The organism is Vibrio nigripulchritudo ATCC 27043 (assembly GCF_000222685.1).
In the GTDB taxonomy this organism is placed as follows: Bacteria; Pseudomonadota; Gammaproteobacteria; order Enterobacterales; family Vibrionaceae; genus Vibrio; species Vibrio nigripulchritudo.
On sequence record NZ_AFWJ01000113.1, the window covers coordinates 1 to 57,671 of the forward strand.

Annotated in this window: 46 protein-coding genes (1 of these 46 running past the window's edge); 34 read left to right on the plus strand and 12 right to left on the minus strand. The window is 47.8% G+C overall.

What is annotated here, in order from left to right:
* The first annotated feature begins 218 nt into the window (after positions 1–218).
* Positions 219–1,199: an integron integrase gene (locus tag RH89_RS11465; RefSeq protein ID WP_038145622.1), complete on the plus strand. Its 981-nt coding sequence runs from the start codon at positions 219–221 to the stop codon at positions 1,197–1,199.
* Positions 1,200–1,219: 20 nt separating this feature from the next.
* Here the strand turns inward: RH89_RS11465 and RH89_RS11470 are convergent, their stop codons facing one another.
* Complete coding sequence (locus tag RH89_RS11470) at positions 1,220–1,741, minus strand: FxsA family protein (RefSeq protein ID WP_022551777.1); 522 nt, start codon at positions 1,739–1,741, stop codon at positions 1,220–1,222.
* Between the two features lie 332 nt (positions 1,742–2,073).
* On the opposite strand from RH89_RS11470, the gene aspA reads away from it, so the two are divergent.
* From aspA to RH89_RS11540, 14 genes are all read left to right on the plus strand, one after another.
* Complete coding sequence (gene aspA, locus RH89_RS11475) at positions 2,074–3,528, plus strand: aspartate ammonia-lyase (protein ID WP_004401990.1); 1,455 nt, start codon at positions 2,074–2,076, stop codon at positions 3,526–3,528.
* A 208-nt stretch (positions 3,529–3,736) separates the two neighbouring features.
* Complete coding sequence (locus RH89_RS11480; RefSeq protein WP_004401991.1) at positions 3,737–5,038, plus strand: anaerobic C4-dicarboxylate transporter; 1,302 nt, start codon at positions 3,737–3,739, stop codon at positions 5,036–5,038.
* 204 nt (positions 5,039–5,242) lie between these two features.
* Positions 5,243–7,021, plus strand: a complete 1,779-nt coding sequence (locus tag RH89_RS11485; RefSeq protein ID WP_038145637.1) for a protein-disulfide reductase DsbD — start codon at positions 5,243–5,245, stop codon at positions 7,019–7,021.
* Positions 7,022–7,139: 118 nt separating this feature from the next.
* On the plus strand, positions 7,140–8,357 hold the full coding sequence (locus RH89_RS11490; RefSeq protein ID WP_038145624.1) for an ABC transporter substrate-binding protein: 1,218 nt from the start codon (positions 7,140–7,142) through the stop codon (positions 8,355–8,357).
* Positions 8,354–10,414, plus strand: coding sequence for an ATP-binding protein (locus tag RH89_RS11495; protein WP_004401994.1), 2,061 nt, complete (start codon positions 8,354–8,356; stop codon positions 10,412–10,414). The genes RH89_RS11490 and RH89_RS11495 overlap by 4 nt, the downstream gene beginning before the upstream one ends.
* Complete coding sequence (locus tag RH89_RS11500) at positions 10,396–11,748, plus strand: sigma-54-dependent transcriptional regulator (protein WP_004401995.1); 1,353 nt, start codon at positions 10,396–10,398, stop codon at positions 11,746–11,748. Before RH89_RS11495 ends, RH89_RS11500 begins: the two co-directional genes overlap by 19 nt.
* A 219-nt stretch (positions 11,749–11,967) precedes the next feature.
* Positions 11,968–13,308 (plus strand): ABC transporter substrate-binding protein, encoded by a 1,341-nt coding sequence (locus RH89_RS11505; protein WP_004401996.1) that lies wholly within the window; start codon positions 11,968–11,970, stop codon positions 13,306–13,308.
* A 133-nt stretch (positions 13,309–13,441) separates the two neighbouring features.
* Positions 13,442–15,190: an ABC transporter permease gene (locus RH89_RS11510; protein ID WP_004401997.1), complete on the plus strand. Its 1,749-nt coding sequence runs from the start codon at positions 13,442–13,444 to the stop codon at positions 15,188–15,190.
* A gap of 15 nt (positions 15,191–15,205) precedes the next feature.
* Complete coding sequence (locus RH89_RS11515) at positions 15,206–16,282, plus strand: ABC transporter ATP-binding protein (protein ID WP_004401998.1); 1,077 nt, start codon at positions 15,206–15,208, stop codon at positions 16,280–16,282.
* 161 nt (positions 16,283–16,443) lie between these two features.
* Entirely contained in the window at positions 16,444–17,079 is a 636-nt protein-coding gene (locus RH89_RS11520; RefSeq protein ID WP_004401999.1) for a response regulator, read from the plus strand.
* Positions 17,080–17,291: 212 nt separating this feature from the next.
* Positions 17,292–17,555 carry a DUF4212 domain-containing protein gene (locus RH89_RS11525; protein ID WP_004402000.1) on the plus strand — a complete coding sequence of 88 codons (264 nt, stop codon included), beginning with the start codon at positions 17,292–17,294 and terminating at the stop codon, positions 17,553–17,555.
* A gap of 12 nt (positions 17,556–17,567) precedes the next feature.
* A complete protein-coding gene (locus RH89_RS11530) occupies positions 17,568–19,295 on the plus strand; it encodes a sodium:solute symporter family protein (protein ID WP_004402002.1) in 1,728 nt (575 codons plus the stop codon).
* A 92-nt stretch (positions 19,296–19,387) separates the two neighbouring features.
* Positions 19,388–19,873: a hypothetical protein gene (locus RH89_RS11535; protein WP_004402004.1), complete on the plus strand. Its 486-nt coding sequence runs from the start codon at positions 19,388–19,390 to the stop codon at positions 19,871–19,873.
* Between the two features lie 603 nt (positions 19,874–20,476).
* Complete coding sequence (locus RH89_RS11540; RefSeq protein WP_004402005.1) at positions 20,477–21,079, plus strand: porin family protein; 603 nt, start codon at positions 20,477–20,479, stop codon at positions 21,077–21,079.
* A gap of 35 nt (positions 21,080–21,114) precedes the next feature.
* Here the strand turns inward: RH89_RS11540 and RH89_RS11545 are convergent, their stop codons facing one another.
* Both RH89_RS11545 and RH89_RS11550 read right to left on the minus strand, forming a co-directional pair.
* Positions 21,115–24,546: a hybrid sensor histidine kinase/response regulator gene (locus RH89_RS11545; RefSeq protein WP_004402006.1), complete on the minus strand. Its 3,432-nt coding sequence runs from the start codon at positions 24,544–24,546 to the stop codon at positions 21,115–21,117.
* An 82-nt stretch (positions 24,547–24,628) separates the two neighbouring features.
* Positions 24,629–25,795, minus strand: a complete 1,167-nt coding sequence (locus RH89_RS11550; RefSeq protein WP_004402007.1) for a 3-phenylpropionate MFS transporter — start codon at positions 25,793–25,795, stop codon at positions 24,629–24,631.
* A 257-nt stretch (positions 25,796–26,052) separates the two neighbouring features.
* On the opposite strand from RH89_RS11550, the gene RH89_RS11555 reads away from it, so the two are divergent.
* The 12 genes from RH89_RS11555 to adhP all read left to right on the plus strand — a co-directional run bounded on the left by RH89_RS11555 (position 26,053) and on the right by adhP (position 39,992).
* On the plus strand, positions 26,053–27,879 hold the full coding sequence (locus RH89_RS11555) for a DUF294 nucleotidyltransferase-like domain-containing protein (RefSeq protein ID WP_004402009.1): 1,827 nt from the start codon (positions 26,053–26,055) through the stop codon (positions 27,877–27,879).
* Positions 27,880–27,886: 7 nt separating this feature from the next.
* Positions 27,887–28,522 carry a 3'-5' exonuclease gene (locus RH89_RS11560; RefSeq protein ID WP_004402011.1) on the plus strand — a complete coding sequence of 212 codons (636 nt, stop codon included), beginning with the start codon at positions 27,887–27,889 and terminating at the stop codon, positions 28,520–28,522.
* A 191-nt stretch (positions 28,523–28,713) separates the two neighbouring features.
* Positions 28,714–30,663 (plus strand): acetate--CoA ligase, encoded by a 1,950-nt coding sequence (acs, locus tag RH89_RS11565; RefSeq protein ID WP_004402012.1) that lies wholly within the window; start codon positions 28,714–28,716, stop codon positions 30,661–30,663.
* A gap of 221 nt (positions 30,664–30,884) precedes the next feature.
* The gene (locus RH89_RS11570; protein ID WP_038145632.1) at positions 30,885–31,790 is read left to right on the plus strand and encodes a DMT family transporter; all 906 of its coding nucleotides are present in this window, start codon (positions 30,885–30,887) and stop codon (positions 31,788–31,790) included.
* A 255-nt stretch (positions 31,791–32,045) separates the two neighbouring features.
* Positions 32,046–32,504, plus strand: a complete 459-nt coding sequence (gene aroQ, locus RH89_RS11575; RefSeq protein WP_004402015.1) for a type II 3-dehydroquinate dehydratase — start codon at positions 32,046–32,048, stop codon at positions 32,502–32,504.
* Positions 32,505–32,557: 53 nt separating this feature from the next.
* Entirely contained in the window at positions 32,558–33,025 is a 468-nt protein-coding gene (gene accB / locus RH89_RS11580) for an acetyl-CoA carboxylase biotin carboxyl carrier protein (RefSeq protein WP_004402022.1), read from the plus strand.
* Positions 33,026–33,039: 14 nt separating this feature from the next.
* A complete protein-coding gene (gene accC / locus RH89_RS11585) occupies positions 33,040–34,383 on the plus strand; it encodes an acetyl-CoA carboxylase biotin carboxylase subunit (RefSeq protein WP_004402024.1) in 1,344 nt (447 codons plus the stop codon).
* Positions 34,384–34,507: 124 nt separating this feature from the next.
* Positions 34,508–35,395, plus strand: a complete 888-nt coding sequence (prmA, locus tag RH89_RS11590) for a 50S ribosomal protein L11 methyltransferase (RefSeq protein ID WP_004402025.1) — start codon at positions 34,508–34,510, stop codon at positions 35,393–35,395.
* A 150-nt stretch (positions 35,396–35,545) separates the two neighbouring features.
* Positions 35,546–36,514: a tRNA dihydrouridine synthase DusB gene (gene dusB / locus RH89_RS11595; protein ID WP_004402027.1), complete on the plus strand. Its 969-nt coding sequence runs from the start codon at positions 35,546–35,548 to the stop codon at positions 36,512–36,514.
* 24 nt (positions 36,515–36,538) lie between these two features.
* A complete protein-coding gene (gene fis / locus RH89_RS11600; RefSeq protein ID WP_002542007.1) occupies positions 36,539–36,835 on the plus strand; it encodes a DNA-binding transcriptional regulator Fis in 297 nt (98 codons plus the stop codon).
* Between the two features lie 333 nt (positions 36,836–37,168).
* On the plus strand, positions 37,169–38,812 hold the full coding sequence (locus tag RH89_RS11605) for a methyl-accepting chemotaxis protein (RefSeq protein WP_004402041.1): 1,644 nt from the start codon (positions 37,169–37,171) through the stop codon (positions 38,810–38,812).
* Between the two features lie 166 nt (positions 38,813–38,978).
* Positions 38,979–39,992 (plus strand): alcohol dehydrogenase AdhP, encoded by a 1,014-nt coding sequence (gene adhP / locus RH89_RS11610; RefSeq protein WP_004402048.1) that lies wholly within the window; start codon positions 38,979–38,981, stop codon positions 39,990–39,992.
* Between the two features lie 73 nt (positions 39,993–40,065).
* Here the strand turns inward: adhP and zntR are convergent, their stop codons facing one another.
* Positions 40,066–40,506 carry a Zn(2+)-responsive transcriptional regulator gene (gene zntR, locus RH89_RS11615; RefSeq protein WP_004402049.1) on the minus strand — a complete coding sequence of 147 codons (441 nt, stop codon included), beginning with the start codon at positions 40,504–40,506 and terminating at the stop codon, positions 40,066–40,068.
* A 334-nt stretch (positions 40,507–40,840) separates the two neighbouring features.
* On the opposite strand from zntR, the gene purH reads away from it, so the two are divergent.
* Positions 40,841–42,433, plus strand: coding sequence for a bifunctional phosphoribosylaminoimidazolecarboxamide formyltransferase/IMP cyclohydrolase (gene purH, locus RH89_RS11620; RefSeq protein ID WP_004402050.1), 1,593 nt, complete (start codon positions 40,841–40,843; stop codon positions 42,431–42,433).
* Between the two features lie 55 nt (positions 42,434–42,488).
* Entirely contained in the window at positions 42,489–43,778 is a 1,290-nt protein-coding gene (purD, locus tag RH89_RS11625) for a phosphoribosylamine--glycine ligase (protein WP_004402051.1), read from the plus strand.
* 63 nt (positions 43,779–43,841) lie between these two features.
* On the opposite strand, the gene RH89_RS11630 is transcribed toward purD, so the two are convergent.
* Positions 43,842–44,540, minus strand: a complete 699-nt coding sequence (locus RH89_RS11630) for a DUF1481 domain-containing protein (RefSeq protein ID WP_004402052.1) — start codon at positions 44,538–44,540, stop codon at positions 43,842–43,844.
* 39 nt (positions 44,541–44,579) lie between these two features.
* Positions 44,580–44,852: a nucleoid-associated protein HU-alpha gene (gene hupA, locus RH89_RS11635; RefSeq protein WP_004402053.1), complete on the minus strand. Its 273-nt coding sequence runs from the start codon at positions 44,850–44,852 to the stop codon at positions 44,580–44,582.
* Positions 44,853–45,114: 262 nt separating this feature from the next.
* Here hupA and RH89_RS11640 point away from each other — a divergent pair, with 262 nt between their 5' ends.
* Positions 45,115–46,206 carry a CNNM domain-containing protein gene (locus tag RH89_RS11640; RefSeq protein WP_004402054.1) on the plus strand — a complete coding sequence of 364 codons (1,092 nt, stop codon included), beginning with the start codon at positions 45,115–45,117 and terminating at the stop codon, positions 46,204–46,206.
* A gap of 31 nt (positions 46,207–46,237) precedes the next feature.
* Here RH89_RS11640 and RH89_RS11645 read toward each other — a convergent pair whose 3' ends face one another.
* Positions 46,238–47,125: a LysR family transcriptional regulator gene (locus tag RH89_RS11645; RefSeq protein WP_004402055.1), complete on the minus strand. Its 888-nt coding sequence runs from the start codon at positions 47,123–47,125 to the stop codon at positions 46,238–46,240.
* Between the two features lie 128 nt (positions 47,126–47,253).
* On the opposite strand from RH89_RS11645, the gene RH89_RS11650 reads away from it, so the two are divergent.
* On the plus strand, positions 47,254–47,580 hold the full coding sequence (locus tag RH89_RS11650) for a hypothetical protein (RefSeq protein WP_004402056.1): 327 nt from the start codon (positions 47,254–47,256) through the stop codon (positions 47,578–47,580).
* Positions 47,581–47,630: 50 nt separating this feature from the next.
* Here the strand turns inward: RH89_RS11650 and RH89_RS11655 are convergent, their stop codons facing one another.
* The gene (locus RH89_RS11655) at positions 47,631–48,218 is read right to left on the minus strand and encodes a YjaG family protein (protein WP_004402057.1); all 588 of its coding nucleotides are present in this window, start codon (positions 48,216–48,218) and stop codon (positions 47,631–47,633) included.
* Between the two features lie 70 nt (positions 48,219–48,288).
* Between RH89_RS11655 and RH89_RS11660 the strand changes: the two genes are divergently transcribed.
* Entirely contained in the window at positions 48,289–49,215 is a 927-nt protein-coding gene (locus RH89_RS11660; protein ID WP_004402058.1) for a D-2-hydroxyacid dehydrogenase, read from the plus strand.
* Complete coding sequence (locus RH89_RS11665) at positions 49,215–49,793, plus strand: uracil-DNA glycosylase family protein (protein WP_004402059.1); 579 nt, start codon at positions 49,215–49,217, stop codon at positions 49,791–49,793. Before RH89_RS11660 ends, RH89_RS11665 begins: the two co-directional genes overlap by 1 nt.
* A 210-nt stretch (positions 49,794–50,003) precedes the next feature.
* Here the strand turns inward: RH89_RS11665 and hemE are convergent, their stop codons facing one another.
* Both hemE and nudC read right to left on the minus strand, forming a co-directional pair.
* Positions 50,004–51,071 (minus strand): uroporphyrinogen decarboxylase, encoded by a 1,068-nt coding sequence (gene hemE / locus RH89_RS11670; protein ID WP_004402061.1) that lies wholly within the window; start codon positions 51,069–51,071, stop codon positions 50,004–50,006.
* Between the two features lie 296 nt (positions 51,072–51,367).
* A complete protein-coding gene (gene nudC, locus RH89_RS11675; protein ID WP_004402062.1) occupies positions 51,368–52,135 on the minus strand; it encodes an NAD(+) diphosphatase in 768 nt (255 codons plus the stop codon).
* Between the two features lie 182 nt (positions 52,136–52,317).
* On the opposite strand from nudC, the gene RH89_RS11680 reads away from it, so the two are divergent.
* Positions 52,318–52,809 carry an Rsd/AlgQ family anti-sigma factor gene (locus RH89_RS11680; RefSeq protein WP_038142123.1) on the plus strand — a complete coding sequence of 164 codons (492 nt, stop codon included), beginning with the start codon at positions 52,318–52,320 and terminating at the stop codon, positions 52,807–52,809.
* Between the two features lie 216 nt (positions 52,810–53,025).
* On the opposite strand, the gene rpoC is transcribed toward RH89_RS11680, so the two are convergent.
* Both rpoC and rpoB read right to left on the minus strand, forming a co-directional pair.
* Complete coding sequence (gene rpoC / locus RH89_RS11685; RefSeq protein WP_004402064.1) at positions 53,026–57,222, minus strand: DNA-directed RNA polymerase subunit beta'; 4,197 nt, start codon at positions 57,220–57,222, stop codon at positions 53,026–53,028.
* A 73-nt stretch (positions 57,223–57,295) separates the two neighbouring features.
* Positions 57,296–57,671, minus strand: the end of a protein-coding gene (rpoB, locus tag RH89_RS11690) for a DNA-directed RNA polymerase subunit beta (protein WP_004402065.1). Its footprint extends 3,653 nt past the window's final position; only the last 376 of its 4,029 coding nucleotides appear in the window; the start codon falls outside the window, past its right edge — the gene reads right to left on this strand; it ends in the stop codon at positions 57,296–57,298.

Here is a 57,671-nt window from a genome sequence, read left to right on the forward strand (position 1 = left end):
AATTATTATGGGACAAAATGTCCGAATAATTCATCCACAAGCACCTATTTTTCCTTGTGGATATTTTCTTCAGGCTAGCACATAAGGTTATGTAATACATAAAATTATTATTCGTTAGCACAAGAAGCCGGTCACAAGAATATGACTCACTTTAAAACAAAGTGGACATTGCGCACCATTCAATCATACTGTATGTAAAAACAGTAATGGCGCGCCACATGAAAAGTCTCTTTTTGCTAAGCGTTCAAGAACACATGATGCTCAGGCATTATGCTAAACGAACCATCAAAACCTATCTTCTATGGATCGCCCAGTTCATTCGTTTTCACCAAATGAAACACCCTAAAGATCTTGATAAATCACACGTAGAAGCGTTTTTGAATTCACTTGTGCTGGAAAAAAATGTGGCGGCTGGCACCCAAGCAGTCGCGCTTAACTCACTTCGATATTTATATGTCGAATATTTTAAGCGAGGCGATGATTTCAATTTAGATTACCGCTACTCAAAAAGAGACCGCAAGATACCAATAGTGCTAACTAAAAGCGAAGTGGGTCAATTACTTAAGCATGTTAGTCCAGGCTATTCTTTGCCTATAAAACTTATGTACGGTTCTGGTTTACGTGTGATGGAGTGTGTTCGGCTAAGAGTGCATGATATTGATTATAACTACTTAGCTATCCGCGTATGGCAAGGGAAAGGAAACAAGAATCGATTGGTAACCTTAGCACCGGAGCTAGTAAAAGAACTCAAACAGCAAACCGAGTGTGTCCAAGCTATTTATAACGTCGACCTCCATCACCCTAACTATGCGGGAGTATGGCTCAAACCTTCATGGCGAAGAAAATACCCCAAAGCATCGATGGATATTGGATGGCACTATCTGTTTCCGACTAACAACTTGAGCTTTGATCCAGAATCTAACGAATTGCGTCGCCATCATATCAATGAGAAAAGTGTACAAAGAGAAGTAAAACGGGCGGCTAAGCTGGCAAATATAGCAAAGCCTGTCACATGCCATACTCTGCGGCACAGCTTTGCTACTCACCTATTAGAATCTGGTGCCGATATTCGTACTGTGCAGGAGCAGCTTGGTCACAAAGATGTAAAAACAACTCAGATCTACACTCATGTTTTGGATAGAGGGGCTAGTGGTGTCACCAGCCCCCTTTCTGGGTTGTTCAAAGAAATGCAGTCATAAAACGTTTGAATGGTGCTCGCTTAATTTAAGCGGTTGCGGTCATCGTCGTCTTCTTTACGTTCAAACTCGCCTTCAAAGGTGTTCCCTTTGGAATTATCTCCACCGCGTTGAAACGGGTCGTGCTCGAATGGGTTTTGCTGACCAAAGCCACCTTGGGCGTGAAACCCGCCGCCATTACCAAAGTTTTGCACTTTCACTTTGCTCATCAATTGCTTAGCGATCACGGCTCTTGGTGCCGGAAGAAGAACCAGCATCCCTAATGCATCGGTCATAAATCCGGGGGTCAGAAGCAACACACCGGCAACCGCCAGCATAACGCCCTCAACAATTTGCTGAGCGGGCAGTTCGCCTTGCTGTAATCGGCTTTGTACCGACATCAGAGTTTGCAAGCCCTGGCTTCGCACTAAAGAAGCGCCCACAAAGGCAGTCAGTAGAACCAAGCCTATGGTTGTCCAGAAACCTAAAAAGCCACCCACCTGAATAAAGAGCGCAATTTCAATGATGGGTACAGCAATAAATAGCAGTAAAAGTATCGGAAACACGGGTCCTCCTGTTGCAACTACCGCCAGTGTATTGCTTTGACTGACAAACAACAATTCTTCCTTTAAAAGTTGCGCTCTGATCCAGCACTCAAGAATGCCCTTTGAACCTAGAAACTTGACCTGACTTAGGAAATCACAATTCTGTAAGAATTGTTGACAACTCAATGACTCAAAAGGTGATCAGGCTACTATTTTTATGCCGCCAATTCGATAAGATGAGCTCATAAGTCAGGACCGATTTTGTAGCCGTTTATTCTGACGAATGGATTCTTAAAACACAGATGTGGCTAACTCAGCTTCAATACTTACAATAAAAAACTAAGGATCCTGTTATGGCTAAGACTATCGATCTTAATCACACTTCCCCTCTGTCTGCGACTCGCATTGAAGAAGATCTGCTCGGTCAACGTCACGTTCCTGCCGATGCTTACTATGGCATCCATACACTGAGAGCAATTGAAAACTTTAACATTTCCAGCGTAACCATTTCTGACGTCCCTGAATTTGTGCGTGGAATGGTCATGACCAAGAAAGCAGCAGCGCTTGCCAACAAAGAACTGGGCGTAATCCCGTCCGACATTGCTAACCCAATTATTCAGGCTTGTGATGTGATTCTGGAAACGGGTAAATGCATGGATCAGTTCCCGTCGGATGTCTTCCAGGGTGGCGCTGGCACGTCCGTCAACATGAACACGAATGAAGTGGTGGCAAACCTGGCTCTTGAGCTGATGGGCAAAGAGAAAGGTCAATACGAGTTCATTAACCCGAATGATCATGTGAATAAAAGCCAGTCCACCAATTGCGCCTACCCAACTGGTTTCCGCATTGCCGTTTATAACAGCGTAAGCAAACTGGTGGATGCGATTGAATACCTGAAAGGGGCATTCGAGCTGAAAAGTCAGGAGTTCAGCAGCGTGTTGAAAATGGGTCGCACCCAGCTTCAGGACGCCGTGCCAATGACGGTTGGACAGGAATTCCACGCCTGGGCGGTCACACTGAACGAAGAAATTCGCAACCTTGAATACACGTCAAAGCTTCTTCTGGAAGTGAACATTGGTGCAACGGCAATTGGTACGGGTCTGAACGCGGCGGAAGGCTACCAAGCCGCAGCGGTTAAACATCTTGCCGAGGTTACCGGGCTAGAGTGTGTCCCTGCCGAGGATTTGATTGAAGCGACATCCGATTGCGGTGCTTATGTGATGACTCACGGTGCGCTTAAGCGACTGGCGGTGAAGCTGTCTAAGATCTGTAATGACCTGCGACTGCTATCTTCTGGCCCTCGTGCTGGTTTGAACGAACTGAATCTGCCTGAGCTTCAGGCGGGGTCTTCCATTATGCCAGCCAAAGTGAACCCGGTTGTTCCTGAAGTTGTGAACCAAGTTTGTTTCAAAGTTCTTGGTAACGACAACACCATCTCCTTTGCGGCAGAAGGCGGTCAGTTGCAGCTAAACGTGATGGAGCCTGTTATCGCTCAGAGCATGTTCGAGTCTTTGGAGATTCTGACCAACGCTTGCGTAAACCTCCGTGATAAGTGCATCGACGGTATTACTGTCAATAAAGACGTTTGCGAAAGCTACGTGTATAACTCCATCGGTATTGTTACTTACCTCAACCCTTATATCGGGCATCATGAAGGCGACATCGTAGGTAAAATTTGTGCCGAAACGGGCAAAAGTGTCCGAGATGTGGTGCTGGAAAGAGGATTACTCACCGAGGAAGAGTTAGACGATATCTTCTCGGTAGACAATCTGATGCATCCAAAGTACAAAGCCAAACGATTTAATTAACAGAATGGGACCATAAGGTCCCATTTTTGCTTGCTGATAATAGCGCCAAATAGCATAAGTTTGTTTTATATCAGTCCTATTCGCTTTGTTAATCTGCTATAGTCTGCGCCGTTTTTAGCATTCCATAAATTTTTATGCTGAGTTTTGGTCTTCTTTTCCTGAGAAAAGAAGACGTTACCAATTGGGATTTTAAGATAAGGTACGACGTATGATTATGGTCGAGTTGTTAGTAGTCCTGCTCTTTATCTATTTAGGTGCGAGGATTGGGGGCATCGGTATCGGCTTTGCTGGCGGTGCGGGTGTAGTGGCGTTAACCATGGTTCTGGGTGTGCCTGCTGGCAGCATCCCAGTAGACGTTATCTTAATCATCGCTTCGGTGATTACAGCGATTGCAGCAATGCAAGTTGCTGGGGGGATGGACTGGCTGGTCGATCTGGCTGAACAGTTTCTTCGCAAGAACCCGAAACACATTACGTTTTACGCACCAGTGGTCACTTACCTGATGACTTTGCTGGCAGGTACGGGTCACACGGCGTTCTCCACGCTTCCAGTTATTGCAGAAGTCGCCAAAGAACAGGGGGTTCGTCCTTCGCGCCCACTTTCGATTGCGGTCGTGGCTTCTCAAATAGCCATCACGGCTTCACCTATTTCTGCGGCGGTGGTGTTTTTTTCAGGCATTCTTGAACCACTAGGGGTGGGCTATCTCACTCTGCTCGCGGTTTGTATCCCAACCACTTTCGTAGCCTGTATGGTGGGTGCGTTCGTTTCTAATTTCTTAGGTAGCGAACTGAAAGATGACCCAATCTATCAGGATCGTTTGGCGAAGGGTTTAATCAAGATGCAGGGTGCGCAAAAGCGTGAAATTCTGCCAACGGCCAAAGTATCGGTGTACATCTTCTTCGCAGCAATCATCGCCGTTGTGGCTTATGCGACCATGATTTCTAACGCTGTGGGCTTGATTGAAGATCCGGCGATCGGTCGTAACCAGGCGATTATGGCTCTGATGCTGACCGCTGCTACAGCGATTGTGATGATCACCAAAATCGATGCCTCTAAGATTGCCAATGCTGCGACGTTTAAGTCTGGTATGAGTGCTTGTGTCTGTGTTCTGGGTGTCGCCTGGCTGGGTGATACGTTTGTATCCAGCCATATTGATCAGATCAAAGACTTGTCTGCACACATTCTGGAACAGTACCCGTGGATGCTGGCGATTACGTTGTTCTTTGCTTCTATGCTGCTTTACTCACAAGGCGCAACCACAACGGCTCTGATGCCAGCGGCGCTTGCCATTGGTGTTGCTCCCCTAACGGCTGTGGCGTCTTTCGCTGCGGTCAGCGCATTGTTTGTATTACCTACCTACCCAACGCTTCTGGCGGCAGTAGAAATGGACGACACGGGTTCAACTCGAATCGGTCAGTGGGTGTTTAACCATCCGTTCTTCATTCCGGGTGTGGTCACTATCGCCACGGCGGTTGCTCTCGGCTTCGCGTTTGGTGGAATACTCATCTAACAAGCTGTGAAGATTAAGAAAAGGGAAGCAATGCTTCCCTTTTTCATATTTCATTTTCAATTTGAGCAACTGTTCTCAACTTATGAATCCTCACCTTATCTGCCTAATGTTTTCTTCTGCCAATCGCTGATATGATGAAACTTATTACGCCGCTATCGGGTCTGATAGGGTATTCCTTTTCTTACAAGTAACGTGATGAAAACTCTGCGATCATTTTTGTTGTGGCTGATGGTCAGCCTGTCGATAACGACTCCCGTTTCAGCTGAGCTGTTTTCCAATAATGCTCAGGGATTTACGCCAAGCTTTGATACTTCTCCGAATCAGTTTGTCCCGGTTGACGAAGCGTTTCCGTTCAACTTTTTTCAGGACAATGATCGCGTTCGCCTAGAATGGCAGGTTAAAGACGAATACTACCTTTATCAGGAACGCATTTCGGTCACCGCCAACGGTGCTGAAATCGGCGCGATTGAAATGCGCGACGGTCAGCCTTATAAGGATGAGTTTTTTGGTGATGTTCGCATATACACTACGCCGCTAACGGTTACCGTTCCACTGATTTCTGCTACTAAAGATGCACTTTTGGAAGTGCGATACCAAGGCTGTGCCAAAGCAGGGTTCTGTTACCCACCTGAAATTCGCACGGTGCCGATTTCTGCGTTTACCTCTACTGGCGGGTCTGACACCCCAACTGCTTCTGCGCCAAAAGCTCAAGAACGTTCCACTATCACTCAGTCTCAAGAGTCTGGCTTTGCCGACAAACTGGCTAACAGCTGGTGGACGCCACTGCTGTTTTTCGCACTGGGTGTAGGCTTAGCCTTTACGCCATGTGTATTGCCGATGTACCCCATCCTGACCAGTATTGTGCTGGGTGGCGGTCAGATCAGTCAAAAACGCGCATTGGGCTTATCGTTTGTTTACGTGCAGGGAATGGCGCTCACTTACACGCTACTGGGCTTAGTGGTTGCGTCAGCCGGTCTGCAATTTCAGGCAGCCATGCAACATCACTACGTACTGATTGGTTTGAGCGTGCTGTTCATCGCGCTCGCGGCGTCGATGTTTGGGGTGTATACCTTGCAGCTACCAAGTGGCGTGCAAACCTGGCTTAACAACCTCAGCAACAAACAACAGGGCGGCAGCAACGCAGGTGTGTTTGCCATGGGCGCTATCTCTGGTCTGGTGTGTTCTCCATGCACCACTGCCCCACTCTCTGGCGCACTGCTTTACGTGGCGCAAAGTGGCGATCTGCTTACGGGTGGCGTTGCACTTTACGCACTGGCGCTGGGTATGGGTATACCGCTGATTGCGGTTGCCGTATTTGGTAACAAGCTTCTGCCTAAAGCAGGTGGCTGGATGGATCGCGTGAAAGTGATGTTCGGCTTTATTCTGCTCGCGGCACCTATCTTCCTGCTGGAGCGAATCCTGCCTGAACTGTGGACACAGATCATGTGGTCTGTACTTGGGCTTTCTGCATTTGGCTGGCTTTACCATGCTAAGAACAGCCTGCCGTTTGGTGGCTGGAAACAAAGCGTGGTCGGCATTGTTGCGGTATTAGGTCTGGTCGCTTCTGCACAGCCGATCATTTCACAATGGTGGAACCCATCAGCCGTTGCACAAGCCGAGCCAACGGTAGCCTTCAAACGCATTAAAAACCTTGCCGATTTAGAATCAGAATTAGCCGCGGCTAAGCAAGCGGGTAAACCAGTGATGCTGGACTTCTACGCAGACTGGTGTGTGGCGTGCAAAGAGTTTGAAAAATACACCTTCCACGCGCCAGAAGTGGAAGCCAAACTGCAAGGCTACGTACTGCTTCAGGCAGACGTGACTCGCAGCATGCCAGAAGACATCGAGCTACTGCAAAAGCTGGAAGTATTGGGCTTACCGACCATCGAATTTTGGGACGCGAGCGGCGAATACATCCCGAATGCACGGTTGACTGGTTTTATGCCCGCAGAGCCGTTTTTAGCCCACCTAAACGCACTTTAAACCCTAGCTGAATTCCGATGTGAGCCTGATTTTCAGGCTCACATTTTTTTGTTTCGATTCTGTTAAAAGCTCAAATTTTCAACATAATGAATTCAATGGATACATTGAGTTTATTGTCATGAAATGGATTGTTCTTGCGCTACTCGTTCACATGGGGACCTTGTTCTCATCGCCTTCTGTTGCACAAAACCCAGAGCCTTTCCCGCAAAACATCGTTGTACTGACGTCCTTTCCTGAAAGCTTTTACTCGCCCATTGAGCAAGCTTTTGCCACTCAATATCCCGAGTACCCGATTCGCTTTATCAACAAAAAAACGCCTGCACTCATGGCACATCTGGTTCAGCAGCGATCGCCACAGCCCGACCTTATCTGGCTGAGCTCTTCCGATGCCATGGCGCAGCTAGAGCAGCAGGGCTTCATCCAGCAAAGTCACACCTTCGCGTGGTCGCAGTTTGGCTTTTTCTGGAACGCCGACAGGCTGGCAGCGCTCGACCTTCCCGAACCGGATTCTTGGGAAACCCTGACCACCCCGTTATTTGAAAACCAGGTTGCCATGAGCGCCCCGTCGCGTTCGGGCACCAATCACTTAGTGATTGAACTCGTCCTCCAGCAATATGGTTGGGATGAAGGCTGGCGGCTTTTGCTCAAACTCGGAGGGAATTTATCCACCATTACAGCGCGCAGCTTTGGTGTGCGTGAAGGCATCATTAAACAGCGTTTTACCGTTGCTCCAGTGGTTGATTTCTTCTATCGCAGCGCTCTTGCCAGTCAGGCTCCGGTCGGCTTTCACCCTTTTCCTGATACACCTTTGATTCCAGCGCAAATTGGGCTCACAAAGCAGGAAAAACCGAGTTCAAGAAACGTGTTTGTTGAATTTCTGCTGTCAGAAAACGGACAAGCTTTGCTTTCCCTGCCCAGCGTAAATCGCATTCCCAATCAGACCGGGCTTGAAATGGCAGCCAAAAGTCGCACTTCCGCGTTCAATAGCCAGCTTTCTGCCAGCCGCTACCACACGGTGAATGCCTTGTTTGACCAGTGGATCACCCACCGGCTGGATGATCTCCATCGTTTCTGGCGGTTGTGGTATCAGGTCCACCAGCATCCGCTGTCTAGTGTTCAGCAGAAACAGCTCGCTCAGATACTGGCAGATATCGGACAAATCCCCGTTGAAGAAGACGTTGCTGCCGACCCGACGCTGAACGAGAAACTAAGCACGACCAATCGCTATGAAGACTTTTACCAGCGTATTACCGAGCTATGGCAAGACCAAATGAATAAACAGATGGCGAAAGGCATCACCACGCTAGAGCGGATTCTCGCGGAGGTTTCCCCATGAAAAAGCGCCACAGTATCGCATTGCGAATCTTTGCTCTGTTTATGGTTCTTGGTGGGCTGGCTATCGCCATGGTGGGCTCGAATTCCATCACCTTGCAAAACCTAGCAACATCCTCTGAAACCTGGGGGAAAAAGCAGTTGCCAGTGATGGTTGCCGCAGCCAGGTTTGCCGAATTAGGCGGCCAAATCACCACCGATGCCACCAATTTGGCGCTGGCGAAATCGACTCAGGCTTTGCAAACTGCCAATGCGCGCTTAGACACTGCCCTTCCTAAGCTCAGCCAGTTTAATCCGGAAAAACTCTCGCCAGAGCACCATAAAAAGATGCTCAAGCTGGCGGCAGAATTAAAAGAAAACGTCCGCCAGATCTACACCAACACCGAACAAAAACTGCTGATTCAGGAACAGCAGCAGAGACGAAGGAAACAGTTGTACTGGACGCAGATCGACTTTGTCGATGAGGTTATACCACTCACCGAAGAGAGCCAGTTCAATCTGGATTTGTTGCTCGATAAACTGCAAAAGAAAAATGGCTTGTCGTCCGGCGAATTCAGCACCCTCAAATCCGAAACCCATAATCAAAGCCAGCTTCTCAAACTGGAAGCGGACGTGAACCTTGTGCTGGATTTACTTCAGCGAGTATCCCTGTTTTCCAATCGCACCGACATCCTTGCGGCGCAAAGCATGATTGATGAAACCATGGTGACGATTTCAGAACAAACCAGCACGCTACAAAGCATGCCCAGTACGGTCACCATTCGTCAGATTGCCTCTGCCCTTGATGAATATATCAGTGGCAGTGATACCCCCATCCAAAGAGCACTGCGAGTTCTGTCGCTGGATGAAGGCAATCAGGAGCTACTCGAAGAAAACCAACTGCTGCTGCAAGACATTCGGCTTATCGTTTCGCAAACCGTTAGCGAAGCGGAAAAGCAGGCAACCGAAACCGCCGAGCAAATCACGTACATCGTTAATACCAGTCGAAGCCAGCTCAATTTCACCATTCTGGTCATTGCGGTGCTGACGGTTTTTGTTGCCCTTTATCTGAAAAACCAGCTTCTTAATCGCCTCGCCAACGTACTGCGCAGCATGAGGCATCTGGCACAAGGTGAACTGCAAACGCCTCTGGCAATTTCTGGGCAAGATGAAGTCGCCTCACTGGCGCATGCCACCAATGTCTTTAATCAAACCGCCATGCAGCTTCGCCAAAGAACCGGAGCCCTAGAAGAGAAAAACCAACAACTGGTGGATGAAATCGAGCAGCGATTGCTGGCAGAACAAGATCTCAAAGCCACTCAGGAAGAGTTGGTTCAGGCGGCGAAACTGGCGGTACTCGGGCAGCTCACCTCAGGGATTGTTCACGAATTCAGCCAGCCCCTTGCTGCCATTCGCTCGAATAGCTACCTAGCAGTGCAGTATCTGGAGAAAAACCAGCCTGAACAGGCAAAAGACAAGCTGACTCGTATCGATAAGATCACCGATCGCGCCACCAAGCTGTGTCAGCACCTGAAGTCTTTTGCCCGAAAAACCGATGACATAACCCAGCGCACGCCCGTTAAGAAGATCGCACTTAACGCCATGGAACTGTTTACTGAAAACCTACCCGCTGATTGGATAGCTATCGATGTCGAAGAAACCTTAACCGTCAGCGCCAATGACATTCGGCTAGAGCAGGTTTTTGTTAATCTAATCAGCAACAGTCTGGACGCCATTCAAACCCGAATCAAAGACCATGATCTTGAAAGCCATAAGCTAGAAAACCAAGAGCCTGAAAACCAAAAGCTCGAAAACCAAAAGTTTGCCCCTCAGATACGCATTTCTGCTACCCAAAACCAAGACAATGTAGTGATTCATGTTCACGACAACGGCTGCGGCATGCACCCCGAACAACTGAACCAGATATTCGAACCCTTCTACACCACTAAGGATGTGGGCAGCGGACTGGGGCTTGGCATGTCCATCACTCACAATATCATTCAGGATTTTGGCGGCACCATTTCCATTGAATCTCAACCCAATCAAGGAACGGAGGTCACCCTATGTCTCAAACCCATGTAGTACTGGTGGAGGACGACAAAGAGCTCAGAGAAAGCCTGAGCGAAATTCTGGAACTCAATGGTATGTCGGTGACTGCCTTTGCCTCGGCAGACAAGGCACTGCCCTGTATCCAGTACAACAGCAATAGTGTGGTGGTGTCTGACATTCGTATGCCCAATATGGATGGCATGACCTTTCTCCAGCATTTGCAGCAGTTGGATAACGATCTGCCTGTGGTTCTGATTTCTGGTCACGCAGACATCGAAACTGCGCTGCAATGCATTAAGCTCGGAGCGTTTGATTTCGTCGAAAAACCTCTCAGACCAGAGCATCTAGTTGGTCTGGTCACCAAAGCGATTCAACACCGAGAGTTGACGCTGGAAAACCGTCGCCTCAAGCAAAATCACCCACGCACTATTACTCTAGATGAGTTGTTGATTGGCGAATCCGACTCGATGAAAAAGCTCAAAACAAGGTTGATCACGCTGGCCAACGCCGACGTCAACATTGTGATTAACGGAGAAACTGGCACCGGAAAAGAGAAAATTGCGCGCACGCTGCACAGCCAGTCGGAACGCAACAATAAACCCTTTGTCGCCATCAACTGCGGTGCGATGCCTGAAAATCTGATTGAATCCGAACTCTTTGGTCATGAAGCCGGAAGCTTTACCGGCGCAAGCAAAAAGCGCATCGGAAAAATTGAATACGCTTCGGGCGGCACTCTGTTTCTGGATGAGATCGAAAGCATGCCGTTGTCTGCTCAGATTAGGCTGTTGAGGGTAATTCAGGAAGGCGAACTGGAACGCGTGGGCAGTAACCAGACAGTAAGCGTCGACCTTAAGGTGTTGTCTGCTTCCAAAGATGACCTGTTCGAACTCTCCCAGAAGGGCGAATTTCGTCAGGATTTATACTATCGACTGAACGTCGCGACACTGGATATTCCCCCGTTGCGAGAGCGAAAGTCGGACATTCCAGTCCTGCTCGGGCATTTTATTCATGAAGCAGAAAAGCGGTTAAATCAGAAAGCCCCCGCTCTGACCCCGCTGCATTTTCAACATTTGATGAACCATGACTGGCCGGGCAATGTGCGTGAACTGATGAACGAAGCTGACCGAATTGTGCTGGGAATATCCGATCTGATATTCACCAACAACCAGCAGGAATGCCACAGTCTGGCGCATCAGCTGACCCAGTTTGAGTTCTCCGTTCTTCACCATACATTGACCCAGTTTTCAGGTCATATTGGTGATACCGCCGAGCATTTGGACATTCCCCGTAAAAACCTTTACCTCAGAATGAAAAAGTTCGGTTTAAAGAAAGAAGACTACACCACAGATTCCACCCCAGAAGAGTAGGTCAAAAATGACCTACTCACGGATCACATTCTCTTCTCAATGACACATCCACAAGTTTTAGTGAAAACCAAAATCATTTCAAATTAGACACTTAACCAAAATTTAACATTGGCACAACATTTGGAATATCTATACCCAGTTACCCGGTTATTTATCGGTAACTGGCACACGGATAACCCTACGTACATAACAATGACGTGAATAAATATGGAGTGCACAATGAAACATGGAATCAAACTGCTGACGCTAACCAGCGCAATGATGTTCGCAATGGGCAGCACCTCTGCTTTCGCAATGTCGGATAAGAATCTGGTCATCGTCACCTCGTTTTCCAACGACGTAACGGACGTATACAAAAAAGCCTTCGAGAAAAAATACCCGAATGTGAAGGTCGAAATCCTGAAAAAGAAAACCACATCTGGCATTAAATACCTTCAGGAAACCTCATCTCGCAACAGCTCTGACATTTTCTGGGCATCTGCCCCCGACGCATTTGAAGTGCTGAAAGACAACGATTTGCTGGCACAGTACCAATCCTCGGTCACGGGCATTCCTGAAAAAGTGGGCTCTTTCCCCATCAATGATCCGGATGGCTACTACAAAGGTTTCGCCCTTTCTGGCTATGGCATGATGTGGAACGAACGCTACATGAAAGCCAAAAAATTGCCCGTTCCGAAAGAATGGGAAGACCTTGCCGATCCGATTTATCACAAGCACGTTGGTATGTCAGCTCCGTCCCGTTCAGGCACAACACACTTAACAGTTGAAGCCATTTTGCAGGGTAAAGGCTGGGAAGACGGCTGGGCAACCATGAAAGCCATTTCCGGTAACTTCCGCGTGGTCACCGAGCGCAGTTTCGGGGTACCAGATGGCGTAAACAGTGGCTCATTTGGTGTCGGCATTGTGATTGACTTCTTTGGCTTATCTTCCAAAGCAACGGGGTTCCCGGTGGATTTCCACTACCCAACGGTAACGGCATTGGTGCCGGCTAACGTCGGTAAAGTCAAAAATGCCCCTAACGGAGAAGCAGCAAGCGCCTTTATCGACTTCCTGCTTTCTGACGAAGGTCAGGCATTGTTACTGGATAAAAAGATTCAGCGTTTACCCGTCAATCCAGCGGTTTATGCGAGCACACCAGCAGGCTTCCCTAACCCATTCACGGGCGAAAAACTGGGTACCGTCGACTTTGACCTAAACCTATCAAAATCGCGCTACAACGTGGTGAACAGCCTGTTCGACGTGATGATCACCTACCGCATGGATGAACTTCGAAGCGCCACCAAAGCGATTCAGGAAGCCGAATCTGAAGCCAAAGCTAAGAACAATACGAAAGCATTGGATCTGGTTGCTCAAGCAAAAGCATTAATCAACAAAATGCCAATTACCGCAGAGCAAGCCAGCGATCCGGACTTCTCTGGCATCTTCACCAAAAAGCGTAAGAAGAAAACCGACAAGGTCGGCGCTCGTCAAGCAGAAATCGAACAATCCTGGGATAACCAGGTGGTTGCCAACTACGAGAAAGCCGAAGAACTTGCCGAACAAGCGCTCGATATGCTGTAAACAAACCTTACTTCTCTTTATCTGATTCCCCCAACTTGTAGGTCGGCGCCGCGTAATTACGCGGTGCCGGGGGGGATTCTTATTTTTCGAGCCTAGGGTCTGTTGACCTAATCTCAAGAACACGGAGTTTCTTATGAGTAGTGTTTCTCTCTCGCAGACAAAAAACGGCACTAAGCCCGGCAGTCGCGGTGTATTGAAAAAAATTCGGGAAGACTGGGGCTTGTATCTCGCAGCTGCCATCATCGCACTTTTTATCATCACGTTTCTGTTCGTTCCTGTCCTTAAGGTCATTTTTGTTGCCTTTCAGGATCAGGAAGGCAGTTTTTCTCTGGTGAATTTTCAGGATTTCTTTAGCTCTACCCTGTTTCAGGAGTCGTTTTTTAACTCCTTCTACGTCGCCTTTATGTCAGTGATCGTGGCATCGGTGATTGCCATGCCACTGGCGTATTTCACCAGCCGCTTCCAGTTTAAAGGCACGGTGTTGATTCAGACACTGGGCATTGTTCCTCTGATCATGCCGCCATTTATCGGTGCAGTAGCGATGCAATTGCTGTTTGGTGAAAACGGCACCATGAACTTGCTGCTGGATGAGTATTTCGGATTCACCATTCCAGTGATGGAAGGCTTGAATGGCGTCATCTTCGTCCAGAGTGTCCATTACTTTCCCTTTATTCTGATCAACCTGTCTGCCGCGCTGCAAAACATCGACCGCTCAATGGAAGAATCTGCACAGTCGCTGGGTTCATCCGGTTTAAAGCTGTTCAGAAAAATCGTCTTCCCACTGGCCATGCCCGGTTATGTCGCAGGGGCATCTCTGGTGTTTGTTAAAGTGTTCGATGATTTGGGTACCCCGCTTCTACTCAACGTCAACGACATGCTGGCACCGCAGGCTTACCTTCGTATTTCCTCTGTGGGTATCTCTGACCCTATGGGTTACGTGATTTCCGTGATTCTGGTGGCCTTCTCTGTGTTCGCGCTTTGGGTCTCTTTCCAGGCACTAAAAGGCAAAGATTATTCCACCACTCAGAAAGGCGGTGGCGGTTTGTCGAAACGCGAGCTTCGCCCAATGGAAATGGTGGGTTGTTATGCCGTGATTGCGCTGATTCTGATGCTGGTGCTTGCGCCACACTTTGCCCTGTTGTTGCTCTCTTTCGGCACCATCTGGAGCTTCAGCCCGCTACCGGATGGCTTCACCATTGACCACTACGCGACAGCAGTTACCCAAGCTTCCGACTTCATCACTAATACACTGTTGTATGCAGGTCTGGCAGGCATCATTGATGTGATTTTGGGTACCGCGATCGCCTACCTCGTATGGCGCACCAAAATGGTGGGTCGAAAGTGGCTCGACTTCGGCGCAATGGCAGCACTGGCCGTTCCCGGCGTGGTTCTCGGCATTGGCTATTTGCGTACCTTCTACGATGTCGACTTGCCGATTGTCGGCACCTCAATGGCAACTTGGTGGGGCATCATCGTGATCGCGTTGTCGGTGCGACGTCTTCCGTATGCACTGCGCTCTTGTGTTGCCGCTCTGCAGCAAGTCAGCCCATCTCTGGAAGAAGCCTCAGAAAACCTTGGAGCCACTCGCTCCACCACCATTCGTCGCATTGTGGTGCCATTAATGGCAGCCGGTATTCTGGCGGGTTTTGTCACCGCATTCGCCACGGCAGCGGTCGAACTTTCTGCCACGATTATGCTAGTGGCACAGGAGTCCGATGCACCACTGGCTTACGGCTTGTACATCTTTATGCAAAGCGCCGCTGGGCGTGGTCCCGGAGCCGCATTGGGTGTGATTGCCGTATTAATTGTCGGTCTTGCGACTTACCTGTCCCACACCATTGTTGAACGCACTCGCCAGGCTCACGGCGAAAAGAGTCATTAAGAAAAGGAATTTCCCATGAGTTTAGAAAATAGCCAGCAAGTTGGCATTACCATCAAAGACTTAACCTTGGCATTTGGCGAAACCGAAGTGCTGAAAGGCGTAAATTTAGACATTCAACCCGGCGAGTTTTTCGCTTTTCTCGGACCATCGGGGTCAGGTAAATCGACCTTATTACGCGCCATTGCAGGGTTTGGTCCCGTACCCAATGGAGAGATTTTATTGGGCGATGAAAACGTAATTGAACTGCCGCCATGGAAGCGTAATGTTGGCATGGTGTTTCAAAGCTACGCACTCTGGCCACATATGACAGTGCGCCAAAATGTGGCGTATGGACTGGAAGAGAGAAAAGTACCGAAAAACCAAATCAAAAACCGGGTAGACGAAGCACTAAATTTGGTTGGTCTGCTTCACCTTGCAGAGCGACGCCCGTCTCAGCTCTCGGGTGGCCAGCAACAGCGGGTCGCCATTGCCCGTACAGTGGTAGTAGAGCCCAGAGTACTGCTTCTGGATGAGCCACTTTCCAATCTGGATGCCAATTTACGTGAGCAGATGCGACGTGATCTTCTTGATCTACAAAGGCAATTGGGATTAACCACGATCTTCGTGACTCACGATCAGGAAGAAGCCAATACGATTTCTGATCGCATCGCGGTGCTCGATCAGGGTGTGATCCAGCAAGTTGGAGAGCCCATCGAGCTGTATGACAACCCTGCGAATAAGTTCGTCGCCGACTTCTTGGGCACAGCCAATGTGCTCAACGGCAAGGTCATGTCATCCAATGATGGCAGTGTGTTCCAGTCGGATGGAGGCATTCAGTTTCCTTATCAGTCTGAAGCCAAAGGAGAGTTGTCTTTGGTTTTTCGCCCACAAAGCCTGGAGATCTGCCACTCTGCACCGGATTCAAACGCCATCAAGCTCGAAGGCAAGGTAAAACATCGGGAATTTTTGGGTCATTTAGTACGCTACGGCATTGATGTCGGCGGGCAAATGTTAATGGTGGATGACCCGCACCTAAGAGGAACGACTCACCTGAAAAATGGGGCACCGATCCTACTTCAGTTGAACCCGGATGAAATCGTCGCTTTGAGCTAACTATTTGACATTACTATCAATTAACAAAGAGTCGGGCTTTTTCAGTCTGGCTCTTTCACATTTTCAGAAGAAAAATCAGAGAATAAGGGCTTATTTGTTGTTGAATCATCAAGCAAGTGATAATAATTAAATTAACTGTCTGTTAAAGAGTACTTAACGTCATGGACTCGACCTACACCATACTGATCGCTGACGATCATCCCCTATTTCGAAATGCCTTATTTCAATCGGTGCATATGGCGATCAGTGGCGCGAATCTGCTCGAAGCAGACTCACTGGATGCTCTCCTTTCACTGCTCGAAAAAGAGCAAGAGCCCGATCTCTTGTTGCTCGATCTGAAAATGCCCGGAGCCAACGGTATGTCAGGTTTGATCCAGCTACGCGCAGAGCATCCGGATCTGCCTATTGTGGTGATTTCCGCCAGCGAAGAGCCAAGCGTGGTTACTCAGGTGAAAAGCCATGGTGCATTTGGTTTTATCCCCAAATCCAGTGACATGCGAGAACTGGTCTCTGCGCTAAACCAAGTGCTGAATGGCGAACCTTTCTTTCCAGAAGGCATGATCACCAACAACGCGGCGTGTAACGAGCTCAGCGAAAAAATTGCGGCTCTTACGCCACAGCAATACCGCGTGCTGGGCATGCTCTCTGATGGCTTGCTGAACAAGCAAATCGCCTACGAGCTCAATGTCTCTGAAGCCACGATCAAAGCGCACATGACCGCCATCTTCCGAAAGCTTGGGGTAAAAAACCGAACTCAAGCCGTCATTCTTCTTCAACAAATGGAGCCCGAGTCTTAGACCTTTGGCTAAGTTAACAATGTATTAACATCTCATTTTTTGGAATGCCTTCTTCTAAGCCCCCGTTTCTAGGGGGCTTTTGTATTTTCTCGCACAGACTAAAGTAGAAAAGAGTTCTTGAAACCATCTTGCTATTGTAAATCCTGATACAAATCGTTAACAACGAGCTGTTCATGTAATGAAGAGCAATCATATATCGTAAGGAGACGGCAATGGCGTTCGAAAACAAAGAACGGGCAAAGGCCTACTGGGATAAAAACGTAAAACTGATGATCACCCTGATGGCGATCTGGTTTGTCGTGTCATTCGGCTGTGGCATTTTGTTTGTAGATGCGTTGAATCAGTTCCAACTGGGCGGATATAAGCTTGGTTTCTGGTTTGCACAACAAGGTTCAATTTACTGCTTCCTCGGCATTATTTTTTACTATGCGTGGAAGATGCGTCAGATAGACCGCGAATTTGACGTGGACGAGTAAGGAGTCGGTAAGATGGATCTAAAAACTATTACTTATTTAGTCGTTGGCGCTACCTTTATTCTTTATATCGGTATCGCTATTTGGGCTCGCGCTGGGTCTACCAAAGAGTTCTACGTTGCTGGCGGAGGGGTTAACCCAATCGCGAATGGTATGGCAACCGCCGCTGACTGGATGTCCGCTGCGTCTTTCATCTCTATGGCAGGTCTTATTGCCTTCATGGGTTACGGCGGTTCCGTATTCCTGATGGGCTGGACAGGTGGTTACGTACTGCTTGCATTGCTACTGGCGCCTTACCTACGTAAATTCGGTAAGTTTACAGTGCCTGAGTTTGTTGGTGAGCGCTTCTACTCCAACACAGCACGTATTGTTGCTGTTGTGTGTCTTATCATTGCATCCGTAACTTACGTTATCGGTCAGATGAAAGGCGTAGGCGTTGCATTTGGTCGTTTCCTTGAAGTGGACTACTCAACTGGTCTAGTGATTGGTATGTGTATCGTATTCATTTACGCGGTTATGGGCGGAATGAAAGGCATCACCTACACACAGATCGCTCAGTATTGCGTACTCATTTTAGCTTACACTATTCCCGCAATCTTCATTTCACTTCAGCTAACAGGTAACCCTCTTCCGCAACTTGGTCTGGGTGGTACCATGGCTGGCACCGATGTCTATCTGCTCGACCGGCTTGATCAGGTCGTGACGGAACTCGGATTCACCGAATACACCACTGCGGTGCGTGGCGATACATTGAATATGTTTGTGTACACCATGTCTCTGATGATTGGTACGGCAGGTCTGCCTCACGTAATCATTCGATTCTTTACAGTGCCGAAAGTGCGTGATGCACGTACTTCTGCAGGTTGGGCACTTCTGTTCATCGCTATCCTGTACACCACAGCGCCAGCGGTTGCAGCAATGGCTCGTCTAAACCTAATGGACACTGTTAACCCTGCTCCGGGTCAATACCTGAAATACGACGAACGCCCTGCTTGGTTCAAGAACTGGGAAACTACAGGTTTGCTAGGGTTTGATGACAAGAATGGCGACGGCAAAATTCAGTACACGTCTGACAAAACCACTAACGAGCTGAAAGTAGACCGTGACATCATGGTACTGGCTAACCCTGAAATCGCGAAGTTGCCTAACTGGGTAATCGCGCTGGTTGCAGCAGGTGGCTTGGCAGCGGCACTATCGACAGCAGCAGGCTTACTATTGGCCATATCCTCCGCCATATCGCATGACTTGATAAAAGGGGTGATAAATCCAAATATTTCCGAGAAGAAGGAACTGCTCGCCAGTCGGATATCGATGGCGGTGGCAATTGCGGTGGCAGGCTATCTAGGTCTCAACCCACCAGGATTTGCTGCCGGTACTGTAGCGCTCGCCTTTGGCTTGGCCGCATCGTCGATATTCCCGGCACTGATGATGGGTATCTTCAGCAAGGGCATCAATAAAGAAGGGGCAATCGCCGGTATGATTGCAGGTATCAGTATTACCCTATTCTACGTATTCCAGCACAAAGGCATTCTGTTTATTGCTGACTGGAAATATCTAGAGAGCTGGGGCAGCAACTGGTTCCTAGGCATTGAGCCTAACGCCTTTGGTGCTATTGGTGCAGTCTTCAACTTCGCCGTTGCCTTCCTAGTATCGAAAGTAACTGACGAAACACCAGAAGAAGTGAAAGAGCTGGTCGAACACGTACGTGTACCAGCAGGTGCAGGCGAAGCACAGTCACACTAATTAAAACACACGCCACAAAAGCCCCGCTTGGGGCTTTTTTTATCCTCTTACCTGAGGCATTTTAAGAGAAAGTCCAAGGAAGATGCTCAAATATGTTTAAAAACAAACACTTTATTGTCGCTCTATTGATTGCACCTGTACTTGCTATCATTGCCTACTTTGGTACAGATGCAGCGGTCAGTGAAAAGCCGCATGCAGCGAAAGAAGGGGAGTCTTATAAGCTTGCCAGCAAATCGAATTGCCGTTACACCAGCGGGCTTTGCAACATGGAAAACGGTGATTTTAAAGTTCAGTTTCGCTCTGAAGGGATAAAGGATGGGCAGCTAACACTTTCACTCAAGTCTGATCTTCCTTTAGAAGGCGCAAAAATAGCCATTATAGACAGCCCAGATGAGAAAAAGGCCCCCAAGCAGATGCGCCAAGTGGACACACAAAACTGGCATTTAACGCTGAACGCCCCACAAAATGATGAAAGCCAGTTATTAATGGTTTTTCAGGCAAATAGCACTCTGTATTACGGCGAAGCCAATACACAGTTTGTTGTTTACGAGACACTGTTTACTGATAAAGACAATTAAAGTACAACAGACCATAAATAACAGGGCGAAATACTCGATATTAGCTCTTACATATAATCTAGAATAAAAACTCTAATATTCCAATCGACTTCACATTTATTTGTATACCCAAGTAACCTCAAGATACTAGGTTCAGCGAGAATTAACTGTCTTTCAGACAAGACACCGATTTGAAGATCTAGTGGTTCTAAATCAAGAATCGGTAACGCAGTATGAAAGCCAGTTAAACTCGCCCTTGGGAGCTCATATTTTGTCTCACTTCATCGTCAAAGAACTTGGAAAGGACTCGTCATTCCGCTGCGCTCTTTTCCTTGAATTGAAACAAAATATGAAGCTCTGAATCCTGTATATTGAGGCCACTTGGGTATATGGAACCAGTAACAATAAAACCGCCTCTATTTGTCTGAATAATGGAAGCTTTATTGCTGGTAATTCCATTTAAAAAAGCAAAACTTTCTCATTAAACACCCAGCCCAAAATATACAAAACTCAATATTTAAAAATCGAAAATATTAGTTTCATTTTATAAATTGACAAAAGAATAATTTTTTCATATCAATGCCCGCGGAATTATTAGATGTATCCGATTACAGGAAAAATGAAGTGAAAAAAACAATTCTATTAAGCGCGCTTTCTCTGGCTATCGCTCTTCCAGCACAAGCTCACGAAGAAAAAGCGCCAACGTCAGTAAAAACTGAAGGCTTTTACCTAGGTTTAGACTTAGGTTTCTCTGGTAAATCATCCGCTAAGGGCGATTCAATAAGTAGTGATGACCTCCTAAACTCTGATCTAGATATCGCATCAGGTCTGAATCTGGGTTACGAGTTTAAAGCTACAGACGCTGTATCCGTAGCCGCTGAGCTTGAGTTTTATAACTGGGGTAACTACAAGACAGTTGCTAACAACGCAGCAGAAGCTTACTTCACAAGTACTGCTCTTAACTTCAAGCCAAAATACTACGTAAGCGACAACATTTATGTGGGTGCTACGCTTGGATACGGTTCATACACTCTGAATCTTGATATCAGCAGCAGATTTGCTGTTAAATCTTCAAGCGAAAATGGCTTCGTTTACGGTGTTGAAGGTGGTTACCAACACCACAACGGCGTAATGGCACGCGTGGGATACAAGAGCACTAGTGCAGAATTTAACAGTGTAACCATAGACTTGAATTCTCTATATGTAGGTCTCGGCTACAAATTCTAAAAACGAAAGAGAGCGCCAGGTGGCGCTCTTTTCTTTTAACTGATTCTGTTCAACACCGCCCTTAACTTCAATGGTTTTACTGGTTTCGCAATAAAGCTAAACCCATTGGATTGTATTGCTTCGAGCATATCATCGGTTCTGTCTGCACTGATGATCACACCTTCAAAGCTGTCACCCAATCGGAGTCGACATTGCTGAAGCACTTCCAGCCCTGTTCTTCCGTGGTTAAGTCGGTAGTCGGAGAAAATCACTTCCGGTGCCCAGTCGTTTTCCAACGCTTTTAGGCTTTGTACCAGGTCTTCTGCCACTTTGACCTCACAGCCCCAGCGCTCTAGTAAACCTTGCATTCCAACCAGAATATCGGCTTCGTTATCCACGCACAGCACTTTCATTCCTGCTACGTCACTGCCATTGGTCGGCGCAGGCGCTACTGCTTGTGGTTGAATCGCTGCACTGCGATCTAAGGCAACGGAGAACACTGTGCCTTTATCTGGCCATGAGCGAAGGGATATTTCGTGCCCGAGCACACGGGCAATACCTTTGGCAATCGCCAGTCCCAGACCTAATCCTTGATCGCTGTGCCCGACTTCGACTCGCGTGAACTCTTCAAAAATGGCAGCCTGTTTGTCTTCTGGGATCCCGATTCCGTTGTCCCAAACTTCGATGCGTACCTGATTCCCCACACGCCTTGCTCCCAGAAGCACTTTGCCTTTCGGGTTGTAGCGAAATGCATTGGTCAGGAAGTTTTGCAGAACACGGCGAAGCAGTTTGGGGTCAGACTGCGCCAACAGGTTTGAAGGCACCATGGTGAAATCAATGCCTTGTTGTTTAGCAAGGGCGCTGAATTCGGCATTTAAGTTGTCGAGAACATCGTTAAGCGAAAACGCATGGACATTGGTTTCTAATTTGCCAGATTCCAGACGCGAGATATCAAGAAGATCACCGATCAGCTCTTCTGCCGCTCCCAACGCACTTTCAATATGATGGGAAAACTTACGGGTTTCACCGTCTTTGGCGGTTTCGGAAAGTGATGACGCAAACAACCTTGCCGCATTAAGTGGCTGCATTAAGTCGTGGCTGACCGCGGCGAGAAAACGGCTCTTTGAGTGTGATTCGGACTCCGCGCTTTGCGTTGCTGCGACCAGTCGTTTGTTTAGCAATTCCAGTTCTTTGGTTCGCTCATGAACCCGGCTCTCTAGGTTTTCATTCGCTTCTTTTAGCGCTTTTTCGGCTTCGTGGAATACGGTGATATCAGTAAAACTCATTACAAAACCGCCACCGGGCATAGGATTACCCTGCACTTCAATAAAACGACCATCCGGGCGAATACGCGAGGAGGTGTGGCGAGTCCCTCTTTCTAAGTGCTCTACCCGTCTTCTTACATGATCTTCTGGGTCACCCGGTCCACACAATCCTTGCTGGGCATTGTGGCGAATCACATCGGCGATCGGTCTGCCCACCTGTATCAGCCCCGGAGGAAAGTCGAACAGCTCCAGATACCGCTGGTTCCATGCTACCAGCCTGAGTTGTTTATCGACTACTGTGATGCCCTGACTGATGTGCTCAATCGCTCCCTGAAGCAACCCTCGGCTAAAGTCATACAGTTCAGAGGCCTCATCAACAATGGTCGCCACTTCTTCTAGCTGCATGTTTCTGCCCTGTAAGGCAGAAGTAAGTACTAACTTGGCAGAAGAGGCTCCAAACACCCCAGCCAGAACTCGTTCCGTATGACGAATCAGCGCAGAGGTGGCTTGCTGGTTGGGCATCAATTCGCCACCATGTTGATTCCAGAAGTTTCGAAACGCAGCGCGCGCCCGGCTTCTTCCCACAAATCGGGATGCCAGCATTTCAAGTTCAGAAACCGTTACCCTGCTTTGATACAAACTGACGTTTTCACTTTCTGGCAAGGGCGTACCAACAAAAGCCGCTGATTGTAAGCGTTCACTTAAGCTAGAACGGGTAATTAGCGAGACAGCGATGTAGAAGAAGGTGTTAAGCAGTACGCTTAAAATCATCCCCCAGTCAGACATCGACAGCGATAAATCTGACAACAGTTCAGGTGGCGTCACAACCCACAATAGGAAGTTGCTGTCTGCCGACCCAGCCAGCATATCGGTCTGGCTCATTAGCGTAATCAGCCAAACGGTAAAGCCAGCGAATAAACCAACGTATACACCCTTTCGGTTGCCTTCCCGCCAGTACATTCCCCCAACCAAGGAAGGCGCAAACTGCGCTATCGCCGCGAAAGAGAGCAATCCAATAACCGAAAGAGAACTGATGCTGCCCAGTACCTGATAGAACGCCCATGCGCCAGCAAGCAGCAGTAAAATCAGCCCGCGACGAATATTCAGCAGCATGCCTGAGAAATGGGTATGGGTGCGATCAGCCAGACGCATACGACGAAGCAGCAACGGAAGAACCAAGTCGTTAGAAACCATAATGGCAAGCGCAATGGTGGATACAATCACCATCCCCGATGCCGCTGACGTACCACCTAAGAACGCTAACAAAGCGATGTTCTCCGCTCCCATAGAAAGCGGCAGGCTGATCACGTAAGAGTCAGCGGGAACACCTGTTAGCAACCCCTGCCCTGCCCACGCGATTGGCAAGACAAACAGCCCCATCAAAGTCAGGTATAACGGGAACAGCCAGCGCGCGGTGTACAAGTCTTTCGGCTTTTCGTTTTCGACCACCATGGTATGAAACTGACGGGGCAGACAGATGATCGCTGCCATAGTCAAAATGGTGTGAATGATAAGCGTCGGAACGTTAGGAGATTCGTAAGTTTCGCTGGCGATTGCCGTTAAATCTAGGTCAGGTGTGTGCATGGCGACATACACAATAAAGCAGCCAACCGTAAGAAATGCCACCAGCTTAACAATCGACTCGAAAGCCACCGCCATCATCATGCCACGGTGATGCTCGGTATTATCAATATGTCGGGTACCGAATAGCATAGTGAACATGGCGAGTGCCAGTACCACAAACCAGGATATGTTGGCATCCTGATAGCCCAGATCTTCCGTGAGACTCGGGGCGACCAGCTCCAGCCCCATGGTAATGCCACGAAGCTGCAACGCGATATACGGAAGAATCCCGATCACCGCTATGATGGTAATGGTGACAGCCAGTCCCTGAGACTTTCCATAACGCGCGGCAATAAAGTCGGCGATAGAGGTTATGTGCTCGCGCTTAGCAATCAGTATCAGCCGCGCCAGTAAGCGCCAGCCAATCGTAAACACCAGTATGGGCGCGACATAAATGGGGATAAACGACCAAGGGTTGCTGCTGGCCTGACCCACCGTTCCATAAAACGTCCAGGACGTACAATACACGGCAATAGACAGGCTATAGATCCATGGACGCCAGCGAGAAAGCCACTGCAAGCGGCGATCGCCATACCAGGCGATAAAAAACAACAGACCCAAGTAGGTCAGAGAAACGGGGATGACAATCCAGCCTTGCATCAATTACTTTCCTTGTAACGCAAAAAACCAGAGCTATGCTCTGGTTTTCATTTAACGTTGTCTCATTTTTAATCTCAAACGGTTAGCTTTGAATTTGTGCTACAGGCACCGATTTCTTAGCATCCACCCGAATGAAAAACGCCAACACACCCATCGACGCCATAACCCAGAATACATTGGCACCCCAATTCTCGTATCCCCAACCGCTGAATGTGGTCATTAAAGCAATGAAAGCCCCTAAAGGAATCGCGTTATAAAGCGCCTGAAGCGGCACCATTTTGTTTTGATCCTGCTTCTGAATAAACTGGATAGCGGCGATATGTGCCATCGCAAATGTCACGCCGTGCAGCAACTGCACCATGATCAGTGCCCAGATTTCCGTTGTGGAAGCCGTCAGACCCCAGCGTGCAAAGACCCCTATCGACGCTGCGACAAACAGCATTCTCAGTGTCCAGCCAATGAACATACGTTTACTGAATGCAAACACGGTAATTTCAGCGATAACACCCAAGCTCCAGAGATAGCCGATGATGTCGGCAGAAATACCGGAAGATTTCCAATGTAACGAGCTAAACGCGTAATACGCGGCATGGCTGCCCTGAATCAGTGAAGCCAGAATCAGGAAACGAACAACGGTGGCATCTTTAAGCAATAACGTTAACTTAGGGCGGACTTTGCTCTCTTCGGTATCCGAAACAGGCAGTACGTTTGGGTTTCTCATGACGAGCAACATAGAAACCGCAATCCCCGCTAATGCGGTATAAAGAATCGCGCTTGGACCATAAATCGCCACCAGATACCCCACAACGGTGGAACCGGCAACAAATGCAATCGACCCCCACAGACGGGTTCTTCCGTAATCTAAAAGTTTTAATCTTGAATAATAGTTCGCCATCGCATCAGTAAGCGGAATAACAGGACCACAACACACATTAAAAAGCACGGTTGCACCAGCAAGAAGCCAGAAATTTCCTCCGACAAACAGGTGAGCAATTATGGCTAGCATGGAAGCGAAAGTGAGCCAGCGCAGTGCCGGAATCAGATATTCCACTTTGTGTATGCGAGGCGTCACCACAAGGTTTGAAAAACAACGGCTAGCCAAGCCAAGACCTATCAATACTCCAATGTCCGAGGCTGAAATATCCTGCGATGCAAACCAGATTGCCCAGAAAGGCAAATGCACACCATAGGAAAAGAAAAAGCCAACAAAATACTGAGAGATCCAGCCATAAGGGGAACTGTGGATCATGAAAAACCTAAAAGAGTCGGAAAAGGCGGGCTATTATCGCAGTTTCACCTCAAACTAAAAGAGAAAAGTTTAAGAGATTTTTCTTCCCTGTTTAACGTTTGTTTCCTCAATTTTGAACTATAAAAAATCAATCACTTACCGCAGTAAAAACTGGAACCAAACCCAATTTCCGAACACTCATTAGACCAAAGTCGTCTGGAGCTAAGCACGCTTTTTACCAACACTAAGTGTACGTCATTGTGTTAGAGCTGCCCGCCATGCCCGATAAATTCAATATGCACGCAGCCCCTTTTGATCGGCTGTCTTCACAGGAACAAGAGTCCCTGAGATCATCACTGGATGTTGCTTACTACCGGAAGAATGAGGTGATCCTCAAACCCGGTCAGCAGAACACGTCTTTGCATATTTTGATCAAAGGCGCGGTGGAAGAACGTTCGGGCGACGATGAAGAGATTTTCGCTCACTATGCGAATGACGATTTGTTCGATGTACGCTCCCAGCTTGAAGGAAACGTAAAACATAAATACGTCGCGCTGGAAGACACCTTAAGTTATTTACTGCCCAAATCTGTATTCACCCAGCTTTATCAAACTAACAACCAGTTTGCCGCGTATTTCGACTCCAATTTATCCAAAAGACAAGCCCTATTGGAAGCGGCACAAAAGCAGCAAAATCTGGGTGAATTCATTCTGACCAAAGTTGATGACAGCATTTATCACCCGGTGCTTGTGCTTTCACCGGACGAACCTCTTAATGCGGTGACGCGCCTGATGAAAGAGCAGTCCATTGATAGTACGCTCGTTCAGCTTAACCAAGAAGACCCTAGGCTTGATGCCAAGCCTTCGCCTTACCCCTACGGCATTATCACACGAACCAATATGCTGCATGCCGTTATGCTTGATGGCTGCGCTCTGGATACCCCCGTTGGCGATATTGCCACCTATCCGGTTTTTTACGTTGAAGAAGATGACTTCCTGTTCAATGCCATGATCACCATGACGCGCAACCGCATGAAACGCGTGATGGTATGTAACGGCGAACAGCCCGTCGGCATGCTGGACATGACTCAGATTCTGTCGAGTTTTTCTACTCACTCTCATGTGCTGTCCCTCAGCATCGCACGAGCTCAGAGTATTGATGAACTGGCCATAGCCGCAAACCGCCAACGAAATCTGGTGGAAAGCTTGATCAGCAACGGCATACGCACGCGATTCGTTATGGAGCTGATCTCAGCCGTCAATGAACAAATCATCGAAAAAGCGTTTCACCTCGTGGTGCCAGAAGAAAGACACGAGCAGTGCTGCCTGATTGTTCTCGGCTCCGAAGGACGAGGAGAACAGGTTCTGAAAACCGATCAGGACAACGCGCTGATCATCAAAGATGATGTCGAATGGTCAGACAGTCAGCGTACCATGGATAAGCTCACTCACACCTTACAGCAGCTCGGTTACCCGCTCTGTCCAGGGAACGTAATGGTCAACAACCCAGAATGGGTAGACAGCCAAAGCGGGTGGCAACGGGTGATTTCTCAGTGGATTAAAAAAGGCACTCCAGAGCATGTGATGAAACTGGCGATCATGGCAGATGCCCATGCCGTTGCCGGTAACAGGGATCTGCTTACCCCCATTGCTACACACATTTCTCAAACCATGAAAAACAACATGCTGGTGCTGCTCGACTTCACCCGCCCTGCTTTGCAGTTTTCCCTACCTTTAACTTTGTTTGGCAACGTGAAGAAGAGCAAAGACGGTCTGGATATCAAGAGAGGAGGTATTTTCCCCATCGTTCATGGGATACGAGCTCTGACGCTGGAATACGCACTGGAAGAGAAAAACACCTTTGACCGAATTGAAGCGCTGCAACGTAAAAAGATTCTGGAACCGGATACTGCCGACAACCTAAGTGAAGCTCTCAAGCTCTTTTTCAAATTGCGCCTCAGCCAGCAGTTGTCGGAGCATCACAGTGGCAATAATATCGAACTACAATTGTTAGACCGCTCAGAGCGGGATTTGCTACGGCACAGCCTGCACGTGGTGAAGAAGTTCAAACAGTGGTTAGGCTACCACTACCAAATCAGAGATTAGGAGCTTAATGAACAGACTAATACGCTGGTGGTGGCATCGAAAACTGAAGGGAAACCCATACCAACAGCTCTTCAAAGCGCCCAACAAGACCGAATATGTGTCGCTGGATTGCGAGACCACCAGCCTGGATCCCAACCGCGCCGAACTGGTGACCATTGCTGCGACCAAAATCATCGAAAACCGGATTATCACCAGCCAGCCGTTTTACGTTCGATTAAGAGCCCCCCAATCGTTAGACGCCAATTCCGTGTGTGTGCACAAGATTCGCCATTCTGATCTGGAAGGTGGCATAAGCGAAAAACAGGCAATAGAGGCGCTTATTGAGTTCATCGGCAATCGCCCGGTTGTGGGGTATCACATTCGATACGACAAGACGATTCTCGATCTCGCGTGTCGAAAGCATTTGGGGTTCCCTTTACCCAACCCGCTTATTGAAGTGAGCCAGATCTATCATGAGAAGCTTGAGAGGCATCTTCCAAACGCCTACTTCGACTTAAGTCTGGATGCCATTTGTAAGCACTTAGGCTTGCCGCTACAAGACAATAAGCACGACGCCCTGCAAGATGCCATTTCCGCTGCATTAGTTTATGTACGGCTCAGGTACGGCGATTTACCCGCCCTTACCTCTGCTTATGTGCGTTAATTTGCTCTGCAATTAAAGCCAAGATCCACCTCTCAGTTCTCTAAGTAACCGGCTGCTTATAAAGGCAAAACCACATTTCTCATCCTAAAGTCTAATTGTAGAAAAACTGGGGGTAGCTGAGAGTTAATACCAACCGATTTCCATATCATTTCGGAAATAATGGAACTTGCTGAATTCACAAGGAGAGAGCAATGAGTGAAGCCCACGTTTATCCGGTCAAAGAAAATATTAAAGCTAAGACCCATGCCGATAACGACACTTATCTGGCAATGTACCAACAGTCTGTGACCGACCCAGAGGGCTTTTGGGGCGAGCATGGAAAAATCGTAGATTGGATCAAACCATTCACCAAAGTGAAACAAACCTCTTTCGATACAGGTCATGTCGATATCCGCTGGTTCGAAGACGGGACTCTCAACGTTTCAGCCAACTGTATTGACCGCCACCTTGCTGATCGCGGTGACGATGTTGCCATTATCTGGGAAGGCGACGACCCAGCCGACGACAAGACACTCACTTTCAATGAACTGCACAAAGAAGTGTGCCGTTTCTCTAACGCGCTGAAAGAGCAAGGCGTACGCAAGGGCGATGTGGTCTGCCTGTATATGCCGATGGTGCCTGAAGCAGCCGTTGCTATGTTGGCGTGTACCCGTATTGGTGCGGTTCACACCGTGGTATTTGGCGGCTTCTCTCCAGAAGCACTAGCCGGACGTATTATCGACTCCGACGCAAAAGTGGTGGTAACCGCAGACGAAGGCGTTCGTGGTGGTCGCGCAGTACCTCTGAAGAAAAATGTTGATGAAGCACTGACTAACCCTGATGTGAAAACCATCTCCAAAGTTCTGGTACTGAAACGTACGGGTGGCGATGTTGAATGGCATGAGAAACGCGATGTCTGGTGGCACGAAGCAACTGCTTCAGTATCTGACGACTGCCCACCAGAAGAGATGAGCGCCGAAGACCCGCTGTTCATCCTGTACACTTCCGGTTCAACAGGTAAACCAAAAGGCGTATTGCACACCACAGGTGGCTACTTGGTTTACGCTACAATGACATTTAAGTACGTATTCGATTACCAGCAAGGCGAAACCTTCTGGTGTACCGCTGATGTGGGCTGGATTACTGGTCACACTTACCTGATTTACGGGCCGCTTTCCAACGGTGCCAAAACCATTTTGTTTGAAGGTGTACCTAACTACCCAAGTACGGCTCGCATGAGTGAAGTCGTCGACAAGCACAACGTTAACATTCTATACACCGCTCCGACTGCCATTCGCGCATTGATGGCGAAAGGCAATGAAGCGGTTGCGGGTACTCACCGAAACAGCCTTCGCATTATGGGATCTGTGGGTGAACCCATTAACCCAGAAGCATGGGAGTGGTACTACAAGACCATCGGCGACGAGAAATCTCCAATTGTCGATACTTGGTGGCAAACGGAGACAGGCGGCATCTTAATCACGCCTCTACCAGGCGCAACGGAACTGAAACCGGGCTCGGCAACGCGTCCATTCTTCGGCGTTCAGCCAGCTCTTGTAGACAACATGGGCGAGATTGTGGACGGCGCGACCGAAGGCAATCTGGTTATTCTGGATTCCTGGCCAGGTCAGATGCGTACGGTCTATGGCGACCATGAACGCTTCGAGCAGACTTACTTCTCTACCTTTAAAGGCATGTACTTCACTGGTGATGGCGCACGTCGCGACGAAGACGGCTACTACTGGATCACCGGTCGTGTGGATGACGTACTGAACGTATCCGGTCACCGTATGGGTACGGCAGAGATTGAATCTGCGCTGGTTGCTTTCGACAAGATTGCAGAAGCCGCGATTGTCGGTGTTCCGCATGATATTAAAGGTCAGGCGATTTACGCCTACATCACTCTGAACGACGGTGAAATTCCAAGTGCTGAACTTCATAAAGAAGTGAAGAATTGGGTACGTAAAGAAATTGGTCCAATTGCCACGCCAGACGTATTGCACTGGACAGACTCTCTGCCTAAAACGCGCTCTGGCAAGATTATGCGTCGTATTCTTCGTAAGATTGCCACGGGTGACACAGGCAATCTGGGTGATACTTCTACGCTGGCAGACCCAAGTGTGGTGAACAAACTGATAGAAGAAAACCAAAACCTATCTTAATAACTCAATTACCACCTTAAATTCCATCTCTTTATCACTTGCCAGACCGGCTTCCGGTCTGGCTTTTTTTACTTTCCACAAGCAAGAAAAAGATTTTCCATCAAAGAATTAGATTAGAAAATTATTTGCCACTCACGCAAACAATTCGTGCTACATAGAGAAACCTTCACTCCAACTGCTTGCATAAAATAGCCTTCAATTTTTCGCAGTCATCAGAAATCATGTCTAAGCAGTTATTGAGCTCTATTACTTTTGCAACCGTATGTTTGATCTGGGGGACCACATGGATGGCAATGGAAGTTGCCGTAGAATCAATCCCCCCCATCACCGCTACGGGAATCCGATTTCTCATTTCAGCACCATTACTGATGGTCATCGCGTGCATGATGAAGCAACCTCTGCTTTTCCCAAAAGGGAAACGTAAGTTTATGCTGGCGGTCGCAGTATTCTACTTTGCTATTCCGTTCACCCTGATGATTGTGGGTGAGCAATACATCTCATCCGGGCTTGCTTCGATTATTTTCGCCAATATGCCCATTGCCGTTCTGGTTGTTTCTATGATCAGTTTGTCACTTCGTTTGGCGGCACATCAGCTATTTGGATTGGGAATGGCAGTGATTGCGTTATGCCTGATTCTGTCGGGTGAACTGGATATGGGGACGGGTAATGACAATGCTGGTATTGTCGCTTTGGTCGTCGCTGTTTTGATTCATGCCGTAATGTACGTATTAACTCAAAAACACGCACAGGGTATCCATGTACTGACCTACAATGCTATGCCTTCCGGCATCGCTTCGGTTTTGCTGCTGGTGACAGGTTCATTTCTGGAACAACCTGACTTGCACCACATCTCGGATGAATCGGTTTACGCCGTTGTATATCTTGGGCTGGTGGCAAGTGTGATTGGCATTGTCGCCTACTTTTCACTGAACCAGATGACTTCGCCTTTTACAGCTTCTCTTTGCTTCCTGATATTTCCCGTTGTTGCGCTTTTGCTGGATGCGTGGGTAAACGATAACCATCTGTCTGAACTTTCTCAGCAACTTCTGTTGCCACTTTTAGTTGGAATTGTGATCGCAAAAATGCCGCAACTTCCTGAATGGCTTATATCTCGTACCAGCAAATAACCTTTCCCGGGCTGGTCATTCAAATTGTCTCCTCTCTAGACGAGCCCGGTTTCTTTATCTTCCTCACAAATTCTCTTATCCTTGACACAAATTTGGCGAGGTTTGACCAGTATTTTGCTGCGAATTGCGCTGAATTGTCTATAATCGACAGTTAATTTGAGCAAGGTGACAAATTTAGCCTCTAAATTTCATCACTGGCTCACAAAATTTGGAATGGCGAATTTTAAGCCCCAGTTAAAGGAAGATAACCTCACGATGGCAACAAAATCACGCATTCTGGTTCTGAACGGTCCTAATATTAATTTGTTAGGTCTACGTGAACCGGCACATTATGGCTCCAAAACTCTGGCGCAGATCATTCAGGATCTTGAATCTCAGGCGAAGTCACTCGATGTCGAGCTAACTCACCTGCAATCCAATCGTGAATACGAACTGATTGAAGCCATCCACGCAGCCATGGGAAATGTGGATTTTATCGTGATCAATCCAGCCGCCTTTACCCACACCAGTGTGGCATTGCGCGACGCATTACTGGGAGTCGACATTCCATTCATTGAAGTGCACCTGTCCAACGTTCACGCTCGTGAACCTTTCCGTCATCATTCTTATCTTGCCGACAAAGCAGTAGGGGTGATTTGTGGACTGGGCGCTCAGGGTTACCAATTCGCATTGGCTGCTGCGGTGAATCATCTGCAGTCAAACAGTAGTAAATGACACAGAAAACTCTCTCCAGTGAGAGTCACCTAATTTGAGAAAGAGAAGATAAGATGGATATTCGTAAAATTAAGAAGCTGATTGAGTTAGTGGAAGAATCTGGCATCGCAGAGCTTGAAATCTCTGAAGGTGAAGAGTCAGTACGCATCAGTCGCTCAGGTCCGGCACCAGTTGCTGCGGCTCCAATTCAATACGCAGCGGCGCCAGCTCCAGTTGCAGCGGCGGCTCCGGCAGCAGCACCTGCTCCAGCAGCGGCGGCAGAAGCACCAGAAGCCAGCGTACCAGCAGGTCACCAAGTTCTTTCTCCAATGGTAGGTACTTTCTACCGTTCTCCAAGCCCAGACGCTAAATCATTCGTTGAAGTCGGTCAGAGCGTAAACGCTGGCGACACGCTTTGCATTGTTGAAGCGATGAAAATGATGAACCAAATCGAAGCAGATAAATCTGGCGTAGTTACAGCAATCCTAGTGGAAGACGGTCAACCTGTTGAATTTGACCAACCGCTAGTTGTTATCGAATAACAGAGGCTGACTTTATGCTAGATAAATTAGTCATCGCGAACCGAGGTGAAATTGCACTTCGTATCCTTCGCGCATGTAAAGAGCTAGGTATTAAAACGGTTGCGGTTCACTCTACAGCTGACCGCGATTTAAAACACGTCTTGTTGGCCGACGAATCCATCTGTATCGGTCCTGCTCGTGGTATCGACAGCTACCTGAACATTCCCCGCATCATTTCTGCGGCAGAAGTAACAGGGGCTATCGCCATTCACCCTGGCTACGGTTTCCTGTCTGAAAACGCGGATTTTGCTGAACAAGTAGAACGCAGCGGTTTCATTTTTGTTGGTCCTAAAGCAGACACTATCCGCATGATGGGCGACAAAGTATCGGCTATCACCGCGATGAAAAAAGCGGGCGTACCTTGTGTACCGGGTTCTGACGGCCCACTGGACGACGACGAATCTAAGAACAAAGCACACGCAAAACGCATTGGTTACCCAGTAATCATCAAAGCGTCTGGCGGCGGCGGTGGTCGTGGTATGCGCGTGGTTCGTAACGAAGGCGAGCTTATCGAAGCGATTGCCATGACTCGTGCGGAAGCAAAAGCAGCATTCAACAACGACATGGTTTACATGGAGAAATTCCTGGAAAACCCTCGCCACGTTGAAGTTCAGGTTATTGCTGACGGCCAAGGCGGTGCAATCCACCTGGGTGAGCGCGACTGTTCAATGCAGCGTCGTCACCAGAAAGTGGTGGAAGAAGCGCCAGCACCAGGTATTACTGCTGAAATGCGTAAGTACATTGGTGAGCGTTGTACTCGTGCATGTCTGGAAATCGGCTACCGCGGTGCAGGTACATTCGAATTCCTATACGAAAACGGCGAGTTCTACTTCATTGAAATGAACACCCGTATTCAGGTAGAGCACCCGGTAACTGAAATGGTTACTGGCGTAGACCTCATCAAAGAGCAGCTTCGTGTTGCTGCGGGTCAGCCTTTGTCTTACACACAGGATGACATCAAGATCAGCGGTCACGCCGTTGAGTGTCGTATCAACGCAGAAGACCCAGAGCGCTTCCTACCATCACCAGGTAAGATCGAGCGTTTCCACGCACCTGGCGGCATGGGCGTACGTTGGGAATCGCACATCTACACCGGTTACTCAGTACCACCTCATTACGATTCAATGATTGGTAAGCTGATCACCTTCGGTGAAAACCGTGATGTGGCGATTGCTCGTATGAAGAACGCATTGGGCGAAATGATCGTAGAAGGCATCAAAACCAACGTGCCGCTACAAGAAATGATCATGAATGACGAGAACTTCCAGCACGGTGGAGCTAACATCCACTATCTAGAGAAGAAACTCGGTCTTCAGTAAACACTGAATCGCTGAACTGTTTAAGAACCACTCCCCGCGCTTAATCGGCGCGGGGAGTGTTTTTTTTGTGCAAATCGGCTAGACTCCCCCACCAAAATCAATACGACGAAAAAGGTGCATTCCAATGCCTTGGATTCAAATCAAGCTCAATGCGAGTGACAAGAACGCCGAACAGATCAGCGACATGCTGATGGAAGAAACAGGCGCACTGTCTGTAACCTTTTTGGATGCTAAAGATACCCCAATATTTGAGCCTCTGCCGGGCGAGACGCGCCTTTGGGGGGAAACGGACATCGTTGCCCTTTACGACGCGGAAATCGACGCTAAGCAGGTTCTGGCGCAAATCAGTGCTAGTGGCTTATTGGAAGAAGGCTTCGCCCACAAAGTGGAACAGTTGGAAGAAAAAGACTGGGAACGCGAGTGGATGGAAAACTTCCACCCAATGCAATTTGGCAAACGCCTGTGGATTTGCCCAAGCTGGCGCGACATTCCTGATCCAACAGCGGTTAACGTGATGTTGGATCCAGGTCTGGCATTCGGTACGGGAACGCACCCTACCACTTCACTGTGCCTAGAATGGCTGGATGGATTGGATCTTGAAGGCAAAACCGTCATCGACTTTGGCTGCGGTTCCGGCATCTTAGCGATCGCTGCGATCAAGCTGGGAGCAAGCAAGGTCATCGGTATTGACATCGATCCACAAGCCATTCAGGCATCCAGAGCAAACGCTGAACGAAATGGCGTTGCTGAACAACTAGAATTGTTCCTGCCACAAGACCAGCCAGATAACCTTGTCGCCGATGTTGTCGTCGCCAATATTCTCGCAGGTCCACTTCGTGAGCTCTCGGGTGTCATTAAAGGGCTGATCAAACCTGAAGGTATGCTCGCGATGTCTGGTGTGTTAGATACACAGGCAGAAGACGTCGCAAACTATTACCGCGATGAACTGAACATCGATCCGATTGTAGAACAATCAGAATGGTGCCGAATCTCGGGTAAGAAAAAAGCATAAAAGCAAGTGAAAGTAAGCGCTTCAACGCTAATTGACTGAAATTTGGGCATTTTCAAAAACAAATTGTAAATGCTCAAAAATTAAGCTTTTCTCTTTGCGAAAAAATGCGTAAAATGCGCGCCCTTGCTGGTATAGAACTGTGTCGTTGTTTTGAAAATCGGAAACTATCAACTTGAGAACAATCTGATCGTCGCGCCTATGGCAGGTGTCACCGATAGACCATTCAGAGAGTTGTGTCTTCGATACGGAGCTGGATTAGCCGTCAGTGAAATGATGTCGTCTAATCCAAAGGTCTGGAAAACAGCGAAATCCCAACAGCGCATGGTACATGAGGGCGAATCGGGCATTCGCTCTGTACAGATTGCCGGGGCAGATCCCCAGCAGATGGCAGAAGCCGCACAATATAATGTCGAGAACGGTGCACAGATCATCGACATCAATATGGGCTGCCCTGCTAAGAAAGTGAATAAGAAGCTTGCCGGATCGGCGTTGCTGCAACACCCGGACATAATCGAAAAGATTCTGACCGCTGTAGTGAACGCTGTAGATGTCCCTGTGACACTAAAAACCCGTACAGGCTGGAACACAGACAATAAAAACTGTGTCCAAATCGCTAAAATGGCCGAAGACTGCGGCATTCAGGCACTAGCCCTACATGGGCGTACACGAGCTTGTATGTACAAAGGCGAGGCAGAATACGACAGCATCAAAGCGGCTAAGGCGGCTGTTTCAATACCGGTTATCGCTAACGGTGATATCGATAGCCCAGAAAAAGCCAAATACGTACTGGAGTACACCGGTGCAGACGCTTTGATGATTGGACGCCCTGCCCAGGGACGTCCGTGGATTTTTCAGGAAATCCACCACTATTTGGAAAACGGCAGCACTATGCCTTCGCTTCCAACCGAGGAAGTGAAAGACATTATGCTTGGTCATGTGAACGCTCTTCATGAATTTTATGGCGAGTTTTTGGGTCCCCGTATTGCGCGTAAACACGTAGGCTGGTATCTGAAAGAACATGAGCAGGCGAGTGAGTTTCGCCGTACCTTCAACGCGATAGAAGCAGCCGAGCTGCAACTTGAAGCGCTAGAAGGTTATTTTGATAACGTTGCATCATAATTACAGAAAAGAGCTAGACCGAATATGTTCGAACAAAATCTGACTTCCGAAGCATTGACAGTAACTACAGTGACCTCTCAAGACCAGATCACTCAAAAGCCATTACGTGACTCTGTAAAAGCGTCTCTTAAAAACTACCTTGCTCAACTTAATGGCCAGGAAGTCAATGACCTGTACGAATTAGTATTGGCAGAAGTTGAACAGCCACTACTAGACACTATCATGCAGTACACTCGCGGTAACCAAACTCGCGCAGCAACCATGATGGGTATCAACCGCGGTACGCTTCGTAAGAAACTGAAAAAATACGGCATGAACTAATCAACCGATTGGTTTAAATCGAATTTTTAAAGCCCTAACCTTCTGGTCAGGGCTTTTTTATTTCTTTTTGAATCCTTTGAACTTACACAAAAACATTCCCAATTAGCTCAATACATTTCGCATCAAGCCAGCTTTTTACACCTATCTCTTCAGAACTGCCCATCATTGTGGATTTATGCGTCTTTGGTCGAATTTATAACTTCGGCTCATCCACTATACTGAATTAAAACGTTAACGTATTTTTAACAATCTAAGCATACGGAACTTAGGCTGTTGAACGAATAACTACAACAACACCACCAAGACGCACTCATCGACGAAAGGACTGTCGTTATGAATAGATTTAGCTTGCGCAACGTATCCATTAAAGCTCGGCTTTACATCATGACCTTAAGTATCGCGGTGTTAATGTTGGCGCCACTTGCCTACATTAAATACGCGTATTACGGCGATCTGATTGAAGCGAAACAGGTCAAAACCCGACATCTGGTCGAATCCGCTCATAGCCTTGTCAGCCACTTCTACCAACTTGAAACTGACGGCGCTCTCAGCCGTTCTGAGGCTCAGGAACAAGCTAAGGCTGCACTGAATAAACTTCGATATGAAGAGAACGACTACTTTTGGGTTAACGATACTCGCCCTTACATGGTGAATCACCCCATAAAGCCACAGTTGAACGGTAAAGATTTATCCGGCGTGAAAGACCCGACTGGCAAAGTTTTATTTGTTGAGTTTGTCAACGAAGTCAAACGCAACAACGGAGGGGGTTTCGTAAACTACATGTGGCCAAAACCGGGATCAGATGTCGACATCGAAAAGCTCTCTTACGTGAAACTCCACCAGCCTTGGGGCTGGATAGTGGGCAGTGGTGTGTATATCGATGACATAGATGCCCTTTTCTGGGAACGAGCCAAATCGACGCTTTTGATCATTATCGCCTGTATTGTCGGAATGGGATTTATAGCGACTTGGTTTGGACTCAGCATCACCAAGCCATGTGAAGAGACAGAATACGCTCTTAATGATATTGCAGAGGGAGACGGTGACCTCACCAAAGCCTTACCCGCTAAAGGCAAAGATGAGCTAAGCCACATTGCCGCGGCTTTTAACCTTTTCACTCAGAAAATTCGCACCATAGTGACCGATATGGTTCCGGTGGGAGACGGCATCACCAGTGCCGCTACCCAACTGAATCAGGTCGCGTCTGAAGCATCGATCAAAGCAGGAGAACAGCACCAATCGGTGGATACCGTTGCTTCTGCTATGGATGAATTGCATGTAAGTAATCAGGAAGTCGCAACCTCAGCATCTTCAGCTGCCGATGCAGCAGAGCAGGCTGCCAAGCTGGGCCAGCAGGGTGTGCAAGTCATCGACAGTGCCACCAACCATATGACCTCACTGACTGAGCTTCTGACAGAAACAGAGCAAAGTACGCAGCAACTAGCGCAAGACTCAGAAACCGTCAGCACCGTTCTGGATGTGATCCGCGGCATTGCCGAACAAACCAATTTACTGGCATTGAATGCCGCAATCGAAGCGGCTCGTGCAGGTGAACAAGGACGTGGCTTTGCCGTCGTCGCCGATGAGGTGCGTACATTGGCAACCCGCACCCAGGCAAGTACCGATGAGATTGAGCAAATTGTGTCAAACCTTCAGGCAAGGGCGAAGACCGTCACCTCAGCAATGGAGAAAACTCAAACCCAGTCAAGCGCGACGCATGAACAAGCACAGCATGCCCGAGCTACTCTCGCCGATATTGGTCAGCAAATAACTCATATTCTGGAGTTGAACCAGCAGATTGCGGATTCGAGTGCCCAACAGACACTCGCAACAGAAGAAATCAGCAAGAATCTAGTCCTCATTTCTGAAAACAGTGACCAGTCGGCTGCGCAAGCAACACAGGTAGCACAAGCCAGCGAAGCCCTGTTAAGCAATGGACAGGAACTACAAAACATCATCAGGAATTTCAAAGTCTGATTTTAACTTCCCTCAAACGCCGCGAAATGCGGCGTTTTTTGTTATTGCTCACAAGCTGAAACTTGCTTTTCGTTTTTCACACTGTTCGTGACTTGTATCAATTTAATTTCATATCAATTTAATGAGAATGATTATCGAATACATTTAGTCACTGATGGAGAATCCCATGAAAGCCGCTGTGGTGAATGAGTTTAAAGGACCTTTAGTTATCAAAGACATCCCGCTTCCGAATGTAAAAGCGCGTGATGTTCTCGTCAAAATACACGCGTGTGGCGTGTGTCATACCGATTTACATGCCTGTCATGGCGACTGGCCAGTGAAGCCTAAAATGCCGCTGGTTCCCGGTCATGAGGGTGTGGGAGAAATTGTCGAAGTCGGCAGTGAAATCAAACACCTGAAAGTGGGAGACCGAGTGGGTATCCCTTGGTTATACAGTGCCTGTGGGCATTGTGATTACTGCTTAGAAGGGCAAGAAACCCTCTGTTTAGATCAACACAACGCTGGCTACTCTGTGGATGGTGGTTACGCTGAATACTGCCTGGCACATGGCGAATATGCCGTAAAAATCCCAGACGGAATCAGCTACGTCGATGCCGCACCTCTCTTCTGTGCTGGCGTAACCACATACAAAGCTCTCAAAGTCACAGACGTTAAGCCAGGTCAATGGGTAGCGATTGTCGGAGCTGGCGGGCTGGGTCATTTAGCCATTCAATACGCTGTGGCTATGGGCATGAATGTCATAGCAGTGGACACCGGTGAAGAGAAGCTGGCATTAGCCAAAGAATTGGGGGCAACACACTGCATCGACTTTATACAGCAAAAGCCTTCTGAAGTGATTCATGAGCTGGTTGGTGGCGTACACGGTGTCGTGTGTACTGCTGTTTCAAAACCTGCGTTCCAGGAAGCGTACAAAGCCATTCGCCGCGGAGGAGCTTGCGTCCTAGTCGGTCTTCCACCAGAAGAAATGCCAATCCCAATTTTTGATACGGTGCTGAACGGTGTCAAAGTAATTGGTTCTATTGTCGGAACCCGTAAGGACCTTCAGGAATGCCTGCAATTTGCCGCCGAAGGCAAAGTCAAAGCCATTACCGAAGTGAAACACCTCGAAGACATTAACGACATCTTTGCTGATATGGAGAAAGGTGAAATTAATGGGCGAATCGTAATGGAACTGGCATAGTTCGCGTTAAGCATAAAAAAACAGTAAGGGCAGCCATGGCTGCCCTTTTCTTTTCAATTTAAAAAATCACTCGTTACCTATCTTCACAGCACTTTTCGCCACCGTGCACTTCTTCGCCAGCGAGTGCTTCGAGAATGGAACAATGACTGGCATCGTCATCCACTTCACCACAACAGGCATCGTTGATTTTTTCTAATGCACTTCGAATGCGGGTAAGCTCATGGATTTTCTCATCGATGAGTTCAAGTTTCGCCGTGGTTATCGATTTGACTTCCGCACAACTGTGTTCAGTGGCTTCTAGCTTTATCTCCAGAAGTTCTTTGATCTCATCAAGACTTAGCCCCAGAGACTTAGATTTCAGAATGAAGAGCACCTGTTGCTGGTTCTTATCATCATAAAGCCGATAACCCGACTCACTTCGTCCTGCTGGCGCAATCAGTTGGTTCTTCTCATAGAAGCGAAGTGTATCCGTACTCACGCCACATCTTTTGGCTAACTCACCAATCTGAAACATGTTTTTTTAACCTTATCTTTACGAAATCGGCGTCAAAATCCGATTTTCACAATTATTTTTGTGACGCCAAACGATTGCGCGAGCTTTTTTGTAATAATTTAGTTAGAATACGCGCCATCAAATTTCGAGTTGAAATTAAAGCACTGACCAGCCAAAGGTCTTTACCAAAACTGGCCTAATTTGTCGCTCTGCTTCCCTTTCATAGTAAGGGGATAGCATCTTGGATGATACGATTATTTTTCTGGATTGAGCGCACAAACCTGTTCATTTTTGGCAAATATCTTTAGTTTATTTTTTACACATTAACTCTGTGAATTTGAGGAAGATGGAAGCAATGAATAACGCTCGTCCAATTCGCCGCGCTCTTATCAGCGTATCAGACAAAACTGGTATCGTTGAGTTTGCAAAATCCCTTGCCGACCGTGGTGTCGATATCCTTTCTACTGGCGGTACTGCTCGCCTGCTTGCCGAACAAGGCATCTCTGTAACTGAAGTATCAGACTACACTGGCTTCCCTGAGATGATGGACGGTCGCGTAAAAACTCTTCATCCAAAAGTTCACGGTGGTGTGCTTGGTCGTCGCGGTCAAGACGACGACGTCATGGCGACACACGGTATCAACCCAATCGACATGGTGGTAGTAAACCTATATCCATTTGCTGAAACCGTAGCTAAAGAAGGTTGTACGCTGGAAGATGCAGTAGAAAACATCGATATCGGTGGTCCAACTATGGTGCGTTCTGCGGCGAAAAACCACAAAGACGTCACTATCGTTGTTAACGCTGGCGATTACGACCGCGTAATTGCAGAAATGGACGCGAACGACAAGTCTCTGACTCTGGAAACGCGTTTTGATCTCGCTATCGCAGCATTCGAACACACCGCTTCTTACGACGGCATGATCGCTAACTACTTCGGCACTATGGTTCCTTCATACGGAGAGAACAAAGAAGGTGACGAAGAAAGCAAATTCCCTCGTACTTTCAATCAGCAGTTCGAGAAAAAACAAGACATGCGCTACGGTGAGAACAGTCACCAAGCGGCAGCTTTCTACGTTGAAGCGAACCCAGAAGAAGCGTCTGTTTCTACTGCTCGCCAAATTCAAGGTAAAGCGCTTTCCTACAACAACATCGCAGACACTGACGCAGCACTTGAGTGTGTGAAAGAGTTCGACGAGCCAGCATGTGTGATTGTCAAGCACGCTAACCCGTGTGGTGTAGCGCTAGGCGAAAACATCTTAGAAGCGTACAACCGCGCGTACCAGACTGACCCAACGTCTGCATTCGGCGGCATCATCGCATTCAATAAAGAACTGGACGCAGAAACGGCATCTGCCATTGTTGAGCGTCAGTTTGTTGAAGTGATCATCGCTCCAAAAGTTTCTGCAGAAGCGGTTGAAGTGGTTGCAGCGAAGAAAAACGTTCGCCTTCTTGAGTGTGGTGAATGGACTGCTAAAACAACGGGCTTCGACGTGAAACGCGTCAATGGCGGTCTTCTGGTTCAAGACCGTGACCAAGGTATGGTAACGCTGGATGATTTGAAAGTTGTCTCTAAGCGTCAGCCAACCGATGAAGAACTAAAAGACGCACTGTTCTGCTGGAAAGTGGCTAAGTTCGTTAAATCCAACGCTATCGTATACGCAAAAGGCGACATGACGATTGGCGTGGGCGCAGGTCAAATGAGCCGCGTTTACTCAGCGAAGATTGCAGGCATCAAAGCAGCAGACGAAGGTTTGGAAGTTGCTGGCAGTGTTATGGCATCTGACGCATTCTTCCCATTCCGCGATGGCATCGATGCGGCTGCAGAAGCGGGCATTAAGTGTGTGATCCAACCAGGTGGCTCAATGCGTGATGACGAAGTTATCGCCGCCGCTGACGAACACGGCATGGCGATGATCTTTACAGGCATGCGTCACTTCCGTCACTAATTTCGCTAAGAGGCACTCCAGAGTGCCTCTTTCTACATGATTTAAGGATTATAAGATGAATGTATTAGTAATCGGTGCCGGCGGTCGTGAACACGCGTTGGCATGGAAAGCGGCTCAGAACCCAAATGTTGAGACGGTTTTCGTTGCACCTGGTAATGCGGGTACGGCTCTTGAACCTAAGCTAGAAAACGTAGCGATCGGTGTAGAAGACATCGCTGCATTGGTTGCCTTCGCGAAAGAAAAAGCGATCGAGCTGACGATTGTTGGCCCTGAAGCTCCTTTAGTTATTGGTGTGGTGGATGCATTCCGCGCAGCAGACTTGCCTATCTTTGGTCCTAGCGAAGCTGCCGCGCAGCTAGAAGGCTCAAAAGCCTTCACTAAAGACTTCCTGGCTCGCCACAACATTCCTACAGCGGCTTACGCTAACTTCACGGAAATTGAGCCAGCACTGGCTTACGTTCGCGAACAAGGCGCACCAATCGTTGTTAAGGCTGACGGTCTTGCAGCAGGTAAAGGCGTTATCGTTGCGATGACCCTACAGGAAGCAGAAGACGCCATCAAAGACATGCTGGCAGGCAACGCGTTTGGCGAAGCAGGCAGTCGTGTGGTGATTGAAGAGTTCCTGGATGGCGAAGAAGCCAGCTTCATCGTAATGGTCGATGGCAAGAACGTTCTGCCAATGGCCACCAGCCAGGACCACAAACGTGTTGGCGATAAAGACACAGGTCCTAACACCGGCGGTATGGGTGCCTACTCTCCGGCTCCTGTCGTGACACAAGAAATCCATAACCGCATCATGGAAGAAGTGATCTACCCTACCGTGAACGGCATGGCTTCTGAAGGTCACCCATATACAGGCTTCCTGTACGCGGGCTTGATGATCGATAAAGACGGCACACCGAAAGTGATCGAATACAACTGCCGCTTCGGTGATCCAGAAACTCAGCCAATTATGATGCGCATGGAATCGGATCTGGTTGAACTTTGTCTGGCTGCGATCGATGAGAAACTGGACCAAGTGGAATCCAAATGGGATCCACGTGCGTCAATCGGTATTGTTCTGGCAGCAGGTGGTTACCCAGCGTCTTACAACAAGGGCGATGTCATCTCTGGTCTTCCTCAGCAGGAAGTGAGCGGAGAGAAAGTATTCCACGCAGGCACAGACAACAAAGATGGCGACATCGTGACTAACGGCGGTCGTGTGCTTTGTGCAACAGCACTTGGCAATACGGTTTCTGAAGCTCAGCAACGTGCGTACGAACTGGCGAAACAAATTAGCTGGGAAGGCATGTTCCATCGTAATGACATTGGCTACCGTGCCATTGCTCGTGAGCAAGAGAAATAATCTCAGGGCTCAGATGTGAAAAAGGCGCTCAATGAGCGCCTTTTTTGTATTCGATATTTTTGATCAGTTTTGCTCAATGAAAGAAGGTCGCTTAATGCAATCCTGACTGTCTTCCGCCAACATCAGCAGATCGTTAACGGACAGCGTATTCAAATCCTTACGACCTATAAACGCAACATAACTGTCGACTGATGACAAGCGATTGACCACAAAGCTTGGAAGCGTCTGGTTAAACGCAAGCTTTTCGTATTCCCTGTCATCACAGGTCTCGAATGTTTCACCATCCCAGTAACCCTGAATGAGTTCAAGGCTATCTTTTTCCTGCGACTCCGTCGTCTCTACCACAAAAATCGCTTCTTCCTGATAGCGCTGAATTTGCTTTTCAGGCACGGGAAGTACTTTTCCATCAACCCGATATTGCTGATAGACAGCTTCACCGGAAGCACTGAAACGTAAATGGACACGATAAGGCACGAGCTCTAGCTCGTCATTTGTGCGGTAACCTTTTCGAATCAACTCACGCAGAGTATCGCCTTGCCACGCGTAGTCCGTATGGTAGTAGCCATAGTCTCCCGATGACACGTAATCCGCCGCCGAATAGGCACTGCCTAGTCGTTTGGTAAACCAATAAAAGCTTGTAGAATCCCCAATAGATTGCCCGCCAGAATAGTATGCATACTGGTTAGCTTGAGGTACGTTGGAACTGGAAGAACAGCCGACTAACGCCGCTAGCAATAGAGGTGCGTAAAGAAATCGCTTCATAAAATAACTACGCCGAGTAAAAACTCGGCGTAGTATAGATTAGTTCACTGATTCTTTCAGTGCTTTACCAGCGACAAATGCTGGAACATTTGCTGCTGCGATTTGAATCTCGGCGCCAGTCTTAGGGTTGCGACCAGTGCGAGCTGCACGATGGTTTACTTTGAATGTACCAAAACCGATAAGTTGAACCTGGTCACCCTCTTTAAGAGCTTCAGTCACTCCGCCTAGAGTCGCTTCAAGAGCTGCTTTTGCTTGTGCTTTAGATAGATCAGCTTTTTCTGCGATGAAGTCGATGAGTTGGGTCTTGTTCATTAGGTTTCCCTTCTTGTATGTTTTTCGAAATCTAATTCACTGTAATCCATAAATACCTGTTGTGGCAAAGGTTTGTCGCCTCACTTTCGCTCTTCTGCCGAGTTTTTAACCAGATTATGAGCTTTACCTCACAATTTGTTACGACTTTTCTCACTATTAAGCTTGTTTTTCCGGCTTTCAGAACCGATTTATAGGCTAGTTGATAGTTAGCCTCTATTGGGAGCCTATTGATATCAACGACAATTATTGACTGTAGGAAACTATGTTACTGCTCGCTTTCTATGTCTCCATCGCGATTGGAGTCTCGTTCATCTGCTCCGTTCTGGAAGCGGTGTTGTTGAGTATTACCCCAAGTTACATTGCTCAGCTTCGCCAGCAAGGTCATCCATCAGCACAAAAGCTGTCGGAATTAAAAGAAGACATCGACCGACCTCTTGCTTCTATCCTGACATTGAACACCATTGCACATACGATTGGTGCCGCAACGGCAGGCGCACAAGCCACTGTGGTGTTTGGCAGCCAATGGCTTGGTGTATTCTCTGCGGTGCTGACTTTCGGTATTTTAGTCTTTTCTGAGATCGTGCCTAAAACCATCGGTGCGACATACTGGCGTCAGTTGTCCCCAATGGCTGCAACCACTTTGCGCTGGATGGTATGGGCGTTAACTCCGTTCGTCTGGTTCTCGGAACAAATCACTAAGCGCCTTGCACACGGTCATCAGGCACCGAAAATGCGTGATGAGCTATCAGCCATGGCTATACTGGCAAAAGAATCAGGCGAATTCGCAGAAGGCGAGTCGCGCATTCTTCATAACTTGCTGAACATCCAGGACGTGCCTGTCACACAGGTAATGACGCCTCGCCCGGTCGTTTTCCGTGTGGATGCAGAAATGACGATTGACGCGTTTTTGTCTGAGCACAAAGACACACCATTCTCCAGACCTCTGGTTTACAGCCAGCAGACGGACAATATTTTGGGATTCGTCCATCGCTTAGAGCTGTTTAAACTTCAGCAGTCTGGTCATGGCAGTAAGCAGCTTGGAGCCGTCATGCGCCCCATTCACGTCATCCTTAACAAGATGGCGCTGCCAAAGGCCTTTGATCAGATGATGGCTCAGCGTGTGCAGCTAGCTCTGATTGTGGATGAGTACGGCACAATTCAGGGTATCGTGACACTGGAAGACATCTTTGAATACCTGCTTGGTGAAGAGATTGTCGATGAAGCGGATAAAACCAGTGACATGCAGTTCCTGGCAAACAAGCGCTGGGAAAAGTGGAAAGAAACCCATGGCGTAATTGAAAGCCGGGATGAAGACGAAGAACAACCTTCGGAAGACACCGCGAAGAAAGACTGAATCTAAGGCTCCTTAACTGGAGCCTTTTTTATTAGGGTAATTCCGGTCCACAGGTTTTCAGGAAATCCAATAGTACCCGACACTTTCGCGGTAAGTACTGCTGCTTACGGTAATACGCAACAAACTCAAACTCCCGGCTTTGGGTATTGGTAACATCAACAGGCACCAATAAGTTGTTTTCCAGTTCCTTAGTCAGGATCAGAGCAGGCACGTAAATAATCCCCCTCCCCTGCAATGCTGCCTGAATCAGAATCTCCGTATTATCAGACCAAAGTTTCGGCTGAACTTGTACCTGTTCTCCACCAGCAAATTCCCATCTGGTTCTGGTGACCTGTTTGCCATAAGCAAGGCAAGAGTGCTGGGAAAGCGCTTCAATGCTATCTGGAATGCCGTGTTTTTCGAGATAAGCAGGTGATGCAAATAACTGGTTTACATAGCGATACAAAGGCACTCGCACAAACATGGACGAGTTGAACAACTCAATGTCCCGCGCTAATGAAATGTCCGCAAAACTTGCTGGCATCACGTCATAGTCGACACTGCGTAAATCAAACTCGATATCTGGGTACTGCTCCGTAAAGCGTTCCAAATCTTTCATCAATACACGTGAATTCACCAAGGTTGGAGCAGCAATCGTTAATACACCAGCAGGTTTGTCATTAAGGCGCGTAACCTCGGAAAGAAGCTCATTCCATTCAGAATCTATCCGACAAAAGGTCTGATAGAAGTACTCACCGGCTTCCGTGACCTCTAGCTTTCTGGTCGTTCTAATCAGTAGTTGCACTCCGAGACTGGATTCCAATTCTGCAATTTTCTTACTGATAACAGAAGGTGTCACTGCCAACGCTTTTGCTGCCTCCGCCATAGAGCCATGCTCGACCACCTGTCTGTATATCGATGCGTGCTTAAAATTCGCCATCCTTTCATTCCAAAATGGAAACTGATGCTTTCTATCTTCAGTAATTATTTTCAAATTAACAACAAATAGAATGCGTAAGTCGTTAACAAACTCGAGAAGATAACGCTTAATTTAAGGAGCAACCATCAATGAAAAATGCGAACAGTGTGATTGAGACCGTTACCTGGCGTGCAAATGAAGGCGTGAGCGAAGAAGAGATGAAAAGTGCCGTGGAGCTCATGTTACTGGATTTAAAAAACCTACCTGGCTTTATTCATGAAACCTTATCTGTGAATGAGACGGGACAGTGGCTACAACTCTATTACTGGGAAACCGCCGAAGACGCACATAACTCCAATCAACTAATGGCAGATAAGCCCTCGTTCGCCAAGTTAATCGCTCTGATTCAGCCTGATTCGGTAGATATTCAAGTTTATGGCTGTATCCATGCTTCCTCTGCCATCAGTTTTGACTAAAAACTGTTGCCCTAGACAAGAAAAAGGCTCCGAAAGGAGCCTTAGTGCGATTAAACTGCCAACCCAATATTGCTGACCGGGTCATCACGGAGCTCTTGTCGCAGCTCTTTAATCAGTTCCACATCGCGCTCGACTGCGTCTTTCAAAGGTCGGAAAATCGCCCATTGCACATCCCATTCAGCGCACACGGCTTCATTTTCTTTCTGGTTGTCGTTGGTCACTTCTTCCCCAGACTGCGCTTCTTCCAAGTGCGCAACCGTATTGACAGACTGCTCGCTGATTTTCAGCATGGATTCAAACAGAGTGTCTCTGTCTAGCAAGCCATGCAGCAGAGTGGAAAGCGCCACGCACGCGTCAATCGCCGGGTAAACGCCATAGAAATCAAAATCATCCGCAGAAGGGATCAATTCTTCCAGTTTTTCTAGCTGACGCTCGAAGTTTACTTTCGCATTTTTAACCGTGAGTAACTCCCAAACACTGTCTAAGATATCTTTATAGACACGTGATTCTGCAAACTCTGTGTTCTGGCAAAAAACCGCATAGTTGGGGTACATTCGCTCACAAAGAGACGCCATAAACGTTATTTGCTGCCAAGGCTCGAACTTTTCGAGGCGAATTTGGAGAGGATTCTGTAACATGGTGATCCAACGGTTGTAGAAAAAGACAGCGGAAGTGTACTTGATTCGCCAGAGGGAAAAAAGCAAGCCTATGAATAATTTCACCAACAAAGTCTATATCGCTTCGAAAGACCAAGCGGAATACGCATCGCTAATCAACAATGCTCAGCTAGAAGACTTGGTCATCACTCAGGATAAAAGCCTTGCCAACATCGTTCTGGCCGATCCTCCACTCATTGTTAACGACCTCCCAAACCTGACTAAACTGGAATGGTTACAGTCAACGTTTGCAGGTGTGGATGCACTAGTCGTCAGTGGACTTCGTCAGGACTATGAACTGACCAATGTAAAAGGCATATTTGGTCAGCAGATTTCCGAATACGTGGTTGGCAACACGATTGAGTACTTTCGCCACTTTTCTACATATCGGCAGCAACAGCTTAAATCTCAGTGGCAGCCTCACCCTTATCAATCCTTAGCGGATAAATCGATTTTGGTGCTCGGTACGGGCGACATCGGCTGCCATGTGGCCAAAATTTGCAATGCACTTGGAATGAAAACGGGCGGGGTCAACCGAACGGGGATCCCGGCAAAAGCATCCCCATTCAAATACACTTTCCATATTGGGGAGTTTAAATCTGCGGTAAAAGACGCGGACATCATCGTCAGTACTTTACCTTCTACGCCCGATACCCGAGGCTATCTCAATGCCGCGCGCTTAGCTCATGCAGACAACGCGTTATTGTTCAGTGTCGGACGCGGCGATGTGCTGGTTGAAGACGACCTGATCCCTGCCATCGAAAATGGCAACATCGCTCATGCTTTTCTGGATGTGTTTGAACAGGAACCTTTGCCAAAATCGTCTCCATTCTGGTCGCACGACAAGGTTTCCGTCACCCCGCACATTGCCGCAGTAAGCTTTCCACACCAAGTTTTTGAGCAGTTCAAAGAAAACTACCTCAGATGGTATGACGGGTTTAAATTGCAAAATCGCGTCGACTTCAAGAAAGGTTATTGATGGTGCCGGCTCTGCCTTCTTTACTGGCGGACATTCGCCAATGCAAAGTTTGCGAACCTGAGTTGCCATTGGGTGCTAACCCTGTGATTCAGGCTTCGGAGGAAGCGCGTTTACTGATAATCGGGCAAGCGCCCGGAACCAGAGTCCATAAAACCTCTATCCCTTGGAACGACCCAAGCGGCGATCGCCTGCGAACATGGCTGGATATCGACAAAGAGGTGTTTTACAACCCAACTAAGATCGCCATCATGCCGATGGGCTTATGCTATCCGGGAAAAGGGAAAAGTGGCGATTTACCACCAAGGAAGGAATGTGCACCTCTTTGGCATGCATCGGTTCTAGATTTGTTACCCAATATCGAAATGACACTGCTGATTGGTCAATATGCTCAGCAGTACTATCTGCAGAATCGCCCCAAGACCCTGACTCAAACCGTCGAGCAGTGGCAGCGTTGGGCACCAGAGTTTCTCCCATTACCTCACCCTTCTCCAAGAAACACACTTTGGCTGAAAAAGAATCCCTGGTTTGAGTCGGAGACCGTCCCCTACATTCGGGGGATCGTTTCTCGAGTTTTATAGCTTTTGGATCATTATGATCTTAATAGACCTAAAGCTGTACACTCCACTTACTTTAGGTGATATTTCCAAAATAACCATCTGAAATTTATAACATCGTCTCTTTTGTACAGCGAAACTACTATTTGGCCTACGATGATCCAAATGCTATTTGACCTGTACAAAAAAGCGCGCCTGCAATGCAAAGCGCGCTTTGAGAAGACATTAAGAGTGTTACTTGTGATAAGGCTTAGAAAGCTCGTGTACCGCTTCCACGAACACACCTGCGTTCTCAGGTGGCACATCAAGATGGATGCCGTGACCCAAGTTGAAGACATGCCCCGTTCCACCTTCACCAAAACCTTCTAAAATGGTGGCGACTTCTTCACGAATACGATCATGAGGTGCATAAAGCATAGACGGGTCCATATTGCCCTGCAGCGCAACTTTATCGCCTACACGAGCCTTCGCATCTGCAATATTGATCGTCCAGTCAAGCCCTACCGCATCACACCCTGTTGCTGCGATTTGCTCTAACCACATACCGCCATTTTTGGTGAACAGAGTTACTGGCACACGACGACCATCGTTTTCACGGATCAAGCCGTCGACAATCTTATGCATGTACTGCAACGAGAACAGGTTGTAATCACGAGGGGTTAATACACCACCCCAGGTATCAAACACCATTACCGATTGCGCACCGGCTTTGATTTGTGCATTCAAGTACTCAATCACACTGTCTGCAAGCTTATCCAATAACGCATGCAACGTTTGAGGCTCGGCATACATCATCTTCTTGATTTTAGTGAAGGCTTTTGAACTTCCACCCTCGACCATGTAAGTCGCAAGTGTCCACGGGCTACCAGAGAAACCAATCAGGGGAACATCACCATTCAGATCTTTACGGATCTGACGCACCGCATTCATCACGTACTGAAGTTCGCCTTCGGGATCTGGAATGCCAATTTTATCAACGTCCGCTTTGCAGGTGACTGGGTTGGTAAATTTCGGACCTTCGCCAGTTTCGAAGTACAGACCAAGCCCCATTGCATCTGGGATGGTCAGAATATCTGAAAACAGAATAGCAGCATCAAGAGGGAAACGACGTAGCGGCTGAAGAGTCACTTCCGAAGCCAGTTCTGCGTTTTTACATAGAGACATGAAGTCTCCTGCCTGCCCACGGGTTTCGCGATACTCTGGCAGGTAACGACCTGCCTGGCGCATCATCCAGACTGGGGTGTAATCTACTGGCTCTTTCAATAGAGCTCTTAGGTAACGATCGTTCTTTAGTTCAGTCATTCTGGCTTCTTCAATCGATTGTAAAGTCGCTATTCTACCACTTATCTCCATTATGGAAATCTGGGCTTTGCAACCTGGATCATGTTATTAGCGATAAAAATCAATGTGAAATTGATTCATTAGAAAGCGCATGTTACAAATTTGATCGCTAGCGAAAACTATAATATCTGGGTATATGAATACCCAGCATCTCATAACGACATCTTACTTACCCCTCCGGTATCACCGGAGGTTTTTTTTATTTAAAAGCTCATCTCCATCCCTCAATAATCTCAAGATACTAGGTTCAGCAAGAATTAATTGGGAATACTTTTTTCCGTCACTTCCCGAATCAGTGCTCGGGCAATTGTACCCTCTGGAGCAACCTCTGGTAATTCATCAAAACCAAACCACTGTGCATCAACCAGCTCCGTCTTGTCTAGCTTAATGTCACCGCTACGATAATCAGCAATAAACCCCATCATCAAACTGGAAGGGAATGCCCAGGGTTGGCTGCCAAAGTAAGTAATATTGGAAACCTCTATCCCAGTTTCTTCTTTCACTTCCCGAGCGACGCATTGTTCCAGTGTTTCTCCCACTTCAACAAACCCTGCAATCACCGTATACATGCCACCACGATGGCGGTTGTGCTGCGCCAGTAAGATCTGATTCTCTTTACGAATAGCAACGATGATACAGGGGAAGATTCTTGGATAATGTAGCGTACGACAATCACCACACTGCATAGCCAGTTGATTGAAGTTGAGATGGTTTCTTCCACCGCATTGAGGGCAAAAGCGCAGTGTTTGACTCATGTGCCCAAATTGAATGGCACGACTGATCATCCAAAATAATTCTTCCGGGTAATGCAACAAGCTGCGAAGAGGAGTCATAGGTAAGACTTGCTCCACTTCCACATGATTCAGCCAAACCACTTTCTTACTTTGGTAGTTGCCGATGACCTGCGCATTTTCTGCGTTTAAATTCAAAGAGCTGGCACTTCCTAGTGGTAGTGAGCCGTTCTCGATCCAAACTTCGCTTCCCTCGACAACACACCAATAAACTGGCTCTTCATTTTTGAACATGCCATACCCTCTTTGCTTGAAGTTCATCCATTTTACTGGCAATCTAATTTCTTACCAGAGTTTGTAGCTCAGTAAGATCCGATCTATAAATTCTATATAGAGCAAGAGATTGCATTTTAAATGGACTCCTCTGGTTTCAGAGGCTTAGATTGCTGATTGGCTAGTAATCAGATCATGAGGACATGGTCATGCTGAATAAATTCAAACAAGTACAAGAACAGTGGGGTGGCTCCAGCGAAGTCATCGATCATTGGCTCGATACACGTCAATCGCTGGTTGTGGAATATTGCGAGCTTGCAAAACCACAAACCGTTAAAGCGGCTGCCGTTTCAGGTCTGCCCTCTCCCCAAGAACTACAACGCTTCTGCCAACATCTCGTTGATTACATCTCTGAAGGTCACTTCAAAATCTACGATATGGTGATGGATCGCTGGAAATCGACCGGCTACTCACCAACCGATGAAATCAATGACACTTATGGAAAGATCGTACTCACGACCGATCCATTGCTGAACTTTACCGATAAGTACGCCACCATCGACGAAGAAGATCCGCTGAGCAAACTTGAAAGCGAGCTGTCATTGATTGGTGAAATCTTAGAAACCAGGTTCGAAGTGGAAGACCAGCTCATCAGGTTGATAGCAGACAGTTTAGCTGTTCCACCGGGCGCTTAACTCACTGCTATACTCTTGCAGGGGTGTTAATCGCACTCCTGCTTTATCACATCTAAAAAATCGTTTCTCCAGAACACTCGGTTTACTTTTCTGCACTCAAAGTATCAAGGTATCGGATCCCTTCAAATACGCACAATTTGCTATACCAAATCAGTTTAGCGATCAGCAGACACAAAAAAGGCACCTTTCGGTGCCTTTTTAACATCTTAACGTCGATTACTCTTCAGTAGAGAAACCTGCGTTCAGAAGCGCTGCCAGGTTGTCTGTCGCTTGCTCTGCAGAAGGACCTTGTTCTTCGCGTTGCTTTTGACGATCCTGGTGGTAGGCGAAACCTGTACCAGCCGGGATTAGACGACCAACGATTACGTTCTCTTTCAGACCGCGCAGGTCATCACGCTTACCAGAAACCGCAGCTTCTGTTAGTACACGTGTTGTCTCCTGGAACGATGCCGCAGAGATGAACGATTCAGTCGCTAGAGATGCCTTCGTGATACCTAGAAGCTCACGCTCAAAGCGTACAAGCTCTTTGCCTTCAGCTTCTAGTTGACGGTTAGCAATCTTAACCTGCGAGTATTCCACCTGCTCACCAGGTAGGAACTCAGAGTCACCAGCGTGAGTGATCGTACACTTACGTAGCATTTGACGAACGATAGTTTCGATGTGCTTATCGTTAATCTTTACACCTTGCAGACGGTATACTTCCTGAACTTCGTTCGAGATGTATTCCGTTACTGCACGGATGCCACGCAGACGTAGGATATCGTGCGGTGCTTCTGGACCGTCAGCGATAACGTCACCACGTTCGATCTTCTCACCTTCAAACACGTTTAGCTGGCGATGCTTAGGAATCATTTCTTCATAAGTCTCACCACCCTCGCGAGTGATTACCAGGCGACGCTTACCTTTCGTCTCTTTACCGAAGCTCACTGTACCAGTGTGCTCAGCTAGGATAGCAGGCTCTTTTGGTTTACGTGCTTCGAACAAGTCAGCAACTCGTGGAAGACCACCGGTGATATCTTTGTTACCACCAGACTTCTGAGGAATACGTGCAAGCGTGTCACCCACACCTACTTCCGCGCCGTCTTCTAGCTGTACGATTGCTTTACCAGGCAGGAAGTAGTGAGCTGGCATATCTGTACCAGGAATCATTACATCGTTACCCGCTGCGTCAATCAGCTTAACCGCTGGACGCATGTCTTTACCTGCTGAAGGACGAGCCGCTGCATCAGTTACTTCGCTTGAAGACAGACCAGTTAGATCATCTGTCTGGCGAGAAACTGTTACGCCGTCGATCATGTCAACGAATTGGATGCGACCTGCCACTTCAGTGATGATTGGCATGGTGTGCGCTTCCCAGTTAGCCACTGTTTCACCAGCTTCAACTGCGTCGTTGTCACCTTTGCTCAGGATAGAACCGTAAGGCAGTTTGTGTTTCTCTTTCGTACGACCGAACTCATCGATGATGGTCAGTTCAGATGCACGAGAAGTGATAACAAGCTTACCGTCTTTGTTGGTTACGAACTTAGCATTGTGAAGCTTCACAGAACCTGTGTTCTTCGCTTGAATGCTGTTCTCAGCCGCTGCTGTCGATGCCGCACCACCGATGTGGAACGTACGCATCGTAAGCTGTGTACCCGGCTCACCGATAGACTGAGCAGCGATTACACCTACTGCTTCACCTTGGTTCACTAGGTGACCACGAGCTAGGTCACGACCGTAACATTGCGCACAACAACCGAAGTCAGAGTCACAGGTTACAACCGAACGTACTTTCATCTTATCAACAGAGTTTTCGTCGATGATCTGACACCATTTCTCGTCGATAAGTGTGTTACGTGGAATCAGTACGTCTTCAGTACCTGGCTTAAGAATGTCTTCTGCAACCACACGACCAAGAGCAAGCTCAGTCAGTGCTACTTTAACATCACCACCTTCGATATGAGGCATCATATCGATACCATCGTGCGTGCCACAGTCGTGCTCGTGGACTACTACGTCCTGAGCAACGTCTACTAGACGACGAGTTAGGTAACCGGAGTTCGCTGTCTTAAGTGCGGTATCCGCAAGACCCTTACGAGCACCGTGGGTTGAGATAAAGTACTGAAGTACGTTCAGACCTTCTTTAAAGTTCGCGGTGATCGGCGTTTCGATGATCGAACCATCCGGACGAGCCATCAGACCACGCATACCTGCTAGCTGACGAATCTGAGCAGCAGAACCACGAGCAACGGAGTCGGCCATCATGTAGATGCTGTTGAACGACTCTTGCTGTTCTTCTTCACCATCACGGTTGATGACAGCTTCAGAAGACAGGTTATCCATCATTGCTTTCGCAACACGGTCGTTGGTAGACGCCCAAATATCGATAACTTTGTTGTAACGCTCACCAGCAGTAACAAGACCAGACTGGAACTGCTCCTGGATTTCACGTACTTCTTCTTCTGCTTCCGCGATTTCAGTGTACTTCGCGTCTGGCACAACCATGTCGTCGATACCAACAGATACACCAGACATTGCCGCGTAAGCAAAACCTGTGTACATGATTTGGTCAGCGAAGATTACTGTGTCTTTCAAGCCAAGCTTACGGTAAGCCTCGTTAAGAAGCGTAGAAATTTGCTTCTTACCAAGTTTCTGGTTTACCAAGCTAAACGGAAGACCTGATGGCACGATTTGCCATAGCATTGCACGACCGATAGTCGTATCAACTAGCTTAGTTTCCGTCACGCTGTTGCCGTCTTCGTCAACAACCGTTTCAGTAATACGAACTTTAACGCGAGTGTGAAGCTCTACAGACTGAGTGCGGTACGCTTTCTCAGCTTCAGCAGGACCAGATAGGTACATGCCTTCGCCTTTGGCGTTGATCTTGTCACGAGTCATGTAGTAAAGACCCAATACAACGTCCTGAGAAGGTACGATGATCGGATCACCTGATGCTGGTGACAGAATGTTGTTTGTCGACATCATCAGAGTACGAGCTTCAAGCTGTGCTTCTAGAGTTAGAGGCACGTGTACCGCCATTTGGTCACCATCGAAGTCGGCGTTGTACGCCGCACACACTAGTGGGTGTAGCTGAATCGCTTTACCTTCGATAAGTACTGGTTCGAACGCCTGGATACCAAGACGGTGAAGTGTTGGTGCACGGTTAAGCAGTACTGGGTGTTCGCGGATAACTTCGTCTAGGATATCCCAAACGATCGCTTCTTCACGCTCTACCATCTTCTTAGCAGCTTTGATTGTCGTCGCCATGCCACGAGTTTCTAGCTTGCTGTAGATGAATGGTTTGAATAGCTCAAGTGCCATCTTCTTAGGAAGACCACACTGGTGCAGACGAAGGTATGGACCTACTGTGATTACAGAACGACCAGAGTAGTCTACACGTTTACCTAGAAGGTTCTGACGGAAACGACCTTGTTTACCCTTGATCATATCAGCAAGAGATTTCAGAGGACGCTTGTTCGAACCTGTGATCGCACGACCACGACGACCATTATCAAGAAGCGCATCAACAGACTCTTGCAACATACGCTTTTCGTTACGTACGATGATGTCCGGAGCAGCAAGCTCTAGTAGACGCTTCAAACGGTTGTTACGGTTGATCACACGACGGTATAGGTCGTTCAGATCAGAAGTCGCAAAACGACCGCCATCTAGTGGAACCAGAGGACGTAGATCTGGTGGAAGGACTGGAAGAACCGTCAGGATCATCCACTCTGGGTTGTTGCCAGATTGAATGAATGCTTCAACGATTTTCAGACGCTTAGTTACCTTCTTACGCTTAGTTTCAGAGTTAGTAGTTTCTAGCTCTTCGCGCATTTGCTCCGCTTCACGCTGAAGATCCATAGTGCTTAGCAAATCTTTGATCGCTTCTGCACCCATCTTCGCTGTGAATTCGTCGCCCCACTCTTCCAAGCGGTCTAGGTATTCTTCTTCCGTCAGCATTTGACCTTTTTCTAGGTCAGTCATGCCTGGCTCTGTAACAACGTACATTTCAAAGTAAAGTACGCGTTCGATATCACGCAGTGGGATATCCATCAACAGACCGATACGAGACGGTAGAGATTTTAGGAACCAGATGTGAGCAACTGGAGAAGCCAGCTCAATGTGACCCATGCGATCACGACGAACTTTAGTTTGTGTAACTTCAACGCCACACTTCTCACAGATTACACCACGGTGCTTCAGGCGCTTGTATTTGCCACAAAGACATTCGTAGTCTTTAACTGGACCAAAAATACGCGCACAGAACAGACCATCGCGCTCAGGTTTGAACGTACGATAGTTGATAGTTTCAGGTTTTTTCACTTCACCAAAAGACCATGAACGAATCATGTCTGGTGAAGATAGACCGATTTTGATTGCATCAAATTCTTCGGTCTTATGCTGTGCTTTTAGAAAGTTTAATAAGTCTTTCACAATCAGCTCCTGTAAGGAGTTAAAAGGGGCTCACCCGCAAAAGTGAGCACCTTCTACCAATAATCCCGTGGGATTACTCTTCGTCTTCTAGCTCGATGTTGATACCTAGCGAGCGGATCTCTTTCAACAATACGTTGAAGGATTCTGGCATGCCAGGTTCCATGCTGTGGTTGCCGTCCACGATGTTCTTATACATCTTAGTACGACCGTTCACGTCATCCGATTTCACCGTTAGCATTTCTTGTAGAGTGTAAGCGGCACCGTATGCTTCCAGTGCCCATACTTCCATCTCACCGAAACGCTGACCACCGAACTGAGCTTTACCACCAAGTGGCTGCTGAGTTACCAGGCTGTAAGAACCGGTTGAACGTGCGTGCATCTTGTCATCAACTAGGTGGTTCAGTTTCAGCATGTACATGTAACCAACAGTTACAGGACGCTCAAACTCG

Bases quoted from the DNA above. Each gene is read 5' to 3' on its own strand.
- RH89_RS11465 (WP_038145622.1), top strand. From the start codon at position 219: ATGAAAAGTCTCTTTTTGCTAAGCGTTCAAGAACACATGATGCTCAGG.
- aspA (WP_004401990.1), top strand. From the start codon at position 2,074: ATGGCTAAGACTATCGATCTTAATCACACTTCCCCTCTGTCTGCGACT.
- RH89_RS11480 (WP_004401991.1), top strand. From the start codon at position 3,737: ATGATTATGGTCGAGTTGTTAGTAGTCCTGCTCTTTATCTATTTAGGT.
- RH89_RS11490 (WP_038145624.1), top strand. From the start codon at position 7,140: ATGAAATGGATTGTTCTTGCGCTACTCGTTCACATGGGGACCTTGTTC.
- RH89_RS11495 (WP_004401994.1), top strand. From the start codon at position 8,354: ATGAAAAAGCGCCACAGTATCGCATTGCGAATCTTTGCTCTGTTTATG.
- RH89_RS11500 (WP_004401995.1), top strand. From the start codon at position 10,396: ATGTCTCAAACCCATGTAGTACTGGTGGAGGACGACAAAGAGCTCAGA.
- RH89_RS11505 (WP_004401996.1), top strand. From the start codon at position 11,968: ATGAAACATGGAATCAAACTGCTGACGCTAACCAGCGCAATGATGTTC.
- RH89_RS11510 (WP_004401997.1), top strand. From the start codon at position 13,442: ATGAGTAGTGTTTCTCTCTCGCAGACAAAAAACGGCACTAAGCCCGGC.
- RH89_RS11515 (WP_004401998.1), top strand. From the start codon at position 15,206: ATGAGTTTAGAAAATAGCCAGCAAGTTGGCATTACCATCAAAGACTTA.
- RH89_RS11520 (WP_004401999.1), top strand. From the start codon at position 16,444: ATGGACTCGACCTACACCATACTGATCGCTGACGATCATCCCCTATTT.
- RH89_RS11525 (WP_004402000.1), top strand. From the start codon at position 17,292: ATGGCGTTCGAAAACAAAGAACGGGCAAAGGCCTACTGGGATAAAAAC.
- RH89_RS11530 (WP_004402002.1), top strand. From the start codon at position 17,568: ATGGATCTAAAAACTATTACTTATTTAGTCGTTGGCGCTACCTTTATT.
- RH89_RS11535 (WP_004402004.1), top strand. From the start codon at position 19,388: ATGTTTAAAAACAAACACTTTATTGTCGCTCTATTGATTGCACCTGTA.
- RH89_RS11545 (WP_004402006.1), bottom strand. From the start codon at position 24,546: ATGCAAGGCTGGATTGTCATCCCCGTTTCTCTGACCTACTTGGGTCTG.
- RH89_RS11550 (WP_004402007.1), bottom strand. From the start codon at position 25,795: ATGATCCACAGTTCCCCTTATGGCTGGATCTCTCAGTATTTTGTTGGC.
- RH89_RS11555 (WP_004402009.1), top strand. From the start codon at position 26,053: ATGCCCGATAAATTCAATATGCACGCAGCCCCTTTTGATCGGCTGTCT.
- RH89_RS11560 (WP_004402011.1), top strand. From the start codon at position 27,887: ATGAACAGACTAATACGCTGGTGGTGGCATCGAAAACTGAAGGGAAAC.
- acs (WP_004402012.1), top strand. From the start codon at position 28,714: ATGAGTGAAGCCCACGTTTATCCGGTCAAAGAAAATATTAAAGCTAAG.
- RH89_RS11570 (WP_038145632.1), top strand. From the start codon at position 30,885: ATGTCTAAGCAGTTATTGAGCTCTATTACTTTTGCAACCGTATGTTTG.
- aroQ (WP_004402015.1), top strand. From the start codon at position 32,046: ATGGCAACAAAATCACGCATTCTGGTTCTGAACGGTCCTAATATTAAT.
- accB (WP_004402022.1), top strand. From the start codon at position 32,558: ATGGATATTCGTAAAATTAAGAAGCTGATTGAGTTAGTGGAAGAATCT.
- accC (WP_004402024.1), top strand. From the start codon at position 33,040: ATGCTAGATAAATTAGTCATCGCGAACCGAGGTGAAATTGCACTTCGT.
- prmA (WP_004402025.1), top strand. From the start codon at position 34,508: ATGCCTTGGATTCAAATCAAGCTCAATGCGAGTGACAAGAACGCCGAA.
- fis (WP_002542007.1), top strand. From the start codon at position 36,539: ATGTTCGAACAAAATCTGACTTCCGAAGCATTGACAGTAACTACAGTG.
- RH89_RS11605 (WP_004402041.1), top strand. From the start codon at position 37,169: ATGAATAGATTTAGCTTGCGCAACGTATCCATTAAAGCTCGGCTTTAC.
- adhP (WP_004402048.1), top strand. From the start codon at position 38,979: ATGAAAGCCGCTGTGGTGAATGAGTTTAAAGGACCTTTAGTTATCAAA.
- zntR (WP_004402049.1), bottom strand. From the start codon at position 40,506: ATGTTTCAGATTGGTGAGTTAGCCAAAAGATGTGGCGTGAGTACGGAT.
- purH (WP_004402050.1), top strand. From the start codon at position 40,841: ATGAATAACGCTCGTCCAATTCGCCGCGCTCTTATCAGCGTATCAGAC.
- purD (WP_004402051.1), top strand. From the start codon at position 42,489: ATGAATGTATTAGTAATCGGTGCCGGCGGTCGTGAACACGCGTTGGCA.
- RH89_RS11630 (WP_004402052.1), bottom strand. From the start codon at position 44,540: ATGAAGCGATTTCTTTACGCACCTCTATTGCTAGCGGCGTTAGTCGGC.
- hupA (WP_004402053.1), bottom strand. From the start codon at position 44,852: ATGAACAAGACCCAACTCATCGACTTCATCGCAGAAAAAGCTGATCTA.
- RH89_RS11640 (WP_004402054.1), top strand. From the start codon at position 45,115: ATGTTACTGCTCGCTTTCTATGTCTCCATCGCGATTGGAGTCTCGTTC.
- RH89_RS11645 (WP_004402055.1), bottom strand. From the start codon at position 47,125: ATGGCGAATTTTAAGCACGCATCGATATACAGACAGGTGGTCGAGCAT.
- RH89_RS11650 (WP_004402056.1), top strand. From the start codon at position 47,254: ATGAAAAATGCGAACAGTGTGATTGAGACCGTTACCTGGCGTGCAAAT.
- RH89_RS11655 (WP_004402057.1), bottom strand. From the start codon at position 48,218: ATGTTACAGAATCCTCTCCAAATTCGCCTCGAAAAGTTCGAGCCTTGG.
- RH89_RS11660 (WP_004402058.1), top strand. From the start codon at position 48,289: ATGAATAATTTCACCAACAAAGTCTATATCGCTTCGAAAGACCAAGCG.
- RH89_RS11665 (WP_004402059.1), top strand. From the start codon at position 49,215: ATGGTGCCGGCTCTGCCTTCTTTACTGGCGGACATTCGCCAATGCAAA.
- hemE (WP_004402061.1), bottom strand. From the start codon at position 51,071: ATGACTGAACTAAAGAACGATCGTTACCTAAGAGCTCTATTGAAAGAG.
- nudC (WP_004402062.1), bottom strand. From the start codon at position 52,135: ATGTTCAAAAATGAAGAGCCAGTTTATTGGTGTGTTGTCGAGGGAAGC.
- RH89_RS11680 (WP_038142123.1), top strand. From the start codon at position 52,318: ATGGTCATGCTGAATAAATTCAAACAAGTACAAGAACAGTGGGGTGGC.